This is a genomic window from Mycobacterium cookii (genome assembly GCF_010727945.1).
Lineage (GTDB): Bacteria > Actinomycetota > Actinomycetes > Mycobacteriales > Mycobacteriaceae > Mycobacterium > Mycobacterium cookii.
This window is the reverse complement of record NZ_AP022569.1, coordinates 4,060,047-4,117,717: the sequence shown is the minus strand read 5'-3', so window position 1 is coordinate 4,117,717 and position 57,671 is coordinate 4,060,047. Positions and strand designations below refer to the sequence as shown.

Below are 57,671 nucleotides of genomic sequence, written 5' to 3'. Positions count from 1 at the left end.
ACGACGTGCGCCGGCACATGCGGTTCAACACGGTCGTGGAAAGCGCCCGCTGGGACGACGAGACCCGGCACTGGCAGGTGGCGCTGGCCGGTGGCGACGTGGTGTCGGCGCGCTACCTGATCACCGCCACCGGCTTCCTGTCCCAGCCGAAGACACCCGACATCCCGGGAATCACCACCTTCGATGGCAAGGTCATCCACACCACCGATTGGGAGGACGACTTCGACCCGACGGGCAAGCGGATCGGGATCATCGGAACGGGCGCGACGGCGGTGCAGCTGATTCCGAAGCTCGCGGAGAAGGCCGCCGATCTCACCGTCTACCAGCGCACCCCGATCTGGGTGGCACCGAAGATCGATCTGCGGTTCTCCGACGGGGCCAAGCGGCTCTTCGCTCGCTTACCGTGGACCCAGCGGACGATCCGCGCGGTCACCGACACCATCTACGAGTTGATGATCACCATCGGCTTGGTGCGATACCGCGTTCCGCTGTTCCGGCGGCTCAATATCTCTGCGATGGATCTGTGCAAGATCAACCAGTTTGTGGCGATCCGTGACAAAGAACTCCGCCGCAAGCTCACCCCCGACTACGACATCGGCTGCAAGCGCCCGACGTTCTCCAACACATATTTCCGCACCTTCACCAAACCGCACGTGCACCTGCAGGCCGACGGCATCGAGCGCATCGAGGCCGACGGCATCGTCAACGCCGACGGAACCAAAACCGAGATCGACACGCTGGTGCTGGCCACCGGATTCGACCTCTGGGAAGCCAACTTCCCGGCCATCGAGGTCATCGGACGGGACGGGCGCAACCTCGGAAAGTGGTGGCGTGAAACGCGATTCCAGGCCTATCAAGGCGTATCGATGCCGTACTTCCCGAACTACCTCAGCCTGGCCAGCCCATTCGCTTTCTTGGGGTTGAACTTCTTCAACACCATGGAGTACCAGATGCGGCTGATGGACCGGCTTTTCACCGAGGTCAAGCGGCGCGGCGCCGATACCTTCGAAGTAACCGAAGAGGCCAACGCGCACTACCTCGACCGAATGACCGAACTGCTCGGTGATTCGCTGTGGATCCTCGGTAACTGCGCCTCGTCACGGTCCTACTATTTCAATCCCAGCGGCGAGCCCTCGCTGCTGCGTCCGATGGCCACCTCGACCGCAATCGAAGAAGCGTCGAATTTTCCGCTGAGCGACTACGCGATCAGCTAAGGAGCGAACATGTCTCGCAAGAGTAACCGCGTCGCGCGATACACCGGTTTGGCGTTGGCCGGCGCCGGGCTGTCGCACTTCACCAGCCCGCGACTCTTCGAGCCGATCACCAAGTCTGCGTTTCCGCGCAACACACGTCAGCACGTCTACACCAACGGCAGCATCGAAACCGTGCTGGGGCTTGGCTTCAGCAGCAAGCAGACCCGCAGCTTCGCGACGGTCGGTTTGATCGGATACCTCGCCTATCTGGGCGGAAACGCCGTCCGGCACTCCTCCCGCTGAACCGCATCACCCCCCAACCACCCTTGGCTGCGCCTAATTTAGACAGTTTCAACTGTACAGTTTGAACTGTCGGGTGTACCGTTGGCGACGTGGACGGGATCAGCGAGTCGGCAGCCGCAGCGGCCCGGGATCTACGGGTGATGTTCAGCCGATTACGCCGTCAGCTCAAGGAAGTCGAGGTCGGCGGCGGACTGACACCATCGCAGACCGCGGTGCTCACCCGGTTGTGGAAAGAGGGCGCATCGTCGGCGAGCGCATTGGCCGCGGCGGAGCGAGTGCGGCCGCAGTCGATGGCCGCCATCCTGACCGGCCTCGACCAGCACGGCCTCATCCGGCGCGCACCCGACCCTGATGACGGTCGGCGGCAGGTGATTTCGCTGACCGCCGCGGGCCGCCGGCGCGCTGAAAGCGACCGCCAGATCCGCGAGGAATGGCTGGCCCGTGCCATACACGAACGCTATACGGAGCGAGAACGCCGCGTCATCAACGATGCGTTGGCGCTGCTCCAGCGTTTGACCGACTGACGAAGGAGCGTGCAATGGAAGTTGGCATTCACTACATCGACTTTTTACCGGGTGACCCCGCGAATCTGGCGCCGACCCTGCTGTCGACCGCGACGGCCGCCGAGGAGATCGGCGCCACGATGTTCACCCTGGCGGATCATTTCTTCCAGATGGAAAACGTTGGGCGCGCCGAGGATCCGTTCTTGGAGGGCTACACGTCGCTCGGTTACCTGGCCGGCCGGACCACCAGCATCACGTTGACATTGATGGTCACCGGTGTCACCTATCGGTATCCAGGTGTACTGGCCAAGACGGTGACGACACTCGATGTGCTCTCGCAGGGCCGGTCGATGCTGGGCATCGGAGCCGCCTGGTATGAGCGGGAACACCTGGCCCTCGGCGTTCCCTATCCGCCGTTGAGCGAGCGCTTCGAAATGCTCGAAGAGACGCTGCAGATCTGTCAGCAGATGTGGAGCGACAACAACGGCGCTTACCAGGGAAAGCACCATCAACTGGCCGAGACGATCTGTCAGCCGCAGCCGATTCGCCGGCCGCCGATCCTGATCGGTGGCGGTGGTGAGAAGAAGACGCTTCGGATGGTCGCACAGTACGCCGACGTGTGGAATTCAACCGACTACGACGCCGACGTGGTCGCCCACAAAATTGGTGTGCTGCAAAGACATTGCGATACTGTGGGTCGCGACGTCACCGAGATCCAGAAGACGGTCGGACTGTTCGTCGATCCATTCGACGACGTCGATGGATACCTGAAGACGGTCGAAGGTTTGGCCGGGCTCGGTGTCCAGATGATCAACGTAGGCCCGTTCCCGGGCAACCCGGACCCCGCAGGCTTCGTGAAGCGCTACGGGGACGAGTTGATGCCTCGGATTGCTCAAATCGGTTGAGCCAGTTACAGCCCCGAGATGATCCGCGCACGTTTGGCGAAGTACTCGGTCTCGGAAATGGTGCCGCTGTCGCGCATGCTCTCGAGCTCTTGCAGTCGCTGCGACGTCGGCGCCGCGAACGGCGGCTGTGCAACGGTGTGATGCTGCCAGGGCGGTGCGGCGATGCTCGGCTTGTCACCGAAATTGAGTATGCCGAGCCGGAATAGCAACAGAATCACCGCGATGATTCCTCCGGCCGGGAGTCCCATGTAGAGGATCCATCCACCGGACAGGCCGGCCTGACTCAGGACGATGTAGCGGAACACGAGCGACGCGGTGAACAGTGCGGCGATTGCTCCAGCCGCGATGATGAAAGGCTTGTTGTTGTTCATGAAAGGCTTCCTTTGTTGTGGTGAGCACTGGGTGCCGCCGCAGCGGCACCCAGTGGCCGGTCTCGGCTACGGGCAGGTGACGTCGAGCTCGAACGACTTGTTCACCGGGCCGGCCATCGGGTTGGACATGTCCACACCGCTGGCGGTACCGCTGATCTTGTAGGTGCTGCCGTCCTTGGTGGCATCGGCCTTGCCGGACGTTCCGCCGACACCCAACGACACACCGTTGACATTGCCGAGGGCAACGGATTTGACGACCAGCGGATTGGCGTCCGTCAACACCGCGCCAATGCCGGTGGGTGCCCCACCGGAGCCGGATCCGCCTCCGATGGCGATGTTGACGGTGCCGGCCGCGGTGGTGCAGGCCACTTGGCCCTTCACGTTCTGGTCCTTACCGTCGACGAGCACCTTGGTGTTGGACGACCCGGCCGGGGCGACAGCGGCGTTGCCGGCGCGGACCGTTCCGTCGTGGTGTGAACAACCGGCCAACGCCGCAGCGAGGGTTGCTGCCGCACCGGCGGTGATCATGAGTTCGCGTTTCATTGCTGCTCCTTTGTGTTTGCTGACGCGATGCGTGATCACAGTGCGACACGGGGCTTTATGGATTCTTAATGACTTACCGGTCGGAGTCGGTCGACATGTCCAGGTACATCGACTGAATACCGACACGCCCCGGGCCGGTGAAGCGGTTGAAGATGAGATTGCCTGTCCCGCCGAACATTCCGGTGCGCAGCCCGTAGATCTTTGGTTCCATTCGTACACTCTCGTCGCGGTAGATCCAGCTTCCCGGCTCCACGTCGATCTGCTCGCCCGGGGCCAGCACCTTCTCGAAGACGTTGCCGTAGCCGTGCAGCCACAGCACACCTTCTGACTTTGGCGCAGCGAACCGGTCGACGAAGAACCCGGTCGACCCGAACAGCATATTTCGGATGCCCTTCTGCCGAGCGAAGCCGTACTCGAGATTTCCTGTCGCCGCGAGGTATTGGTGCTCGCGGACTTCGACGGCCGAACCGGCGCGCAAATGGAGCGGAAATACGTGCCCGACGCCATCGCGGGAGAACGCGATCTGTCCCGGCCCGTTGGCCTCGGTCAACAGCAGCTGCATGCCGGCGACCATTCTCTTGAGCGCACCTTTGCCCCGGACGCCGATCTTGAGGGCGGGATCCTTCCACAACACGATGTGATGCTCGAAAAAGACTGGCACGCTGCCGTCGAGCCAGATGTGCAGCACCGGAACGAGCTCTCCGTCGATGCGGTAGTACACGCCCGGGACGCGCCCGTCGGCAACGGTGGTCGGCATCAGCTGGGGTGGTTCGGGCCGGTAGTTCATCGTCAGTGCTCCTTTGAATTGTCGATCCGGTTTTGCACCACAATCCGCCGGCGGCCTGAACGGATCCTAAGTAGCGCGCCCAGTCTCTGTTTCGAGGGTGAATTCCTGGTCACCGATGCGAATACGATCGCCGTCGCGTAGTTGGGTACTGGGATCGATTCGGCGGCCGAGTACGCGGACCCCGTTGGCCGAACCCAGGTCGGTGATGAGGAACGTCGTGCCGTCGTCGGTGATGACGGCGTGGTGGCGACTCACTTTGGCGTCGGACAGCACGATGTCGTTGTCGGGACTGCGACCGATCCGGGTGGCCGTGCCGGCCAGGGCGTAGCGTTGCCCGTCCGCGCCGCGCAACGCCGCCGGTGTCGGTCGGTGGACCCGAATTGCGTTGTCGGACTGAGCAACAATGGTGTCTTCGGCGTGCACCTGCGCGGTTTTGTGCACGTCGAGCGTTTCCTGTCGCAGGATCCGTTCGTAGAGCTCACGTACCGTCCACCCGGGGTCGATACCGAGGTCTTCGGCCAGCAACGTCTTGAGCCGCAGATAAGTATCGAGAGCATCTGATTGGCGGTCGGCCAGATAGTAGGCGGTCATCAGCTGGGCCCACAGCGGCTCTCGATAACCGTGCGTCACGGTCAGCGCCTCGAGGTCGGTGATCACGGCGTGTGCTCGGCCACTGGCGATTTCGGCCTCGGCTCGAGCGATGTGCACGACTACCTTCTCCTCATCGAGCGCCGCGGCGAGGGTTTCGACAAAGTGAAAGTCGCGCAGATCTTCGAGGACCGGGCCGCGCCACTGCGCCAGCGCGGCCGACAGGTGCCGGGCGGCCGGCTCGAAGTGTCCGGCGGCTGCGGCCTGCAGCCCGGCATTCTTCTCGGCGACAAAGCGCCCGAAGTCATATTGATCATCGGCGATGGTCAGTTGGTATCCCGGCGGTGTGCTGGCCAGCGCGGTGCGGTCCAGACCCGCGCCGCTCAAAAGCCGGCGCAGATTCGAGATGTAGGCGTGCAGTGTCGCCCGGGCTCCTTGTGGTGGTCGTTGATCCCACGCGGCGCCGATCAGGGTGTCGATGGCCACCGGCCGGTTCGCATTGACGACCAACACCGCCAACACCGCTCGCTGCTTGGGCGTGCCCAGCGGTATCGACGCTCCGCCGACGCGCATTTGCAACGGACCCAGGACACCGAATTGAACTGCGTCGTCCTCTGATCCGGCAGTCGGCGATACCGCAAAGGCCGGCCCCGTGCCTACCCCGTCGCTCATCATGCCGTTTCCGCGCCCACCAGATTCGCCAGCTAAACACCAGCAGCATAGCTAGGATTTGCCCATGCCGGTCTCGGTGGGCGAACTGTTCGCGGAATACACGATCCTGCGCGTGCTCGGCGCCGGTGGCATGGGCACGGTGTACCTGGCCGCGCATCCGCGCTTGCCGCGCCAAGACGCGCTGAAGGTGTTACCCGCGGAGTGGACCGCGGATCCGGATTACCGCGCCCGCTTTTTGCGCGAGGCTGAACTCACGGCGAGCTTGTCGCATCCCAACATCTTGGGCGTCCACGATCGCGGCGAATACGACGGCCAGCTCTGGATCTCGATGGATTATGTGGCCGGCACCGATGCGGCGCAGCTGTTGCGCGAGCAGCATCCCGCGGGGCTGCCCGCCGGCGAGGCGATGCAGATCATCACCGCGGTGGCATCGGCGTTGGATTACGCGCACCAGCGGGGTCTGCTGCACCGAGATGTCAAACCGGCCAACATCCTGCTGGATCCCCAGGCGCAGCGGATTTTTCTGGCCGACTTCGGTATCGCACGGCTGATCGACGACCCATCGGGACTGACCGCAACCAACATGGCGGTCGGCACCATGGCCTACGCGGCGCCCGAGCAGCTGCGCGGTGAGCCGCTCGACGGACGCACCGACCAGTATGCGCTGGCGTGCACCGCTTTCGACTTACTGACCGGATCCCCGCCCTACGCCGACTCCAACCCCGCCGTGGTGATCACCAAACATGTTGCGGCGCCGGTGCCGTCATTGGCGCAACGGCGACCCGAGCTGGCGGCGCTGGATCCGGTGATGGCCAAAGCGATGGCGAAAGCGCCGGCTGATCGGTTTGCCAGCTGCCGGGACTTCGCCCGCGCACTGAGCGACGCGCTCCGCTCCCCGCCCGGGCAGGTCCGTGCGCCTGCTCCGCCGTGGCAGCCGAGCCAAGTGCCTCCCGCTCCCACCCTGATGACCGCCAGACGGCGAATCCGCGCGCCCCGCTTGGTGATTGCCGCGAGCATCGCGCTACTAGCCGTCGCCGCAGCGGTATTCGGGGGCGTAACGTTTGTGCAGCATCGGCATCGAGCCGGAACCGCGCCGCCGGTCGCCGCCGCCAGCCCACACAACTTCGACGGCACCTACCGGGCGAATTACGGGCCGGCCACCGATCTGCAGGGTAAACCGATTCCCGGGGGGCCGGCGATGGCCGCCGCGTGGGGTGTGCGCTCGGTCTGCAGGGCGGCCGGCTGCGTCGCGACCGCGTCATACCTGGGTGGCAGCGGCATCGTTCCCGTCTCGGATCTGGTGTTCGACCAAGTCGGCGGCCGCTGGATTGCCGTGGGAATCGGGTCAACTCAGTGCAACGACGCCCCCGTCGAGGTGTGGGTGGTGTTCACCCTGCAACCGCAACCGGACGGCACGCTGTCGGGCGACACGACCAGGGGCACCACCAACAGCTGCAGCGCCTTCAAGCGCACCGTGACCTTCACCCGGACCGGCGACGCCGACACCACCAAGATTCCCGACCCGGCGGGCCTACCACCGCGAGCGGTGTCCCCGGCCTCGACGCTGCACGGCCGCTACCACGAGGCGATCACCTATTCGAACGGCAGTTTCACACCCGGGCTTGATGATCTGACCGTGCAGACCGACTGCCTTCGCACCGGGGATCGGTGCATGAGCATGTTCCATGCCCCCGACGGGGTCGTGCCGTTGGTCTTCGCGGACGGAAAGTGGACGCGTAATGACGAGGGCACCGTGCCGTGCAGTCTCGGCGGTACGACGCAGACCAAGATCACCGCGGAATACCCACTGCCCGCAGACCTGCAGGATCCGATCCCGTTACTGATCGGGCACGGCACGAATGTCTCAACCGGAAGTGCTTGCATCGGTGGCGATTTCGAAGACAAATTCGAGCGAACCGGCGACTGAGCGTCCGACTACTTCGACACCGTGTGGCGGGTCCGGTCTTCGCGGACCGGAACTCCGTTGCGGCCGGTCAGATCTTGGGCGTAGAGCCCGATCGAGTAGGCCACGCCGCCGCCGTTGATGCCCAACGCGGTCTTGTCGATGTGATCAAGGGTGTCGGTGTCCTTGTGGTAGTTCGGGTCGAACGGCTGGTCGGCGGCGCCGCCCCACAACTTCGCCTCTTCCTGCGTCTCCTTGACCTCGGCGCCGGAGAACAAGCCGCCGGCCGGGATACCCGCCACGGTGAACCCGTCATAGTCCGACCTGCCGTCGAAAGACGTATCCTGCGGGGTCTTTCCGGCTGAGTTGAGGTAGGCGGCCAACGACCGCTCGATACCGGCGGAGCCCTCGGGCACGACCGGATTGCCCCGCTGATCGAGCGGCAGAGACTGATCACCGTCGTAGGTGAAGTAACCCGGGTTGGGCGACGCGAGCATGTCGAAATTCAGATACAGCGCAATGTCTTTGAGCGCGTTGAGATCCAGCGACTCGACATACTTTCGCGATCCGATCAGACCGAGCTCCTCTGCACCCCAGAAGCCGACCCGCACCGCGTTGTGGATCCCCGGCGAGTTGCCCAGCTGCAGAGCGGTTTCCAGCACCGCGGCCACGCCGGAGCCGTTGTCGTTGATGCCCGGTCCCTCGGGGACGCTGTCCAGATGCGCCCCGGCCATCACCACGTCGCTGGTCGATCCGGTCTTGGTTTGAGCGATCACGTTGCGGGCAGAGATGGTCTTGGTCTCCGCGGAGAGTTGCACGGTCGCGGGTCCCGTCATGGTGCGGAGCAGCGCGCCATCCGATTTGGTGACGCTGACCACCGGGACCTTGACGTCCGTGCTCTCGCCGAGCGTGCCGCCCATTTTCTCCTCGATGGTGTTGTCTGCCACCACCATCGCGACGGCGCCGCGTTGCACGGCGGCCTTCTCTTTCTGGGAGAACGGGCAGGTGCCGCGATCCACCAGCACCACCGCACCGTTGACCGGCAGGTTGTCGTAGTCGGCGACATTGCAGCCCGGGCTTGCATCGACGGGCACGGCAACCAGCGGGCCGGTCACCCCAACCGGCGGCGTGGCCAAGCTGAACTCCAGCGCCCGCGCCTCGAACTTCTTGTCGGCGATGGTCACCGACCCTGGGTCGGCGTGAAACACCCGCGCTTCGAATTGCGGAGTTTGCACGTCAAAACCCTTGTCCCGCAACTTGCCTGCGACGTAGTCGACGCTGGCGTCGTAGCCGGGTGTACCGACCGCGCGGGTGTTGTTGTTGGCCTTGGCGATATCTGACAACTTCGTCAGGTGCGCCATCATCGCGTCGGTGGTGACCCGCCCGCGCAGTGACGCCGCGAAGTCCGGGGCCGAGACGGGTTTCATCGAGTTCGCGTTGTTCGGCGACGCACACCCGCCGGTGAACAACATGAGCGTGACGGCGATGACCATGGGCGTTGATTTATTTACCATCGCGCACCAGGTTAGACGCCGAAGCCGCAATGAGCCGTCAACTGGCGGCTTCGGATGAATCGTCGAGCCGAAGATAGGCCTGCACGGTGGTCCCCGCAGACGTCGTGTACGTGCGCAACAAGTCCGCGATCGCGTTGACGACGAAAAGTCCGTATGGCCCGGCGCCACCCCTGACCGGTGGACGGCGTCCCGCGAGCGGATCCATCCAGTGGCCCATGTCGCGCGCCTCGCAGACGACGTAGCCGCCTTCGTACCAAAAAGCCATTCGGCAGGCGCCGCCGGCGTGGTCGAGGCTGTTGGTGGCCAGTTCGGTCGCGACCAGCAGGAGGTCGGCCACGCGATCCGCGGACATGCCCAGCAGTCGGCCATAGCGTTCGCCACATTTGCGTGCGCCGGCCAGACCGGCGGGGTGCTCGACGGTGTGCGTCACCGCGGCCGGGTTGGTGGCCAGCGGCTGGTTGCACTGGTCGAGTGCGGCGTCGACCGCAAACTCCGGGCAGTGGGTTCGCGATCCGCCAGTCCAGATCTGCGGATGGGTCAGGCGGACGTCGGCCAGCACGCTTTCGTCCAGACCGGATGCGTCGTAGGGGCACAGGCTTGTGACTTCGGCGTCCGCGAACGCGATGTTCGCGAGCGCCTCATGGTGCATGCAGGCGAGATACTCCGATGCCGATCGCCCTGTCCAGGCCAACTCGGCGACGATCCGGACATGCCGGTCGGGGTGCCGCTCGACGAATGCCAATTGAGTGGCCAGGATGCGGCCGGGATTGCGGCCGAGTTCGGTGATATCCGCCATCGCCACGTGGGCGACCGCATCTCCCAACGCGTCGCGCAGCGGTACCAACTTGTTTTCCGGCACGCCGACCATGACCGGTTGCTCACGGTCCAGACCATCGCAGACGAAAGGCACCACCGAGTCGACGTATTCGCGCTCCGACTGATACAGGAGCGCCGAATGATCGAAAGCCTGACTGTGCACGTGCGCTCTCAGAGTCGTGTAGACGGAAAGTTCCCCTTGGCTGTGCCGCTCTGCATGGTTGCCCCGTTAGATTTACCCGGGCGTCGAGAAACTAATCAGTTCTTGCCGACCTGCTCCAGAATCAGGTCGGCTACCGCGCGCATGCCGGCGGCGTTGGGATGAAACGGCGCCGGCCGCCACGGCAACGGCAGGCCCGCGGCCACTGCCCACGGGTCCGCCGACCACCCGTCGTGGCCGCGGCTGGCATGGCCGGCCCGCACCAGCTCGCAGCCGGTGGCCTGGGCGGCCGCCGCGGTGACGTCTTCCAGCCGTGCGCAAACGAATCGCCCCAGGTCGGCGTGTTCCACCGACAGCGGAGCGGCAGGCGCACCCTCGGCCGGCAACAGCGTCAGATAGTCGACGAAGACCACCCGGGCCTGCGGCGCGCGGCCACGCACCGCGGTGCCGACCCCGCGCAATGCGTCAGCCACGTCGTCGAGTGCGCGCTCGCGCGCGGCGCGGTCGAACAGTTCGCGCACACGGCCGGCGAGCAGGCGGCGAGCGATCGCCGGCAGCGACGCGGCCATCAGCAGCGGCACATAGCCGACGTCGTTGCCGCCGATCGTGATGGTGACCAGCTCTTCGGATCCGTCCAGCGCCTCGATCTGTGGCCGGGCGCTGCGCTGCCGCTCGTGCAGCACGTGCGCGGTGGTGGCACCGGAGAAGGTGACGTCGACCAGGTCGAGGTTCAGTCGCTCGGCGACCAGATGGGCATAGTTGCGCGCCGACCGGCCCGATCCGAACGGGGCGCCCGGCGCAGATGGCCGGATACCGGGGCCGGCCGCCATCGAGCTGCCGAGCGCGACGTAGCGGCTCACAGGTCGGGACTCGACGCCTGGGCCCAGAATCGCTTCGGGATCCGTCCGGCCCGACGAGCCAGGTAGCCCGCGGTGACGGCGGCGGCCATCGCCGCGGCCATCGCGGGCGGGTCGGCGGCGCGGGTCACGGCGGTGGCCAACAGCACCGCGTCGCAGCCCAATTCCATCGCCAGCGCGGCGTCGCTGGCAGTGCCGATGCCGGCGTCGAGCACGACGGGCACACCGGCCTGGGCGACGATCATCTCGATGTTGTGCGGGTTGGCGATTCCCAGCCCGGTGCCGATCGGCGAGCCGAGCGGCATCACCGCCACGCAGCCGGTGTCCTCCAGCCGTCTGGCCAGCACCGGGTCGTCGTTGGTGTAGGGCAGCACCACGAAGCCGTCGTCGACCAATTGCTCTGCGGCGCGGACCAATTCGACGGCGTCGGGCAACAGCGTGCGTTCGTCGGCGATCACTTCCAGCTTGACCCATTCGGTGCCCAGCGCTTCGCGGGCGAGTTGCGCGGTGAGCACCGCCTCGGCAGCGCTGCGACAGCCCGCGGTGTTGGGCAGCGGCGTGATGCCGAGCCGACTCAACAGGTCGAGCATGCCGGTGCCGCCCACGGCGTCGACCCTGCGCATCGCGACGGTCGTCAGCTCCGTGCCCGACGCGATCAGCGCCTCTTCGAGCACGGCGAGGTTAGCCGCCCCACCGGTACCCATGATCAACCGCGAGGCGAAACTGCGGCCTGCGATGGTGAGTTTCACATCAGCCACCCTGCACCGCCGTTACCACTTCGATCTGCGCACCGTCGGAAAGCGTTGTGGTCCAACCGGACCGCGGTACAACCGCTTGGTCGATCGCGACCGCAATGCCGCGGTCCGGGTAGCCCAGCGACTGCAGCAGCGTCGCGATAGTCGTCTGGTCGTCGACCTCGAGGTCGTCAGCGTTGACGCGGACAATCATGCGCCGCTCCTCCTCATCGCTTCGCTCTGCATCGTCGCCGGCGGACAATCATGCGCCGCTCCTCCTCATCGCTTCGCTCTGCATCGTCGCCGGCGGTCAATCATGCGTCGCTCCTCCTCATCGCTTCGCTCTGCATCGTCGCCGGCGGACTCATGCTTCAGCTCCAACCGTAATGAGTTCGGACACAATCTGTTCGGCGGTCCACGGTGCCAGCAGGAAACCGGACCGGCCGTGGCCGGCGGCGACTAACGTCCGCGCGTCCAGACGGCCTACCAGCGGCATGTTGTCCGGCGTCATCGGGCGCAGACCGGCGATACACTCCGCCAGCTCGTACTCGCCGAGCGCGGGCATCACCGTGCACGCGTCGTCAAGCAGGTCCCGCACACCGGACACCGTCGGCGCGGTGTCGCGGCCGTGCTCGTACTGGGTGGCGCCGACGACGACACCGTCGGCGCGTGGCACGACGTACACCTGGCGACCGTGCACCCGGGCACGAATCACCCTCTGCGGCAACGGCATACAACCGTAGTGCCAACGCAGCCTGAGCACCTCGCCCTTCACCGGCCGAATCGGCAGACCGGGCCACAGCGAAGGCGCATCGATGCCGTTGGCGATCACGACGGCGTCCGCCTGCACGGCATCCAGATCGGCAACCGGGCCGTCCCAGTCGACACCGAGCCGCTCGCAGGCCGCCTGCAACCCGTCGAGCAAGGCGCGGTTGTCCACCGCCAACTCGGTAGGCGCCCGAAAGCCGTGCCGGATGCCTTGCGCCAGCAACGGTTCCACGTCACGGACTGCCGACTCCCAGACCACCGAGTGGCCCTGCGCGGACAACCAGTCCGCGACCGTGCGCAGGTCGGCCACGTCGGCCCGATCGACGGCGACAGCCAGCGACTCCCGCGCGGTGATCACCGGAGCGGGCAAACCGTCGGTGAATTCTCCCTCTCGCCACAGCCGCAACGACTCCAGGCCGAGCTGCAGCAAGCGCTCTTCGCCGGGCCATCCTTCGCTGTGCGGCGCCAGCATTCCGGCGGCCACCCAGGACGCGCCGGGCTGCCCCGAACGATGCACTCGGACCGACCAGCCGGCCTGCGCCGCACGGCGCGCCACTGACAGCCCGATGACGCCACCGCCGATGACGGCCAGCGTTCCGGAGTCCGGTGGCATCTTTCGCTCCCTTCGCCGGCATGATCCGGATCAGGTTTGACGGTAAGGGCCGACGCGCCCACTCTCAGCCCCCGGCTTGCGCATCGTGTCCGGCTCCTCCGCAGGCCTTTGGCCTGCATCGTCACCGAACCCTGGGACTCCCGTGTCGGCTTCCCACGGTAGTCGCTAGCGTCTCGGTGTGCACCCAGGTCTGCAGCGGCTCGCCGACGCCAGGCTGTATCTGTGCACCGACGCGCGTCGCGACCGCGGCGATCTGGCCGAGTTCGCCGATGCAGCGCTGGCCGGCGGGGTGGACATCATTCAGCTGCGCGACAAGGGCTCGACGGGTGAGCAGCAATGGGGCCCGTTGGAGGCACGCGACGAAATCGCGGCACTGGAGGTTCTCGCCGATGCTGCGCGACGGCACGGCGCGTTGCTGGCCGTCAACGACCGCGCCGACATCGCCCGCGCCGCCGGGGCCGACGTGCTGCACCTCGGCCAAGACGACCTGCCGTTGCCGGTGGCCCGCGACATCGTCGGCCCGGACACGCTGATCGGCCGGTCCGCGCACGATCATCAGCAGGTCAGTGCGGCCATCGCGGAGGACGTCGACTACTTCTGCGTCGGGCCGTGCTGGCCGACGCCCACCAAACCAGGACGCCCGGCACCGGGGCTGCCGCTGGTGCGCTCCACCGCAGAATCGGCCACCGACAAGCCGTGGTTCGCCATCGGCGGAATCGACGCAGCTCGGCTGCCCGATGTCCTCGAGGCCGGCGCCCGGCGCGTTGTGGTGGTCCGCGCGATCACCGGCGCAGAAGATCCGCGGGCCGCGGCCGAGCAGCTCCGTTCGGCACTCGCCTAATCGGCCGACCCGACGATGCGCAGCACCAGGCCGCCGTCTTCGATCTCGACCGTGCGTGCCAGATTGCCCCGCGGCTGACCGCCGGGGGTCCACGGCACGATCTGCAGGGCGCTGCGCAGCCGGTGCCAACTGGCCGCGAAGCCGGGGTGCAGCGGCAGCTCGGCCACCTCCTCCTCGACGACCCAGCGCAGTTCGGCGCTCTCCATGTTGGGCACGGTCTGCAGCAGCTCGTCGGCGTCGGCGACGACGGTGGTGTAGGTCCAGCGACGGCCGTAAGCCCCATTCACGTCGGCGGTGACGACGGTTGCCCGCACCGACAACAGCTCACCGGGCAGACCGGCCTCTTCGTGGGCCTCGCGCTTGGCGGCTTCCTCGGGGGTTTCGTGGCTGTCCAGGGCACCGCCCGGCAGACCCCAGGTTCCGCCCTGATGGCTCCACGGCGCCCGGTGTTGCAGCAACACCGCGTGCGTGCCGGCGGGGTGCGGGGCCCGAAGCAACAGGCCGGCCGCCCCATGCACACCCCAGTAATGCTTGCCGGTGTCGGACACCACCCATCCGTCCCCGTCGCCGCGCACGCGTTCAGGATAAGCAGCCCGACCGCGACGCATCGGGTCCACTGGTTGAGACGGTGTCGGCAATCCAGCCCGACATCCCCTCAACTTGGCGGCGAGCTCTTAGAATTCGCTTATACCGTTCGTGTCACGCACGCCCGAAAGTTGAGGTTCGAACAGACGTGACCGTTGAGTTGGCTCATCCGTCGACCGAGCCGCTGGGTTCACGGTCGCCACTCGAACCGGCCCACCCCCGCTGGTGGTTCGTCGCGACGACGCCCGGCCGCATCCTTTCCATTGGTCTGGTGCTGGCAATCCTCGGCGGGCTCAGCGCGTTCGCCACGTCGACCACGATCAACCAGCGACAGCATGCGCTGACCACAGTCCTGAGCCACACCGAGCCGCTGGCGTTCGCGGCCGGGCGGCTGTACACCACGCTGTCGGTGGCCGACGCGGCCGCCGCGACCGCGTTCATCGCGGAGGCCGAGCCGCGGACCGTCCGGCAGCGCTACGAGCAGGCGATCACCGACGCGGCGGTGGCGGCCACCCGGGCGTCCAGCGGGTTGACCGACGAGCCGCTGGTACAGCTGCTGGGACGAATCAACGCCGAATTGGCGGTGTACACCGGGCTGATCGAGATCGCCCGCACCAACAACCGGGCCGGCAACCCGGTCGGGTCGTCGTACCTGTCCGAGGCCTCCACGCTCATGCAGTCGAAGATCCTGCCGGACGCGCAGCGGCTGTACCGCGAGACGTCAGAGCGCGTGGATACCGAGACGACGGCCTCGACCCAGATTCCGGCGCCGGTGATCCTCGTCGTCTTCGCGACGGCGGTCTTCGGCGCGTTCTCCCACCGCTGGCTGGCCCGTCGCACCAAACGACGGATCAACCCAGGTCTTGTCGCCGGTGCGCTGGCAATTCTCGTTATGGTGGTATGGGTGGGTACCGCGCTCGCGATTTCCACCGGCGGCAGCCGCAGCGCCAAAGACACTGCAGCAGAGTCACTGAAGACCGTCACCAACATGTCCATCAGTGCGCAGCAAGCGCGCGCCGACGAGACACTGTCGTTGATCCGGCGCGGGGACGAAGAGGTCCGCAAACAATCCTTCTACGAACGCATCGACGCCATGCACAAGCAGCTCGACGGATACCTCTCCCGCCGCGACGCGGTCGACAAGAGCGACCTGCAGAACGCGGGCGATTTGCTGAACCAGTGGCGCCGAGCCGATGACCGGATCAACTCCTTCATCTCGGTCGGTAATTACCGGGCCGCCACCCAAGTCGCGCTGGGCAGCGGCGAGGACGACTCCACCCCCGCGTTCGACAAGCTCGACTACGTGCTGGGCAAGGCCATGGAGCAGAGCCGCCACGAATTGCGCGACGACATTCTCAACGCCCGCCGCGGACTCACTGGCGCCACGGTCGGCGGCGTCGTGCTGAGTCTGGGCGCAGCCCTCGCGGTCGCGCTCGGGTTGTGGCCCCGGCTGAGTGAGTACCGATGACGACGCGTCGGCTGCGGACCCTGTGCGCCCTCGTCGCGATCGCCACGGTCGTAGCCGGGTGCGGGCAGTCCGGTGCCATGGTCGTGGCGCCCGCGCCGACCCTGCCGCCGCCGACCCCGGCCGGCATGCAGGACATGCCGGCATTGCCGGCGCTGCAGCCGGACAAGACCGCCGACGACTGCAACCCCACCGCGAGCCTTCGCCCGTTCGACAATCAGGCCGACGCCGACGCCGCGGTCGCCAACATCCGCGCCCGGGGAAGGCTGATCGTCGGCCTGGACATCGGCAGCAACCTGTTCAGCTTCCGCGATCCGATCACCGGTGACATCGTCGGCTTCGACGTCGACATCGCCGGCGAGGTCGCCCGCGACATCTTCGGCAATCCATCGCAAGTCGAGTACCGGATCCTGTCGTCCGCCGAGCGGATCACCGCACTGGAGAAGGCGGAGGTCGACATCGTCGTGAAGACGATGACCATCACCTGCGACCGGCGCAAGCAGGTCAACTTCTCCACGGTCTATCTCGATGCCGCCCAACGCATCCTGGCGCCCCGGGATTCGTCGATCACCAAGCCGGCCGACCTGTCCGGCAAGCGGGTGTGTGTGGCGAGGGGCACCACGTCGCTGGAGCGGATCCGCGAGATCTCGCCGCCGCCCATGGTGGTCGAGGTGGTCAACTGGGCCGACTGCCTGGTGACGTTGCAGCAGCGCGAAGTCGACGCGGTCAGCACCGACGACTCGATCCTGGCCGGGCTGGTTTCCCAGGACCCCTATTTGCACATCGTCGGACCCAATATGGGCACCCAGCCCTACGGCATCGGGATCAAGCTGGACAACACCGGCCTGGTGCGGTTCGTGAACGGCACGCTTGAACGCATTCGCCGCGACGGAACGTGGAACACGTTGTACCGCAAATGGTTAACCGTGCTCGGGCTCACCCCGGCCCCGCCCGGCCCAAGGTACGTGGACTGATGGCCGAGGACACCGCAGAACCACTGAACCAGGACGCCGACGACGTCGCTCCTGGCACCGAGTCCGTCGATGGGATGGTCGACTCGTCAGCACAGAGTCGCCCGTTGGCGACCCAGGCGATCTTCCGGCCCGATTTCGACGACGATGATGACGACGACCACTTGCCGATACACATCGGCGACATCAAGCCGCCGGAGCGGGTGAAGTCGGCAACACGCGCGCCGGTACGTCGGCTGGGCGGTGGGTTGGTCGAGATTCCACGGGTTCCCGACATCGATCCGCTCGAAGCGTTGATGCCGAATCCGGTTGTACCGGAATCGAAACGGTTCTGCTGGAACTGCGGTCGGCCGGTGGGCCGAGCCAACAACGAGGGCAAGGCGCTCTCAGAGGGCTGGTGTCCACACTGCGGAAGTCCGTTTTCGTTCCTGCCGCAGCTGAATCCGGGGGACATCGTCGCCGGCCAGTACGTGATCAAGGGCTGCATCGCACACGGCGGGCTGGGCTGGGTGTATCTGGCTCTGGACCGCAACGTCAACGATCGTCCGGTGGTGCTCAAAGGCCTGGTGCATTCCGGTGATGCTGAAGCCCAGGCGATTGCGATGGCGGAGCGACGGTTCCTCGCCGAGGTCGTGCACCCGTCGATCGTGCAGATCTTCAACTTCGTCGAGCACACCGACAGTCACGGCGAACCCGTCGGCTACATCGTCATGGAATACGTCGGTGGGCAATCGCTCAAACGCCGCAAGGGCGACAAACTACCCGTCGCCGAGGCGATCGCGTACGTGCTGGAAATTCTTCCGGCGCTGAGCTATCTGCATTCCATCGGCCTGGTCTACAACGACCTCAAGCCGGAGAACATCATGCTCACCGAAGAGCAGCTGAAGTTGATCGACCTGGGAGCGGTGTCGCGGATCAACTCCTTCGGCTACCTCTACGGCACACCGGGGTACCAGGCGCCGGAGATCGTGCGGACCGGCCCGACGGTCGCCACCGACATCTATACGGTCGGCCGCACATTGGCGGCGTTGACGTTGAAGTTGCGTGCCCGCGGTGGTCGCTATGTCGACGGACTTCCCGAAGACGATCCGGTGCTGGCCAAATATGACTCGTTCGGCCGATTGTTGCGCCGCGCCATCGATCCGGATCCACGGCGGCGATTTGCCAGCGCCGAGGAGATGTCCGGTCAGCTCTCGGGTGTGCTGCGCGAGGTTGTGTCCCAGGACACCGGCGTACGGCGTCCGGGATTGTCGACGATATTCTCCCGCAGCCGTTCGACTTTCGGCGAAGACCTGTTGGTCGCACATACCGACGTGTACCTGGACGGCCATGTGCATGCCGAGAAGCTGACCGCCAAGGAGATCGTCACCGCGCTGCAGGTTCCGCTGGTCGATCCGGCCGATGTCGCGGCTCCGCTGCTGCAGGCGACGGTGCTGTCGCAGCCGGTGCAGACGTTGGATTCGCTGCGTGCATTTCGCCATGGCGCAATGGATTCCGACGATATCGACTTGTCGGAATCCATCGAGCTGCCGCTGATGGAGGTGCGGGCCTTGCTCGACCTCGGCGACGTCGCCAAGGCCACCCGCAAACTCGACGACCTGGCCGACCGGGTCGGCTGGCTCTGGCGGCTGGTCTGGTACCGCGCGGTCGCCGAACTACTCACCGGCGACTACGCCTTGGCCAGCAAGCATTTCAGCGAGGTCTTGGACACCTTCCCCGGGGAGTTGGCGCCCAAGATGGCGTTGGCCGCGACGGCCGAATTGGCTGGCAGTTCCGACGAACACATGTATTACGAAGAGGTGTGGAAGACCGACGACGGGGTGATCTCGGCGGCCTTCGGTCTGGCCAGGGCGCAGTCGGTCGAAGGCGATCGCGCCGGCGCGGTGCGCACGCTCGACGAAGTCCCTGCTACCTCAAGGCATTTCACCACGGCACGTCTCACCAGCGCGGTGACGCTGCTGTCCGGCCGGTCGGCCAGCGAGATCACCGAAGAGCAGATCCGCGACGCCGCGCGCCGCGTGGAGGCGCTGCCGCCGACCGAACCGCGGGTGCTGCAGATTCGCGCGCTGGTGTTGGGCAGCGCATTGGACTGGCTCGGCGAACACGAAGCCAGCACCAACCACATCCTTGGCTTCCCGTTCACCGAGCACGGGCTGCGACTCGGTGTCGAGGCGTCGCTGCGCGGTTTGGCTCGCGCCGCGCCCACCCAGGCACACCGCTACACACTGGTCGACATGGCCAACCGCGTACGCCCGACCAGCACGTTCTGACTGGTCGCAAGAAGATCGCAAGCAAGCCTCGGCAAAATGTGGCCGTGGCTGGCCAGTCAGACCGGTGGATCACCACTGCCCGAATGCTGCGCCGCGCCGGCTTCGGCGTGACCGGTGCGCAGGTCGATGCGGTCGCCGGCAAGGATTGGCCGGCTTACGTCGACGCCGCCCTGGCTGCAGATCCTGAGGCGGACCCCGGTGCGGTGCGGACACCGATGCCGTCGCTGACCAGCTCCCGCCGCCCCGGCAAGCACGCGTCGGCCGAGGTACGCAAAGAGTTCAACCATGAGCTGTTCGGATTGATGACGGGGCTTTCGCAGTGGTGGTTGCGGCGCATGGCAGCCGTACACGAACCGATTCACGAAAAGCTGACATTGTTGTGGCACAACCACTTTGCCACGTCCGCCAAGAAAGTGCTGTTCCCGTGGGAGATGGCGGCGCAGAACCAGAAACTGCGCAGTCTGTCGCTGGGCGATTTTCGCGGACTTGCTTACGCCATGCTGACCGACGCAGCGATGCTGCGTTGGCTCGATGGGCACAAGAACACCGCCGATGCCATCAACGAGAACCTCGCTCGTGAATTCATGGAGTTGTTCGCCCTCGGCCACGGTGACGGCTACACCGAAGACGACGTGCGGGCCGGGGCTCGCGCGTTGACCGGGTGGGAGATTCGGCTGACCGGCAACACCGCTTTCGCGCCGGCGCGTCACGATCGCACACCCAAGACCATCTTCGGAGTCACCCAGAACTTTGACGCCGCGGGTTTTTGCGACATTGTGCTGGCTCAACCGAAATCACCGCAATACGTCGCGGGCCGGCTGTGGCGCCAGTTGGCTTCCGACAACCCACCGTCGCCGCAGGCAATGGACCGCCTGATCACCGCCTACGGCCCCGGCCGCGATCTGCGCGCGCTGACCAGAGCCATCCTGACCGACGACGAATTCGTCAATAGCCGCGCCGCGATCGTCAACACGCCGATCGAATGGCTCGTTGGAGTCGTCCGGACGCTGAAAGTTTCGCTCGACCCTCAAGCCCGAATCACGATGGTGGACAACACCCTCAAGGCGCTCGGCCAGCGGCCGTTTTATCCGCCCGATGTCGGTGGTTGGCCGCATGGCCGAGCGTGGATGTCGACCGCCAGCGCCGACGTGCGGATGCGTGCCGCAATCCAGCTGGTCCGCGCCGGCGATGCCTCCCCCGTCGAAGACGCATCCGCCGGTGACCGGATCGATGCGGTGGGCTATTTGATCGGGATCGGGTCTTGGTCCGACCGAACCGTCACTGCATTAAAGCCGTTGGTGCGCCGACCCGTTCAGCTCGTCGCCGCCGCGGTCAACACTCCCGAATACCTGACGTCATAGGGACTGCCGATGCCCGATTTGAGTCGCCGTAAGTTTCTGGCCGCCAGCGCCGGCGCCGCCGGCTTGCTCTCGGGCGCGGTGAGTTGCAGCTGGCCAGACCTGATGCACGCGGCTCAGGAGCGACCCCTCGCGGAGGGAAGCGGCGTGCTGGTGATTGTCACGCTCTACGGCGGCAACGACGGCCTCAATACCGTAATCCCCTACGCCGACAACGCTTACCACGATCTACGCCCCCAACTGGCCTATGCCCCGAGCGATGTCCTGCATTTGGACGACCAGCTGGGTCTCAATCCCGCGCTGAAGGGCCTCGAGCAGGTATGGAAGGACCGGAAGCTGGCGATCGTGCGCGGCGTGAGCTATCCGAAGCCGGATCACAGTCATTTCCGGTCGATGGACATCTGGCAGACGGCGTCCCCGTCCGAACCTGTACCGTCCGGTTGGATCGGCCGATGGCTGGATGTCACCGGCACCGACCCGCTGCGTGCCGTCAACATCGGACCGGTGCTGCCGCCCTTGGCGGTCGGCGAAAAGTCAACGGCCGCGGCGCTATCCACGTCGAAGGAGATGGAGTCGGCGGTGAGATTCGCCGAGACCATGGACGCCCTCGGTGCAGACGACCCCGGCGACACACCCGCGATGGCGTCAGTCTGCGAGGCCTACCGTGCGACCCGCATTACCGATACGACGTTCCGCTCGATCAAACCCCCCGCGATGAAACCCCGATCGCTGGCCGGACAGCTGGGCATGGTCGCGGCAGCCGTCAAGGCGGCGGTACCCACCCGGGTGTATTCGGTGCAACTCGGTGGATTCGACACCCACATCGTGGAGCGCGGCGTCCAGCAACCGCTCTTGCAAAAGCTCGACCAGGCCGTCACCCCGTTCCTCAAGCAGATGGCCGGCGACAAATACGGCAAAAGCGTCGTCCTGATGGCGTATTCAGAATTCGGACGGCGGGTGAAAGCCAACGGCGCAGGAGGCACCGACCACGGTACCGCCGGACCGGTGTTCGTCGCCGGCGGTCCGGTCAAAGGTGGCTTCTACGGTGAGGAACCTAGCCTCACCGATCTCGACAACGGAGATCTCAAGGGCACTACCGATTTCCGTGATATCTACTTCGAGCTGCTATCCACGACATTGGAGACCGACCCCACACCTTCAGTTGGAGCCGGTCGGCGCAGCCTGGGATTCCTCTAGCTGCTAATACAAGATTCGACCGGCCCGTTCGAGCCGGTCGAATCTTGTGGACAAGTGCCAATAGGTTAGCCGGAGGGGCCGCCCGGGGGGCCGTTCGGGCCGTTCGGGCCGTTCGGGCCGTTCGGGCCGTTCGGGCCGTGCGTACCGTCGGCGCCGAAGATCCCGCCATGGCCGCCGAGGCCGCCTGGACCACCGTGCCCACCGTGCCCACCGAGGCCACCGAGGCCAGGGTCGGGGCTACCGGCGCCGCCGGGGCCGCCGGGGCCACCGGCGCCGCCGGGGCCGCCGGGGCCGCCGTTGCCGATCAGGAACGCGCCGTTGCCGCCTGCACCACCGGCCCCGCCGTCACCGCCGGGGCCGCCGGGGCCGCCCACCTCTCCTGGGAGGGTACCGTCGGTTCCCGGGGTGCCGACGGCACCTTCCCCACCTTGTCCTCCGGCGCCACCGTTGCCGAAGAAGAACCCGTCCGCGTTACCGCCCGCACCGCCGTTGCCGCCTTCAGCGCCGATTGCCACGGCGTTGCCGCCGTCACCGCCATTGCCGGCGAAGCCGTAGAAGGTGTCCCCACCGGCACCGCCAGCGCCGCCGAGAGCGCCGGCACCGCCATCACCGCCGTTGCCGTCGTACGCGAGACCGCCGGCGCCACCAACGCCGGCAGCGTCGGTGCCGCCAGTGCCACCGTCGCCGAACCACAGACCACCAGCCTGACCAGTGGCCTCTGCCAGACTGCCGCCGTCAACGCCATCGGCACCGTTGCCGATCAACATGCCCTGGCCGCCGATATCACCCCAGAACGTGTTCAGCGCGTTATCCCACTGAACGGTGAGGTGACCAAGGAAGGTTGTGCCCGCTATCCACTCCTGGTCCCAGGTGTGATTAGCCTCGTAGAGCTGGCCATACCAGTCGGCAAACGATGACGAGGACGCCGGATCGGGTGCCGCACTCGCCGGATCGGCCGCCAAACTCGACGGATCGGCCACCACACTCGACGGATCGGCGCCGGAGGCCGCAGCCAACCCGGAGTCGATATTCGACGGATCGAAGGCTGTAGCCGCAGTCATCCCGGAGTCGATACTCGACGGATCGAGGCTTGTAGCGGCATTCAACGCGGTGTCGAGACTCGACGGATCGACGCTTGTAGCGGCATTCAATGCGGAGTCGAGACTCGACGGATCGAAGTTTGCCGCACCCTGCAATGCGGCGTCGAGGCTGGAGAGCCAGCTACTCAAGTCCAAAGCCGCCGTGGGGTCCACCGCGGAGAGGGAATTGAGGATTTGATCGATGATGATGTCTTCGCCGTCAGCCTTTGCCACGGGGATGGGCATCAGCGGCGACAGGCTGAGGGTTATGAACGTGCCGGCCGCACTGCTAAGGGCGATAAGACTGCCCTTGGCGCCTCTACGCGATTGAGGGTCTTGCTTCTTCGAACGCCGATGTTGTGCCATCACTTATCCTTCGAACAAGTCCTGTGTGCTTTGTGAGTTTTCTTAGGCTGCACTTAGGCGGCGCTGAAGCGCCTTACGCGTCGGGTTGCGCAAAAAACTCCGGGAATCCAGATGCGCCTGCAGGCCCACTTCGGAACGAAAATTGATCCGCTCGTCTGCGTACGTGGTGCTCAATAGCGTGATTTCATTCAACATGAACGGGTAAGCAACCGCGGCGAGACCGTTGGTTCGACTGCGTCGGAACGCACTTACATACCGCGAATGACTGCTACAACAAGCCATACCCCACCTCGTACGACTTAGATCTTCTCAGGTGTCGCTAAGGTAACCCTTGCGCGCCGATCAGGGAAGAGAAATCTCCAAAAAATCGGAAAGATTTTCTGACAACCCGAACCTTTGCGGTCCCGAACCTGGTCAAGGCCGGTTTTGCCCAGGCTCCGATATCAGGCGGTAGTGAGGGGTTGCCGAATGGCTCGGTGTGTGTTAGGTGCGAGCTCCGAACATTATTTTTAGATTCGAAAATGCGTTTGAAAGTCGGAGTCGTTCTGCGGGCGACTCACGCGGGAGTGCAGTGGGCGCGAGGTTGCTCTACACCGATTCAGGCCCTCCTGATGTGAAATGCTGCCTCGGCGACACATAGAAATTCGAAGCAAGCGGCCGAGCTCGCGAGCTAACGATTCAGGCATGGCCGCATAAGGGATGGAGATTCGCTGGGGCCAAGCCGCGACCCAGGCCAGTCGACTTCATCTGAGTAAATCGTGGCGCGCCTGATAAGCGGGCCCGCCCGCCCGGCGATCTGCCAGACCCGTGGACTTAGAACGTGGCACCCGTTGTCCAGGAGACGCTCGACGAGATTCGGTGCGTCACCGGAGTCTGAAAGTCCCAGAGCCGCATCGATTGCGCCCGCACTCGACGCTGTCGATCGGAGAGGATACGTTTTCGTCCGCGGCGACATGCCCTGCTTCACGAATTCGCTTGCGGTGCCTTACTACATCTACTGCAAGGTTCACATGGACCGCGCCGCCGACCAGCGTGGCGTCGACATCCTGAATTGTTTTCTCGACGCGGTGCTGCCGAAATACGTAGGCAGCAAGCGGTTCACAAAGTAAGCGTCGGAACCCCGACCTAGAACACCGGCAAGGTCTAGTGACCGGTCCTTCTACCCGCTGGTGGTCGACCGCACTGGCCATTCGGCGATCTGCGCAGAAATCCGCATCGAGGCGGGCCAGGTAGCGCGGCGCTTGACCTTCGCGACTAACGCCAGCTTACGTCTTGACACCAGGATTCCTGAGATGGTGACATGCCAGGAGAGATGTTGTCGCATAGGGCGTTACAGCGGCAGGGGACGCGGCGACGGTGTTGCCGGTGCAGCGTATCGCCGTGGATGTAGCGGCAGCCCTCGGCGAGGAGGATGGGATCGCCCCATGGCGGTGGAGATATCCGGGGTCACGGTGTGCCCCAGCGATGACCTGATCACCGCTGCTTACCTCGACTACCCGCGACCCGGTCCGGTCGATGCAGACGCGTTCGAGGTCAACGGCTGGGTCGTAAGCAAGGCACCTGTAGCCGAGGTGGAGTTCGTCCACGAGCAAAGTGTGCTCGCAAGCTGCGAGCTAAATGTTTCGCGGCCCGACGTAGCCGAAGTGTATGGCAGCAGTTCGTCACCAGTGGGGTTCGCGAAGGCGGTCGGAACGGTCGGACTCGCACCCGATTTCACCGTTGGGGTAAGGGTTGTCTTCCAGGATGGTCGCCGACACGAGATCGCGAACATACGCGGAAGGCAATCAAGACAACGGGGAGCGGGCCCAGTGCACGGCTTTGACGATGCGGCCAACTCGTTCCGCATGCTCGGTGTGCCGTACCTCGACTTCCTTCGCGCATTGCACACCCATCTGACGCCGCGCACATACTTGGAGGTCGGCACAGAGACGGGGTCTTCGCTGGCGCTCGCGGGTTGCGATGCGATCGCGGTGGACCCTCAGTTCCAGCTTGACGGTAACGCCACTGGCGACCGCAAGCGCACGTTCTTCTTCCAGATGTCGTCGGACACCTTCTTTGCGACCGAAAACGTGCGGGAGTTGCTGGGACGGCCAGTGGACATGGTCTTCTTGGATGGCATGCACCGGTTCGAATTCCTGCTACGCGATCTGATCGGGACCGAGGCTGCCTGTCATCCCCGCTCACTGATCCTCCTGCATGATTGCGTGCCTTTGAATCCGCGGATGGCATTGCGGCAGTGGTTGCCGGGCGGTCCCTCGGAGACGGAAACTGCTCCCTTTTGGACGGGTGATGTTTGGAAGTTGCTGCCGATCCTGAAAAAGTACCGCCCGGATCTGCGGCTACATGTGCTGGACTGCCCGCCGACCGGCCTGGTCGCCATCACCCGCGTCGACCCTGCATCGCACGTTTTAGACGATCGCTACTACGACATCATCGATGAGCACGCCGCAACCGTTATGGACGAATACCGACTGCGGTCGTTATGGGAGGAACTCGAAATGACCGACTCGGCTGCGCTCTGCGAGGAACCCGACCGCCTGACCGAGGTGTTCAGCCTCTACTGAACCTGCATGATGCCTTAAAGCGTTGGCCAGGAACGTTTTCCCGTTCCGAATGGCTCCGCGATCAGTAGGTTGTGACCGTCGGCGAGGAAGCGTAGTGACGTCAGCCCGGCCGATTGTCGTCGAAGTTGACCGTCGCCGCGCCGTGCCGGGCTTGCAGTTGCGTCGTCGGGTCAAGGTGTGCGGACCCGGCACGTCGCGTCACCAATCGCAGTCCTAGCGGGTGATTTCGTCGGTTGACAGCGGCCCAAGCTGTACTCTGCTCCCATGCGCTTCGCCGTCGCGATTGCGTCGCCTCCGAATTTTCAGCACAGCAAGGCATTTGACGAAGTTGCGGAGGGATTGCACCGTACCCTTTTGGCACTTGGCCATGACTCGGTGCTGACCAACCGTCTCGATCTCGACGACCGCCGCACCATCGTGCTCGGCGGAAACCTCCTCATTCGGCACGGCTTGGAGCCGCCGAAAAACCCGATCTTCTATAACCTCGAGCAATTGGGTGACGACTTGCCCTCGATGACGTTGCCGGCGTTCTCCGATCTTTTCCGGCGCTACCCGACGTGGGATTACAGTCAAGCCAACATCGAGCGGCTCGCTGCCCTAGGACTGCCCCGGCCCACCTACGTTCCAATCGGATACGTCCCCGAGCTGACCCGAATCTCCCCAGCCCCCGAGGACATCGACGTCCTGTTCTACGGCGCGTCCTACGAGCGCCGATACGCCATTCTCAAGGACCTGCACGACCGAGGTCTTCGCGTCAAATGGCTATCGGGCGTCTACGGCGCAAGTCGCGACGCCTGGATCGCACGCTCGAAGATCGTTCTCAACATCCACTACTGGCAAGCGAAAATCTTTGAAATCACCCGTGTTTCCTATCTGCTCGCCAATAGACGCGCAGTGGTCTCAGAGCGCGGCGACGATCCGACATTGGAGCGCGACGTGGAGGCCGGCGTCGCGTTCGCGGATTACGGCGAACTGGTCGACCGCTGTGTGGAGCTCCTCGGCGACGAGCGTGCGCGACGCGAGCTCGCCGAACGGGGCTACCAAGCTTTCTCCGCTCGCAGCCAGGCCGACATTTTGCACCGCGCGCTGGCAGGCCTCAAGGGTGTCACCCATGAGACCGCTGCGCCAGACGACCCGCGCAGCGACGTGCGCCGCAAAGGCGATGTGCGACCCGACGGCAAAGACCAGCTCGCAGATCATCAGCTCCGCGAGCGCCAACTGTTCAAGCATAAATTTGCGCCCGACCGCGATCTGTGGCTGGCCAAGGTCAAACGCAATCCCGAGGATGCACGGTCGGTCTTCTTCCTCGCCGAAACGTCTTTCCAAATGGGCGATTTCGTCGACGCGCGAAAATGGTATGCGCATCGGGTCGCGATGGGGGGCAGCGACGAGGAGGTCTACTGGGCGATGTACCGGCTCGCCGAGTCAATGGTGGAACTCGGTGAGCCGTGGCCGGATGTCCAGGAGGCCTACCTCAAGGCGTGGGAGTTTCGCCCGACCCGCGCTGAGGCGTTGTATGCCATCGCCTTTCGGTGTCGCGCCATGCAGCGCTACCGGCGCGGTTACCTGTTCGCCCAGTGGGCCGCCGAGATCCCGTTTCCCGACGACGACCTGTTTGTCCTCGGATACTTCGCAGAGATCTACGCCTGGCGCGCAACCGATGAGCAGGCGACTTGCGCATTCTGGATCGGTAAGCACGGCGAGGCTTTTGAGCTGTGCCGGCGCCTGCTGGCCCGCCCCGACATCCCCGACCCTGATCGGCAACGGATCGCGACCAACCGCGACTTTTCGGTGCCAGCCATGATCGAGGCCGCCGCACCGTACCCCGACACCCTGGTGCAATCCCTGATTGCCGGCCCCGGTGCGGCCGACGTCACCGTAAGCCTGGTCGCCGGACAGGACCTCCAGACCACCGAGCACACCATCAACTCGTTCCTGAACTGCTGCCTCGATGCGTCACGGGTGAAGCGCTTCCTTGTGCTCGACACCGGCCTGTCGGACTCCGACCGCGCGAAGCTGTTGCGGCGCTACGGGTTTATCAAGTTCGCCCGTTCCGTTCTCAAGGACAAGCCCGCCGCCCAGCTCGCACAGCTGCGCGCCAGGGTCGACGGACGGTTGTGGCTGCACCTGGGCGAAGGTTGGCGGTTCTTCGCCCCTGAGAACCTCATCACCCGCCTCACCGCGGTACTCGACGCCGAACCAGAGGTGTTTCAGGTCGGCATCAACTTCGCCGACGCGGTCAAGCTCACCGGCGCCAGCGCCGCCGAGCAGGCGATACGCCGGACATCCGACACCGGCCGCTACCTGCTGACCGCGATGATGGCCACCGGCCCGGCGATGTTCGACACCGCACGGCTGGATCGGGCCGTCGGCGTGGAGAAGATTGACCCCGACCCGGGGCGACCGCCTGCCGCCCGGCTGCGCACCGCCAGCCTGGACGAAGTGCTCTGCATACTAGGTATGCCGGGCCAGGCGTAAAGCGTTGCGAGATGGGTGACCGAGGGCACGCTCAATCGGTTCGGGACTTACGTCAAGCCTAAGGATCAATTGATGCGCAAGGATGTCAAGCGACTGTCAGACATTTACCTACCGCTCGATGCCGCAATTGGCGGTGACCTCGATGCCCTTCGGTGGCCCGCAAAGCCATCCGACCTCGCTGCGAGGTATGCAGTACTACTTTCCCCTATCGACTTCAGCGACTACTCGAAGGACGAGCCGCTACGATTGCTCGACGTTGGTTGCGGTCTTGGACTTCTACTTGAATATCTGACCGCGAACTCGCTTTTGGATCGCGTCCATTATACAGGGGTTGACCTGGTTGATCCGATACTTAAAGAGGCGCGGCGGCGATGGCCAAAGCATCGCTTCGATCAGCGTGATATCCGCGATAAGCCGTATGAGAAAGACGAGTTCGATTATTGCATTGTCTGCGGAGTTTTTACAGGCAAACACGGTAACACATATGACGAAACCCGCGCACTTGCACAGGACACGCTGAAGGCGGCATGGCCATCGGTGAAAATGGGACTCGCCTTTAACTCGATGTCGAAACATGTTGACTGGCAACGCGATGATCTATTTCATTGGCCTCTCGACGAGATCATGGCTTTCTGCAAACGCGATCTCAGCAGGCACGTTACTTTTCGGCTTGACTACGGACTATGGGAAGCTGCGACGCTTGTCCGTAAGGAGCCACTGCCACGGCTTAATGAAGTGCCTTCGAACTGGTGAACAATGTCTGGGCCGCTCACGCACGGACGTCCTCTGGCCGCACGATATGCGATTGGTGCCTGATGTAAGCGGTCACGTCTTTCGGGTCGTTCCACATCAGCACGTCGAGAACGGACAGCGATGGAACGAACGTAAAAGGCGCAGCCACACGGTAGGTCATGGGCGCCAAGTCCAGTAATCGAAGACGGATACCGGCGGCCTCCATCTCAGCTGGTCGGAATAACGCGGCTCCCCCGACCGGGTTCAGGTACTCGGTGGCGCCAAGTTGCTGCGAAATCCGCAGAGACCACTGCCAGGTGTGCTCGATGCCGGACAAGTCCAGCCCGAGCTCCGAGCAGATCGCAAAGTTGAAGTCGATTGACAAGTACTCGCATGTGACCCGAAGAGCTGCAGAGTCCAGCGCCACAAGCGAGTCATCCGAGCGCTCCGAGAACGCCCGCTCGACCAGTTCAACAACCTGCCGAGAGTATGGCGCCACTCGGCGATAGTGCTGGAGTTTGCCCGTGATGGACCGCAGGGCTGCGTCGGGGTCGTGCAGGGCAATTTCGCGTGTGAGCTTGTGGAACGAGCTACCGTGCACCGGAACCGTCAGGTACATGGGCCCTTCGGACGGGTGTAAGACTCGGTTGCGGTTCATCCATGTCTTGGGTGTGTACTGCGTCATGTCCATTACCACCCAACGATCGACGTGGTCGATTAATGCGAAATGAGCGAGGTGAGGGAAGAAGTACGGCTGCATGATTCCGAGCCGCATTTCGTCAGACACGGGAGCGCAGCGCTTCGGCGTGCGGTTGGGCGTCGCGGATGAGGCCGGCAATCGTCTTGCGCTTGATCATCGATTTCTATCCCCGAAGGCGGAGTGTAAGTGTTGAGCAGTTGATAGCCGGCCAACCACGCGCTCGGAATCAGATGGCGCGGCGATCCCAGTGGCTGGAAATGGCATTCCCATATCATGCAGCAATTCGATTAAGTTCGGCATTTTATGAGCTGCTCTGATCAGCGCGGAATGCCGTCACCCTTGATTTCGCATAGCGGCGGCAGCTAAAGCTGCGATGACGCGTTCGATGTGCGATTCGGACAGGTCGGGCGCAATAGGCAGCCCCACAAGGCAAGGCGAGATGTTTTCCGTCACCGGCAGCGGGTCGCGAGGCCGGTCGGCAAAATAGGTCTGCCGGTGCAGACCTGCGCCGTACCACAATCGCGTGTCGATCGCCTGTTGGTCCAGCTCTGTCTGCACCTGTTCCGCCTCCTCCGGACTGCGGCAACGAAATAGCACGTAGCTGAGGCCGATCTCCGGGGCGGCGATGAAGAAGTCCGACAGGCCTACCCGCGCCATGCCGCGACGGTACGCGTCGATGACAGCCACTAACGCTGCTTCCTTAACATGCCACTCATCCAGCTCAGCCAAACCGACTGCCGCGTGATATTCGCTCATCTTGCCGTTCAAGCCAGCCGATTCCGCAACGCGCGCACCGTAGAAACCGAAATTCAAGACGCGAGTGACGCGACGTGTGAGGTCAGCGTCGGTAGTAAGGACGCATCCACCCTCGCCTGTGGCGAACGCCTTGGTCGCGTGAAAGCTCAACGCCACTGGAATTTCGTCAAGCAGGCGTTCCGGGGCGCTCGCAACGCGGTCGAAGCTTGCTGCGCCATCGATAGCCACCGCGATACCCGTACGCCTGCGAAATTCTAGCCAAGGGGCCTGCGGCACAGGGCGACCAAACGGCGCGACTGGCACGACGACCCCGACCCTGTCCAGATCGGGATGCTGCAGTAGCCGTTCCGGGTCGAGCATCCAGGTCTCTGGATCGACGTCAGCGATCCAGCTGCGGTAGCCAGCCAGTTCTGCCGCAGCGGCCGTCGCAACGAAGGTAAAGGCCGGGACCAGCGCCAATGGCCGTTCCTTCAGTGCAGGACCGGCCACAGCAAGGATCGCGCCGACCAACGCCGTGGTGCCCGAACTTGCGCACGCAACTCCGCCCTGCGGCAATGACAAGCATTCGGCGAGGCCTCTGGCTAACGTGGTCGCGAGCGGGCCGTGATTCGTGTACACACGCGCAGCATCGATTCGGCGCAGGTAGGGAATAAGGCGATCTGTGCTGGGCAGGCGCGGGCGAAGCACCGGCACCACTTCCGCGGGGCCGGATCGCCCTTCCCCGGCAGCAGGGTCGCTGGCTCGTCTCATGAATTGCGGATCAGACCGCCGCCAGGTTGGGCGCGGCGGAACGCAATCAAGCGGTGGGCCAATTGCACGCTCCAAGCACCTCCGAGCCACGCTGCGATCATGCGGATCGCTCCCGGAACAGCTCCGCGACGGAGCGGATCGTGCCCTCAGCCCTGCAATCAGCTATCACGGATTCGCTGAATCTGGAAGCTTCGAATTCTTCGTTGATTCGCCCCTGCTGAGCCATTGCCACCCAACGTCGCCAGTGCCACGCAGGCGCGTCGTTGTCGTCGTCGATGGCCTTGTCCCGTAAGACGCGACGGATATTGTCGACCTTGCGTGCAAACCGCTTCTGCGTTGTGAATGGCAGATGGATGACTACTAAATCGCTTGGTCGCGTGCGTCGCAATGGCATCTTGTCGCAGGCAAACGCATCATGCGCTGCGACATCCAGGCTAATAATCCGCTCCGGCCGAAACATGACCTTCGGATCCTGCCACATCCGGATCCAAGCATCACCTGAGTTCCGCCTCAGATGGGCTTGAGGGTCCTCGACGGGCTTCGCAATGACGAGCAGCTCCTCGTAGCTCTCAGGCGCCAGCCGGCTTGGCATCATCGGCCCGTCTACACCGAGCGGAACATTGAACCGGTCGACCGAGAGAACGTCAAACGCATCTAGCAGCGGCGAGGCTTTGAGTGATCCTTCCCGTGGAATCCAAAACTCATCAGCGTCGAGAAACAGCACCCAGTCCATCCCGGCGCTCTTCGCCAGGGCGATGTTGGCGCGGATCCAGTCGGCGTCGTACTGGTCGCTCTCCTCCTTTAAACGAAACAACCAAAAATCGTCGTCAGAGCGATAGCGCTCCATGATTTCGTAGGTGCCGTCGCTCGAGCCGAGGTCGCAGGCGATGATGAGATCGACTCCGATGGCGCGCAGGTGGTGAATGGCCTGTTCGATTAACTCGACCTCGTCCACGACGCTCAGATTGGCGCCGATTTTCACTTTATGCCGTCCCGCAGCCATTCATGGACAAATTTAGCGAAGGCGATTTCGTCTATCTCGTACCCGCGAAGCTGCGGATACCGGGCGTCGACAAAGCAGCTAGTACCCGTCAACACCGAGGTATCGATGCCTAGTGCACTAAGCGAACTCAAAAGCAATCCAATTCGCGCATTCTCGGGATGGCTCAGCACGCAGACCTTCGCCCCCGGCTTGGCAAAGAAGGTGAGCCAGAGCGCAGGTGATTCCTGGCCGACGATGTGCCGGGCGTGCCGTATTAAGGATGCCAACTCCACGAAGTCCAACCGCTCAGGGCGGACGATCGCGAAGCCCCGGGCTTGGGCCACGGCTTCGATGATATGGCTATCAACCATCCTCCCTGGACCTCCCGCAGGGGCGGCGAGGTAGACCCGTTCGTAGTTGCTCTTCGAGATCCGCGGCTCGATCCTGCGCACCATCTCTTGCAGCGTCGCCAGCAGCGGCGTTGATGGTGACTTTGGATGCTCCCATTCGACGTCTGCATTCCGGTGCTCGAATGGCGGCATGTGAATCGGCGTCGACGCGCACCAGAGACGGGCGACGTGTGCGCTGGCAAAGTCGTGCAGCGGCACAATCTCCTGATCGTCGGTTAGGAGCAACTGGAGCATCTGGCGTTGAGTCACGCCCAGGCCCCCATCGACCAGCACGGGGACGCGTGCTATTGAATCCGAAGTCGACCCGGCCACAAATTGGGGCAGATACTCCCACGTCCAACGCCGAAGGTCGCCGCTGCCGGGGCCAACCAAATGAAACGCCTCGTCCAGCTCGAGCACGTTGGCCTCGGATTTGGGCAGGGTTGCATAGACACTTTCCGACGTCGCATGGAACACCCCTGGGTCCGTGGCGACCCAGTCATCGGGCGGGGACACGTCCGGATCGAAGTCGTACAGCATCGTGCCGCCGAACTCGACGAGAGCGGAGCGACCACGCACCCTGACGTCTTTCAGGCAGGCAAGGCGGATCGCAGGTGTGCAGGACATCGAAACGTCTTGGAAGACACTTGCCTCCTTTGCTGCGATCGTCCACAGGTTGAGTAGCGGCATCTGCACGATCTCGCTGGCTTCCGGCAGCACCATAAGACTGCTGTAGAGCTCAAAACCCTTGCGCAGCCCGAACTTCTGGAAAAGTCGATTTTTGAGCATCAGCTGCGCTTCGAGGTCGCCAGCTCGGCCGGCATCAATTGTTTTCGCCGGAATATCAGACCGTGCGTCTTCCTCGGTTTGAGTACCTGCCGGCGCGGCGGGCGCCTGCACGTGTTGACCGATTTGACCGAGAATTATCTGCAGTTCGTCCGAGTAGTGGCGGATAGTGCTGGCGAGACCTTCAGCCAGCTGAGTCTCGGAGGCTGAGATCCGGGCCGGCACTGACGTTGTCGTCGCACCAGATGCGGATCTGATGCCGCCTCTCCCGAAAGTCGACAGCATTGGCTGCACGAAAGCGGCGAATTCAAGGATGTCGCCAGCGACGGACCGCACGCTCTGATCAAGACAGCCAGCCTGCGCGCAGCCAACTATTCGGTCATGTAGATCTTGTGCGATCCTGCCCGCCGTCGCGGCCGGCTGATCGCTGATTTCCCACAGACCGAGATCGAAGGTTTGCTTAGTCAACTGTGCGACAAGCGAATTCGCCGCCATCCGCTCCAGGCCCAACGCAGCCGCGATCCTGAGCATATTGGCGTTGTCCTCGTTCTGCTGCCAGCCCTGGTGCGGGACAATGCAAACTTCTCTGTCCCCCAGAAGAGACACAAGCTGCGCGGTGTGTACCATCCAGCGATACTCGGCTCCGCGGAGATCAACCAGGCCTAGCGCTTCCAAAGACTGCGCCACCTGGGCCGGTTCGCGCACGCAGAGCATATATCGAACCTTGACGCCGAGTTCTGCACAAATCTCGTCCCAGTTGGGCAGCAGCCAGACCGCCCTTGGATCATAAAAGCCGAAGTGCCGATTTCTGATGAGTTCCTCGCGCAGCCATTCCACCATCTCTTCGCGTATGGCGCGCACCGGGTCTTCGGCCCAAGATTCTGTTGGGAGATCAGGTATTTCGCCGAGGTCGCAGTGCGCAATCTCCAGTTCGCTCAAAAGGCGATCATGGAACGTCAGGAGGTCGGCGCTGGTCCACCGGGAGCGTTCGTCATCGGACGTCGACGGGTCGCCCGTGCCGAAATGAAAGCCTAAGAGGCCCAACAGGTTCGCGCAGAATGCGGTGCCGCTTTGTTCCATTCCGAGGACAAGAACGACGCAACCTTCATCCGTTTGCTTTGTCTCAGATGTCTCGACCCGAAGCGGGCTGTTCGGCGAATTTGTAAGCTCCGGCCCGCCGGGAAATCGGACCGAAACCTTGTCGAACGGGGCGATGGGCGCATCGAAGACGAATTCGAAACCTGCGTTGATGGGCAGTCCGTGCGGCACTAGGTCAGGTCGGCGCCAACGGCAACCGATCCTGGCAATCGTCCGATCGTTGACCATGACCTCTAGCTCGGCGGGCATGCCGTTCTTCACCGCCCATCCCGCCACGCGCGTACCCGTGCACAGGTCAAGGGTTCCTTGATACTCGTCTAGTCGCGGAGTCGCGCTGACAGACGATGGTTTTATCTCCAAACGGTCGATCAGATCATTCGTATTGCGCTCGGATTCGCCCCGAGCCGGTTCGCTGGCAGCTTCGGCCAAACGACCCTCCGCCAAACCGATTTGGATGAAGTGGGCATAGCCATTCCGAAAACGGCCGCGATACACGGCTGCCGCAATGTCAGGATAGCTCCGCAAATAGCGTTCTTCGGAGAATTCCGGCGATGGATCAAATTTCGTCGGCATATCGTTGGTGAGATAATGATGCAATGAGCACCGCCAGTCACCCCGTTCGATAGCGGACGCAACTTCAGGATACCTTTGCATATACCAGGCGGGGTCAAAGTACTGCGAAGTACGCAGCTCGCATTGGCCACTTTCGATCTGGTCGAGGAAGTGGTGGAAAGGCCCTGCATTCACGCACTCCCGGGCCGCATCTGGATCAAGCTCGGCCTGGTAAGAGGCTGAATCGAAGAATGGATGTGCCCGGCGGTTAGCCAGCGCGCCCAAGCGGAGGAAGTGATCATAACTATTGGCGACATCGGCCGCGTCGAGTATCTCGTCACTTAGGTCGGGATTCTGGTCGCGATAATATTGTTCGCCTTTGAAGAGCCAATGCGGTGCAAGGGTCCGGTGGCCCTGGCGACAGTATTGATCGAAGCCGGAGTGATATCTGGCATCCTGGATGCCCTGAACGACTTCCGGGTACTCCATCCGATACCAAGCTTCGTCGAAATACCGGTTGGGGGAATGCCCTTGCCCCTGTCCAACCTGCAGGTAGAAGTCAAGAAGCGCCGTTGGGCTGGTGTCACTAAGTGTGCCGCATGCGGCGGAATAGGCGCGCAGATACCAAGACGGATCGAAGATAGCCCAGGCGGGCGAGACCTCCCCCGGCAGCTTTAGGAGTTTTGCCGCGGACAAACCGGTCGGTAGCATTCCGGACCTTTTCTCAGGGCAACACGAGCCAGATCAGAGGTTAGCAGGACGGTTGAAACGCCCGTGTTGTTTTCCTTCTCCTTACATCTACAGGCGCCGCCTGCAACGCCACCTCCTCCAATGTCCGCCGGAAGGTCTCGATACCAGCAGTAACACGAGAAGTGGTTGAGCGTAGCGAGCGCGTTGACTACTAGCTTCCGTCTCATTGCCATCGTGCGAAGGCAACTGGGTCACCGAAGCCATCTAATTTATGGATCTGTCGAAATGGCCGACGGGCACCCGACTGACCCTGCGCAAGGAACGCCCGCATCCCGGCGCAGCTGAGGTTCACCAACTCCAACGGCCACCAACTCGTCTGACCCGAAATCGCAGCGACGGCAACAGATCTGATCGCTTGGGCCAAAGTTATCGGCCTTACCGACCACCGCGAATTGCCATGTGTGAAATTGCGTCGTTCCGCTACGATGTCCAGCATGTGGCCGCCCGCACCACCGGCGGCGCCGGTGCCGGGGCGCGCGACAGCCCGGCCGCAACCGGTTCGAATCGACCCAGTCTGGCCGCGGGAAACTCGTGGCTAGCACGGCTGCAAACGGAAGGACTGGTTCAATGCAATCTCCGGTGTTTATTGTGGGCTCGCCGCGCTCCGGCACGAGCGCGCTTGCCGACGTCCTTTGGCATATCGGCTACCACGGTTTCGGGGAGGGGCACTTTCTCTCCTTGATTCACTATTGGGAAGCCATAGTGGATCAACACTATGTTCGGTTTGCAGAGCCGCCCAAGCCGGGCGTGATGCTTGGAAACATCGACAAGATCGATCTGAAGCACAGACTCTTCGAGACGTTCCGGACGGTGGTGAACGATCTGAATCAGGAAGAGCCGTGGTTCGACAAGACACCGGATCCGGGAATGATTTTGGCGAGCCCGACCATAAAGGAACTGTGGCCGGGCTCGGTTTTTGTGTTCGCCAAGCGACGCGGCATTGAAAACGTGATCTCGCGCGTGAAAAAGTTTCCCGGTGAGTCGTTCGAAAACCACTGTGCCGGTTGGGCCGGGACTATGCGCGTGTGGCGAAAAGTTCGGCAGCTGCTGCCGCCGGAATGCTTTATCGAGGTCGAGCAGCGCGACATGATTCAGCAACCGGAGCGTACCGCTCGAAGTTTGTGCGAATTTCTGCAGGTGTACGAGAGCACGGTTCCAGCCGCCTGCGAGGCCATGAGCACTCAACGCCCGGAGGAGAGCGCAGCGGGAAGCGCCTCCAGAACGTCTTCGCTCGCCGAGTCCGGTTGGACAGACGAGCAGAAGGAGACGTTTCTCAAACATTGCGAGACCGAAATGAAGGAATTCGGCTACACCATGGATGAGGATTACACCGCAACTCCGTGAAACTCGCGACTACCTGAGCAAGCGCGGAAATAGTTGGCGGATGCAGGCTCGCTCTTCTGGAAAGAATTTGATAGCGGGTACGTGAACGGTCCATAGCGCCGACCTTCACGGCTGGCGCGAAGGTCGGCGGGCTGAGCGGCCGGCCACGAGGCCGGCACGGTTCCTGGCCGACCGAGCACTACGTCAAGCAGGCGCGTCCAGCTGCCTCGATCGAGGTCGGGGTCAAGTCGACGATCCGCGCGACGAATCCGGCCGCTCCGCGCTGCGGCACCGAGGCCCAGCGGTGCTCGTCAACACCGATCCCCCAACGTGATAATCCGCTCGCATTCGGTCGGGCCATTACGGTTTTACGGCCAGCCGCAACACAGCAAGCAGGATTTTCCCAAGGGCGATGGTCGACGCGCCAATCCGCGACCTGGGCGATGTGCTCGACACCGCCGACGGCTGTTATGCGGCAATCGATTCCAGCGGCGCCATCCGCGACGGCGACCGGTTCGCCCAACCACCAAACTGGTGGATCTGTCGAAATGGCCGACCGGCAACCGACTCACCTTATAACCTGTTGGCCGAACCGGTGCTTCACAAGAAAGGGGCGGATGTCCCGTGCTTATGCCGAGGGCAATACGACGGCCGAATTTCCTTGAGCACTCCACTCCGTCTAGGTCGCTCACCGCGCCGGCGGAAACTGCGTTATGACCACCGTGGGGGCTGCCGGCAAGAAGGCTCCGTCCGATCAGAGTCCGCCGAAAGTGGGCTCAGCAGCGGCGCCTTCGAATCGAGCCGGGGCAGTTGGCGCGACACTTTCCTCCGATAATGCCCCGGAAGATTTTGATGAGTCAGCCTATCTCGCAGCATTTCCGGACGTCGCAGGATCGATTAAGGCCGGAAAACTTCGTTCAGCCTTACACCACTATCAATTTCATGGTAGGCGCGAGGGCCGACTTACGGACCCTCGTTATGAGGCGCTCCTTCGCGCCGATACAGCCGGATTTCCCGCAGCCTGCGTAGATGGGATCTACGCGTGTAAAGACGGGCAATGCGTGGTCTGGGGTTGGGTAAACGACGACGAACAGGATCCATTCAGCAAGCTGACGCTGTGGAACGCCCTTGGTTTACGGGGGTCAACGACGGCAATCTATCGGTACCGGCGCAAAGATGTCACAAACCATCTGAACCTGCCAGAGGAAAGAAATCTCGCATTCTGGGCCATCGTAGAGATCGAAAGGCCTGAAACCATGAGTGCGCCGGCCGAAGTGACCCTCTCGTTAGGAGCCGAGCGTAAGACATTCAAGTGTCCCATCCGTCCGGTGGACGACGAAAAGTTTAGAGAGCTTGCTCTTGACCATCTGGCGAAGACCCAAGCCGTCCGGAATCTTGTGGAGAGCTTTCTCTACTTGGACGCCGGATTGGGACGTTCGCTGATCGACTTGAATCTCAAGGTCTCCAAGCGGATGGCGCTGGGCGCACAGACGGTTCAAATTGGCAAGGCGCCGGCTCGCCCGAAAGCATCAGTCATCGTGTGCTTGTTCGGCAAACCGGAACTGCTCATGATCCAGTGCGCACTCTTCTCGAAATGCCGTGGCATCGAAGACTACGAATTCATCTATATCTCGAATAGTCCCGAATTGACAGAGTTGCTGATCAAAGATGCTACTATCGCGAACCGGATCTATGGAATGCCGATTACGCTAATTCTTCTGCCGGGCAACGCAGGATTTGGCGTCGCCAATAACATTGCAGCCAATGCCGCGCGCAGCGGCCGCCTTTTGTTAGTGAATCCAGACATTTTTCCTATGGACCCAGAATGGCCGTCGCAGCATAGTCGGATAGTGAACGATCTACCGCCAGAGCAAGTTTCACTGTTTGGCGCGCCTTTGTATTACGATGACGGGTCGTTGATGCATGGGGGTATGTATTTCGAAGTCGACGTCGAATTCTCTTTTCGGGATCAGCAAGCTACGCGCCGCGAGATGCTCAGAGTGGAACACTACGGCAAGGGAGCGCCGCCGCATACGAACCCTTATCTTGTCTCACGCCCGGTTCCAGCCGTCAGCGGTGCTTTTATGTCTTTCGAACGCGAGTGGTTCGAGTCGCTGGGGGGATTCTCGCCGGAATACATCTACGGACATTACGAGGATGCTGACCTCTGCCTCAAGAGCTTTAACGCCGGCAAGCCGGCGTGGATCCATTACCTGCCGTTCGTGCATTTCGAGGGCAAGGGGTCGGCGCACCGTCCGGCTTTCGAAGGCGGACGTCTAGTGAATCGATGGTATTTCACCAAAGTCTGGGGCGAGATCGTGACGAAAAGCATCCACGGTCCTTCCCCACAAGCTTTCTCGACTCCGGCTCACCGCTGAGCGTTGACTGGTAAAAACTTCTGAAGCGGAGGAAATGACCAAAATGGGTCGAAACGCCAAAGTTCTCGTTATCAGTCTCCACCATCCCGAACTGATGCGGGGTGGCGCTCAGCAGATCGCCTATGAATTATTCCAAGGATTGCAGAACGAGCCCGGTATCGAACCGGTGCTTTTAGCTTCGACCGACATGGAATACCCGGCGCTCTATAAATCCGGAGCGTGTATCACTGGCTTCGACCAACGGCCCAACGAGTTCCTGTTCCTACCGCAAGAATACAACGGTGCATGGCATCGGACCTCCTCGGTCCGTCTCATTGACGCCTACTGCGAATTTCTCGAAACCATTCGGCCCGATGTCGTTCACTTTCATCATTTCCTGACTTTCGGCATCGATTTGCTGAGCCTGACTAGGCGAATTTTGCCCAGTGCGCGGCTTGTTTTCACATTTCACGAATTCCTTGCCATCTGCAACGCAAACGGTCATATGGTGCGGTTGACAGATCAATCGCTGTGCTCGCAAGCTACCTCTGTACGATGTCATCAGTGCTTTCCCGACCAGCCGCCTGAACATTTTTCGCTGCGGAAGATGTGGTTCCTGCGCCACCTACAGGAGGTGGATGTCTTTACCTGCCCCAGCAGCTTCATGATTGATCGCTTCGTGGCTTGGGGGATTGACGCGGAGAAAATTCGCCACGTATCTAACGGTCAAGCAGACTGCACCCATGGAAAACAACTTGTCGTATCTGATGGCCCGAAGAACCGCTTCGGCTTTTTTGGGCAGATGGTCGACATCAAGGGGATTCAGATCATACTCCGCGCGGTGGCAATCCTTCGGGAACAGGGCTTCACCGACTTTAAGGTTGAGTTAAACGGCAGTAACCTCCGCTATGCCACCCCGGCGCTCGCGAAGGAAATCGAAGATTTTCTTGCCGAAGAGAATGAACTTCCCTTTGCTGAGCGCATCGTGCAAAGCAATGGTCCCTACCAGGTCGATCAACTGGCTAGCCGGATGGCGCGGGTCGATTGGTCCATTGTGCCTTCCCTCTGGGAAGAGGCTTTTGGTCTCGTGGTGTCGGAGGCTTGGGCGTTCCGCCGCCCAGTTATCTGTTCCGATGTCGGTGCTCTGGCAGAGCGCGTCACCGACAACGTGGATGGCTTCCACTTTACCCGGGGTGACCCTTACGCTCTGGCCGCAGTTATCCGGAGAGCCTCTACGGAAAGCGGCCTTTGGGAGCGCCTTTCCGGCGCGATCCCTGAACCGCCGTCTCTTGCGGCAATGGTCGCGGGATTCCTTGACGTTTATGGCCTTGAACAAAATTCAGAAGGCTCAGCAGTGCGGCGACAGGTGAGCCAGGGAATGGCCGCAAACGGAAGCGATGCTCCAATGAAATCGCGGAAACGGCCCAACCGGTCGGCGCAAATATCGAATTCGAGATAATGATCTGTCGGTTTATAAAGATCTAAATCGGTGACCCAAATAAATACCCGCAGAACGACCACCGACGGGCACCCAATCTCGCTCGGCCATTAGTCGTCGAGTTTTCGAAAATCGCCCGTATCCATGCGATTCAGAAAATATTTGCAATCGACTCTGTCCGTTCATCGAGAGATTCGATTTATTAACTTCGGATTTGGAGTCGGATAGATGACGGGGTATCCGGCCGCCTGACTTCCTTATCCACAGGCAATCGGCCGGCCGCGCGACAGCGGCGATTAAGGCGCCGGTGCCCGACGACGGCGCGCCCCTGCTGTGGTCGGTGGACCGAGCCGAGTTTCCGGTGTTCGGCTGAGACGCCGGATCCGTCCATCGACATCTGCGTTTTGCCCATCACTGCCATCCCGGTGGCCAGGTACGGGGTGACTCGCTGTCGAGATCAGCAGCCCGCGCGGTGTCCTCGCGTCGGTGCCCCGCTTCCTCGGCATCCCGGCGACGTCGACGTTGTCCTTCAGGACGGCGGGCGCTCCGCTGAAAACTCCGCGCCGGCGGGCACTGGGCCCATGCCGCCCCGGCCTGGGCCCAGTCGATGCCTGATACGCCAAGCCGTCAGCGTGGCGTTGACCGCTTCGGTGTACGCGATTGCCGCCTAGACGACGTCGCCTTCCGTAGCCAAATGCTGCCCGGTTTAGCTCTGGCGCCTTCAGGCAAGTACCGACTGACAAACTCGTTGTGCTCCCGCCAAAACCAATTATTGAAAAACATGATCTGGAACACGTTGTTGTAACTCAGGAATGCCTGCAACAAGTAGATCTCGTTAAAAGGCCAATCGGCCCAGGCATCAGGATATTCAAATGGGAAGAAAATATCGTGGAAGTGTACTATTACGCCCGGCCTCAACCGCGGCAGAACATGAAAAAATAGCCAATTAACATCACTCCCCTTCCCGATCACATGGGTGCTGTCGATAAATAAGATGTCGTTCTTTTCGAGGACGTCAAACAATTCAACAGGAACGTTTTGAACGAGATCCGTGTGTACCGTGATCCGGGTATGGTCATCTTCGTTGATTAGCTTATAAAGGCGGGCGGGATTAGGATCGATAAAAGTAAGTTCCAGGTCGTGCAGTTCCTGGTCGCGCACATCGAGAGCGATCGCGGAGGAAAATCCAGACCCCACCTCCACGATGCGCTTCGGCCGAAGCATCGTGAGCATCGAGTAGTAAACCGCTCCGTCGGCCAGCTCGAAAACGCCGTTCGTTGGGTTGGTGAAGCGGGACCATGACTTTGAGAACTCAGGCCATTTCGGCGCTATAACGTCGGCAAGAGCGAGCTGGTCGTCTACCCGAAGATCGAGCGGTCCTTGCGTGCGGACCTCGTACGCTGCATCAAGCTCCATCCTGAGCCCCTCCAAGTCTTGGCCATATAGTACGAAACAGGTTACTGGCCGTTCTATAGTCCGCGGCTTGATTCAAGAAAGTGCCGGCGAAATACGCCCGGTGCCTCACATAAGAACGCCCGCGAAACGGTGAGCGTGATGGTAGCCTGGCCAATCCGTGTTTAACGCCTTTCAGATGAGAACAAATCCATGAGCGTTACCTGGTCGACTAGCGATCCGCTCATTCCGCTGTCGGACGAGAACCTCGCCTTCGCCGAGGCCATGGGCGTCAATCCCGCCATCCACGAGAATGACTTCATCTTTCACTTCGTAGATCGCCGATGGGCGGCCAATGGCGGCCGCGAGCGGGCCGTGAAGGACTATTTCCAGCTCGGCCGCTACACCGCCGACCTGACCAAGACCATGATCACGGACGTCCAGAAGGTTTATGAAGTTGCCCAATGGGATTGGGCGCCCCGCCGATTGCTGGACTTCGCATCAGGCTACGGCTGCACCGCCAGGCACATGCGGCACGTATTCCCCGACAGCGTCAGCGCGACCTGCGACATCCACCGCGACGCCGTGAACTTCAACCAGGACGTCCTGGGCGTGGAAAGCTACATCTCCTCGCCGCTACCCGAGCAACTGAAGCTGCCGCAGCAGGATGTCATGGCCTCCATCCCCGAGCTGCGGCTATCAAAGTTCCATGAGGGACTCTGTTGGGGGGTACAGGACGCCTACGTGTGTGTGAAAGAACCCGACCCGGCTGCCACGGCATCCGCCCCGACCCTTTCCGCACCCGTATCCCGGAGCGTCTAAGGAATGTCGCGCATGAGCCCCGCCGCCGCCGAGGAATACATCGCCAGCCTGTATGCCACTGTTCTGAAGCGAGATCCTCGACCGGATGAGTTCGCTGACTGGGTGAGGGCCGCCCAGGCCTTGCCGCCCGAGCAAGTCTATTTCGCCTTCGTCAATTCGAAAGAGCACAAGCTTCAGCAGCAGCAGCACGCTCAGATTGATATCACGGGTGGCACGCAAGTCCAGGGAGCTCCTCCACGGGCGACGCCCGCGGAGCGGCGACAGCCCACCCTCTCCAGCAAATCAATGACCGATCGCATGCCTCGCTTCGTATTTCTCGTGCCCGATGGTCGCGAGACCTACCTCCATCCACACTCCCCCGTCGTCTCCGCCCGCATCCGGGCGATCGCCGCGCATCTGCGGGAGAAAGTGCCGCCGGGCGGCGCGGTGGGACTGCTCTACCGCTCCGAGCCCAACCTCATCATCGCCTGGTTCGCCGCCGTGTTGGCCGGGCTGCGGCCGCTAGTGATGCAATACCCCACGCGGAAACAGAGCCGCGCGTACTGGATCGATTCCGTCCGCAACACGGTCGCGACCGCGGGCCTCGCCGGCATCGTGGCGGATGATTACTGCGCAAGCCTCGACCTGACCGAGTTCCCGAACACGGTCGCCCAGGCTGAGCTCGACGAGCTGCCGGATGCCGTGCCCGGCCCGGTGCTACCGGATGATTTCACCATCATCCAGCTCTCCTCGGGCACGACGGGCTACCGCAAGGTCATGGAGTTCACCAGCGCCGCGCTCGGCCGCCATGTCTTGGATTACAACCAAGTGCTCGGCTTAGCGCCGGGGAAGGACCTCATCGCCTCCTGGCTGCCGCTTTATCACGACATGGGCTACATCGCCTGCTTCGTCATGCCGATCCTGCTCGGGATCGACGTGGTGATGATGGATCCGATGGACTGGGTAAAGCAGCCCGAGATGCTGGTAACCGCGATCGAGCGGCACCAGGCGACGACGTGCTACATGCCGAATTTCGGCTTCGAGGTGATGGCACGCACGGGGATGCCGGCTCTCCCTAGCATGCGGCGCTGGATCTCCTGCTCGGAACCCATCTCGGCGGCGACGGCCGAGAAGTTCCTCAAGGCGAGCGGTGCGCCGGCCGAAACCTTTCACCCCTGCTACGCCATGGCCGAGAACATCTTCGCCGTGTCGATCGGCGCGGGCTGCCGCACCGCCCAAATCGACGGCGTGGATGTCGTATCCTGCGGCACTCCGATCCCTGGAGTTGAGCTCAAGATCGTGGAGGGCGAGATCTGGGTTCGCAGCCCGACCTCGCTCTTGCGCTACGTAGGCGGCGACGACATCCGCGACGCGGAGGGCTTCTACCCGACCGGCGATCTCGGGCTGGTCATCGACGGCGAACTTTATGTCTCGGGCCGCAAGCACGACCTGCTCATCCAGGCAGGCAAGAAATTCATCCTCTCGGACGTGGACCTGCGGCTCAACGAGCTCCGGCCCGAGGTACGGGGCCGCGCCGCCACGCTCGCCGTGCACGACGAGCGGCTCGGCACCGAGATGCCGACCGTGCTGATCGAGGCACCAGATTTCTTCGAGCGCACCGATGCGGCCGAGATCGCGGCCGAGCTCAAGGATGCGACGGGGCTCGACCAGGTCGAGGTCGCCTTCGTGCCGCCGCGCTTCTTGACGAAGACATCGTCCGGCAAGTTCAATCGCCGCAAATCGCGCGCCGACTGGATCGCGGCGCACGAATGGAGGAACGGCGCGGCGGATCGCGATGCGGTGGCGGAGATCCGGGCCTCGTTCCCCGGTGTCGCTTGGGACCAGCCGGTAACGGAGGTGCTGGACTCTCTCTCGCTGACGCTGCTGCGCATCATCCTCGATGCGTCGCCGGTGCGGTTCCAGCGGCAGCAGAGCCTCGCCGAGATCGTCGCCGCGCTGGAGGCGGCGGGCCGCACGCCCGCGGAGGCGCACAGTGAGGAAGGCATTCGCATCGTCTCGCTCTCCGACCACACGACGATCGCCACCATTACGGGGGAGCATCTCGATCGGCTCGGCCAGTCACTAGGGTGCAAGGTCACCCTCGAGCATGTCTGCTTGCCGCCCTCGCCGGTGGTTTTCTCGGACCTGATCTTCCACGACTACTTCCAGCCACGCCTCGATCAGGCCGATTTCGGGGCGGTGAGCCGGGCCATGGCCAAGCTGAAGCAGGCCAGCGTGATCGTGACGGACGACCTCGCCGAGATGTTGTTCCTCTGCGAAGGCACCTATCCGGCCCTGTCGCACAATCTGGAACGCGACCCGCGCGCCGACCTGATCTCGTATCGCTGGCAAGACTACGTCCAGCACCACCACAGGCTGCCGCTCACCGTCGTCAGCGGGCTCGACGTTCCGCTCGGCGCATCGGGCACCGTGCTCGACCAGATGAGCCACTATCTCGGGATACCCATCTTCCGGGTGGCGCGCGTACCCGGCTTCGCGGACTTCACGCGCGGCTGGGAGTACCAGGCGCACGGGCAGCGCCTGGGGCATCGCGTCGATCCCGACCTTCTGGTAGAGAATCTGCTGCGCTGGACGCAGGATCTACCGGCTCCGCTGGCGCGCCGGCATCTCCCCGCGGGCGAGCGTATCCAGCGGTCCGACCTCCCCCACTTCTGCGCGCACAATGTCAGCCGGGCCGCGGTGGACCGGATCGTCGAGCGATATGACAGGTTCTGCATCGCGGGATCGGCCTCCAGCGTCCCCTATCTCCGCCGTGAGCTCGATCGCGCCGGCAAGTCCTACGTCCAGGTGCCGAGCTATGCCCAGCAGATCCTGTCCCGGCTGGATTTCGATTATGACTGCCTGGTGATCTGCGGCGCCATGGGCGAACCGCCGGCGGAGCTCCACAAGCCAATCATCGCCTTGCAGCACATCGCCCTAGATTGGCGGACCCGAAACCTAGGCGAATTCGCGGAAGAGGTAGGCAAGCTGCAGGAAGACGTCAATTCCGGGACGGATTGGTTGCATCTGTTCGCGCTCGAACGCGGCAAGGACCTCAAGCAGTGGCAGGCGACGCGGGTGGAGACGGAGCAGGAGTGGCGAGAGCTGATGCCGCAGGCCGCCGGGAACCCGGCCGATCCCGCGCTGAGCTGATCGGCGCTGGCGGCCCGCGCGATATGAGGACCGCGCCGCAAGAATGCCGCTTCCCCAAACGACCTGCGGATCGCTAGCACACCGTGCCGTGCACTATGGCTGCGCTATGGATCCTGGCGCAGCCGCGACAGGGCGGCGTCGTATTCGCGCCGGCCGGGCCTAACGGAGTGCGAACAGGCGCTTTTCGTATTCGTCCAACATCAAAGCGCCATACGCGGCGTTCGCATGTGTCGCATCCTCGTCGCAGTACTCGGGCCGCAGGTACCCCTCTGCGGTCATCGCCGATGCACTCACCGGCCAGAAATCGACCGCGAGGCGCTCGGCGGTCTCGCGCATCATTTGCTGGAGCAGTAACCACAGCTTCAGGCGGAGGTGTGCGGGCGCGAGCTGCGCCTTTTCAGGATCCAGGCCGAAGTCCGAGGCCAGCTGGATGAAGAAATCAGCATGAACCTGCATCCCGCGCCGGATGGCTTCGTTGTCCCCTTTCGGCGGTGGCGTTCCTAGGACGATCGGCCGCGGCCCGCCGGCATCCAGCATTGGTTTAAGGACAATTTCAAGGTGGCTCATTGAAGGCTGGAACACTTCGCGCACCTGCAGCTCGGGAACGAGCTCGACGTCCTGGTCCACCGCGAGCTCGGGGTGCGCCGCTAGAGCGAAATCAAACTGCTTCTCGAGAAACATGAAATGTGCGACATGCTGGTTACCCAGAAAGCAGACCCCTACGCGGAAAGTCTTGGCCAGCTCGACGACCGCGTCCCAATAACCCGGATTCGGTGCGCCGCCGATCCTCATGAATCCCCGGCGTTCGTCGATGGGGTTCATCTCGTAGTCGTCCTCTGACCGGCCGAGGTGCCCACCGTAGCAGTTGACATGCGAATTGCCGACGATCAGCAACCGCACCTTTCCATCGCAGACGCTCATGCCGGAATATCCTTCATACGCCCCTTGAACTCGTCCGACGCAACGAACACCTTGACGAGGTCGATCACCGACATGTTGCGTGCGGCATCGGTCCAGCCCTCCAGCTCGCGTTCTCCGGGCGAGCGCGCCAGCAGCGCGGAATAGAGGCTCCGGATGGTCTCTTCCGCGACATCGCCGACCGGCTTGGTCGGCACGTCGGCCATCCCCTCCTCGCATTCCACCTGGCTCAGCATCCGTGAGAGCCGGCGCGCCGAGTCTCCCTCCTCGCGCGGCGCGTTGACCCTTGCGGCTACGTGCCCGGCCTCGCATGCCGCAAGGAATGCGGTCATCACGGCTTCGATGGCCTCCTGCGTGACGCTGCGCCGATCGGCCTCTAGGTAAGCATCCGGAGCTTGTGGGCCCGTGACGATTTCGAACGACGGAAAGTAGGAGACGAAGGCGTGGCGTCTGACGATTTCCTCCGCAGACGCCCGCAGTACAGCCTTGCTGTAGGTGGACGACGGCAACACGTGCTTCCCAGTTGCGGTGGCCACCAACGGCACCGGTGAGACCGTAAGAACGATGCGAACCCCGCGATTCAACGCGTGAAGCTCGGTCACGAACGTGTCGAGATCCGAGGTGACATCGTCCACTGAAAAGTTGACGAACGCGTGGAGCGCCTCGTCGAACGTGCCGGCAACCGTCCCCGGACATGCGGGAAAAACCGCCCCGTCGAGCCGCGAGACCCAAGCTTCGGTCAGGCCGAGCGTGAAGATGAAAACCTTGACCTCTTCGAACACTCGCCGGACCGCGCGCAGATGCTGCGCGCTGAGCAGATCGAACTCGCGGTCTGTGAGCGCGTGATAGCGAAGTCCGGGACGGAAGGGATCAACTAGGCCGGCATCCGTGTGCCAGCGGTCTTCGGCCGGTCTGAAGGTTCCCATGCAGCGGCGCAGGAGTTGGAGTAGTTGCCGCGGCGTATAGATATTGCCGTACGCCGCGCTGAAGTTCTCGTAGCCGAGATTCTCTGGCGGAACGCTCGAGAACGCCGGGTTGCGCCTCTCGGTCCGAAGGTATTCAAACCCAGCACGCTCCAGGTACGGCACCAGGTTAGAGGCGAAACAACTCCCGGCCGATGCGACAGGTTCGCCCGGTCGGATCAGCGGCCCATCATGATCCATGAGTTGGCGGATGTCGAAACCGGAGGATACCGACCGACTCCAGAAGGAGCGGTCCGGCGCGTTCTGGTACGGATGCATGACATTCCTCGACGACATCGATCTACGACGAACGGTTTATTCCGGGTAAATCGGTTCGCAGTCCGAGACGGCAAGGTTCGACTGCGAGCCGTCAATTACTTCATTGACCATGCTTGTCCTTACTTGCGCCGGAGCCAGATTGAGCCCCCGGGGTTCTTCAGGAACAGCGGGTTGGTGTCACGAACCAGCTCACGCTGTCGGTGCGCGAACAAGCCGTTCCAGAACACCACCTCGAATGCCGAGTTATACGCCAGGAAGGCGCGCAGAGCATAGATTTCGTTCCATGATCTGTTGTTGTCGAACAGCCACTGCCGTGGATACTCGAACGGGTATTGGATGTCGTGGAAATGTATCAGCACGCCCTCGTTGAGGCTGGGCAGGATGGAAAACAGCTCGTAGTGCACATCGCTGGCAGTCTTGAGGACGTGGGTGGAGTCAATAAACAATATGTCGTTTTCACGGAGTTTGGAGAACGTCGAGACCGGCACGTCCTGAACCAGCCCCTCGATGATCTCAACCCGGGAATGGTCTTCCGCGCGAAGCCGGCTGCGAAGTCGACCGGCATCTGGATCAATACACGTCATGGCGAAGTCGCTGTGACCGACATGATCAGCGGCGTCGAGCATGCAGGCAGAGGAGAATCCTGATCCGACCTCGATGATGTTCTTCGGCTTGTAATGGGCAATCATCGCGCGCAGCGTCATGGCGTCGCCGTAGGGATAGCTGCCATTGTCGTAGTAATAGCGGTTCTTGCCGTCATCATGCTCGCTAAACGGCGTGTTCTTTATCAATTCCGCGTTGTCTTTCCAAAACCGCACCATGGCGTCCTCATCGAAATGGATGCCTTTGATGTCGCCAGGTTCCTGGAGGTACTGCTTCTCTACGTATTCAGCGATAGTTGATGGATCCACGATCGGTGAATAATAGTGCCCAGGCAAAAACATGGTCGGCACCGACTGTTCCTGCTGAAGCTTGTACTCCTTCGAATTCACGAAAGCGAAATAGATTTGCTCGGGCGGCAAGGCCTCGGCGGTCCTCACCCAGTTAGCGAACTCATCCGGTCGAGGATCTCGCTTCAGGACAGTCGCGTACAAACTCGCGATATATTGCTCGGCGGCGGCGGAACTCATACGCTGCATTCCTTCGACACTCCCTGATACCGGCACGGTTGGACGGGGGACACTCCGCGATACGGGAGCAGTAGGACGGGCGACATCCCGTGATTGGGGTGCAGGAGGGGTCGGGGTCGGTGTCGTGACAGCCGGGCCGGGCTCTTTTACGCACACGTAGGCGTCCTGTACACCCCACCAGAGCCCCTCATGGAACTTGGATAGCCGCAGCTCGGGGATGGAGGCCATGACCTGCAGCACCCAGCGAGGATAGGTGACCGTCAGGCCGTACTCTTCCCCTTTGAGGTCTTCCTGCTCCGACTGCGGGAGGAAGCCGAACCCGTTCGCATCGACGTTCAGGCCTGGGATGACGCCCCCCTTGTCGAGGGCGAAGCCGCGGGTGGTGAAGATCAGCACGCCACGGGGCGCCAGGGCGTTGGTCAACGCCTTTAGCCAGCGCGCCCAGGTGGTCTCGGGCATGTGCGAGAAAAACGAGTGAGCAAAGATGACATCCTGCTGCGGCAGCTTCAGTTGCTCGGGTAGCGGCGAGGAGATGTAGCTTTCCACGCCCAGGACGTCCTGGTTGAAGTTCACGGCGTCGCGGTGGATGTCGCAGGTCGCGCTGACGCTGTCGGGGAATACGTGCCGCATGTGCCTGGCGGTGCAGCCGTAGCCTGATGCGAAGTCCAGCACTCGGCGGGGCGCCCAATCCCATTGGGCAACTTCATAAACCTTCTGGACGTCCGTGATCATGGTCTTGGTCAGGTCGGCGGTGTAGCGGCCGAGCTGGAAATAGTCCTTCACGGCCCGCTCGCGGCCGCCATTGGCCGCCCATCGGCGATCTACGAAGTGAAAGATGAAGTCATTCTCGTGGATGGCGGGATTGACGCCCATGGCCTCGGCGAAGGCGAGGTTCTCGTCCGACAGCGGAATGAGCGGGTGGCTAGTCGAACCCTTGGGTCGTTCGAAATCAATCATATGCGCCACTCCTCGAACTAAACGATTGCTGCTCGCACCCTTGACCGCGATTACGACGTCCTGCCCGCTCATGCCGTCAATACGGCCGGACCAGTTGCCGTAAAGCAACGGTTCCCGAAGCTCGAGGCCGCATTCCCGGTACAGATCTTTGACGAAGGCTTCCGGGTAGGCAATCGCCGCTTCAGGATTTTCGACGTTGGCCGTCAGTGCACCTTGCAGCTCATGCTCGAACTTGAGCTGGCCCATTCCTTGCTTGCTGAGGATTGACGACATCTCATTGAGCAGAAAGAACGTGATCAGACTTCGGCCGCCCGGCTTCAACACGCGGACGATCTCATGCATATAGTGCGTCACGTCCGATGGCAGCATGTGCGTGAAAACTGAGGCAAGCAGCACTACATCGAACGACCCGTCCGGATACGGAAAACGAAACTCTGAAGGCTTGTCTGTCCCTCTCGGGTTGTACCTTTTGCTCTGAACATCTGCGACCCTGAATTCGAAGTTGGGGTGCGATGCCGAGATGTTCTCCGTGCACCACGCGATTGCATCCCTTGCGACATCGAAGCCGGCGTAGCGACCCTCGCGGTTCAGGTAGCCGGTGAGCGGCAGGGCCATCCGCCCTGAGCCGCAACCAACGTCGAGCACTGCATCACCGGGCTGCAATCCACATAGGTCAACCAAATAACCCAAGAATTCATCGCCGGTTGCCTTATACACAGCAGGGCCCCCGAGACCCACCCAATCCTGAAGGTCCCGGGGGGGCAGCAACTCACCGGGCGAGCCGTAGTTCGCCGACGAAGTGCGATTCGAGCCGAGCGGGATACTCCCGGTCATGACCCCCCTCACCGCAATCAGCCAAACTTGTGTGCCCTCTCAAGCAAGCCTCACTATAAAGGCCCTTCAGCCTCTCCGAGGAGTATCCAATTAACCGCGGGTGTCGCTCGATGTCGGCGCGAAGTCGACTCAGGGCGCAAGCGACTTTGCGACGAAGCCGCCGGTTCTCGTCGGAGAGTTCGCGGTTGCGGCGGCCGGCGATTTCGAGGCGCTGGCGAGAAAGTCTTCGCCACCTCCAGCTCAACCGGCCGATCCCGCTGAACGTTGGTTATGACAGATACGTTCGTCCAGCGGCAGCTACTCAAGGACGCTGTGAAAAGCGAAATCACATTGCTCAGCCACCGAGCCGGAGCGCCGAAAAAGCTACGCTGACAATATACGCACAGCAACTTGCATGTCTCCCGGGACCAACCCCAAATACTCATACTTAATCTGACGATGGGCTACGTACTCTTGGAAGGCGGCATATTCGTGTCGCTGCCACGTGGGATAATTGAAGTATTCATCGAACACAATTACTGTTCCCGGGACAATTTTTTTATGCAAGTAGCTGAAGACCACCTGTGTCGAGGAGAAAATATCACAATCGATGTGCAGTAATGCTATTTTTTCGAACTCATGTGTATCCAGAAAAGGTCCAAGAACTCGGTCGAACCAGCCCACAACTAGCTCGACGTTTTCCCGCACCTGCGGCAGTTCCCCATTGCGTGAAAACTGACCAATTCCATCCGCTTTGCCGAACCACGCCTCCGGCAACCCCTCGAATGAGTCGAAGCCATAAATCTTTGAGGAAGGTAATAGCGAGGCAATGAAATTGACCGAGTTGCCTGACCAGACACCGAATTCGAGACTGGGTCCATCAACGGTGATGTTTTTGCAAGCAAACTCTAGTAAGTGGTTTCGGTTATGAAAGCGAGGAACGCCAACCATTTTCTGGGATGCGTAGCCGTGACTTTCAATAGCCGCGGCAAGCCGACCTATTGCGTCGATGTTATATGCTCGATCTGTACTCGCGTGCTTCTCAAGGAAGGCAGAGTAGACGGCTTCGATGAACATTTCCCTGCCCCCCTCATCTTCCAGCAAAGCGGCTAATGTCTGATGCGCGGCGGGCCCGAGGGCTGATTGATTCACGGCAGTCTCATTCATATGTTGGGTTCCATGGGTCGCATCGTCCAACGATGCCGGCAGGATCGTGCAGTCGTTGCTTAATGCCGCGACTCGGGGCGAAGGCAGCATGCGGACGGCGGAGGCTGCCTCCCCCGTCCGCCGAAGCTCTGCAGTTTTCGGCGGTGTGTTCTTCAGTTCTTCGATTATCGCTTCGGCCATCCGAAGATAGACCGTCCTATGATAATGGTTGCCGCCGACATTTATTTCCTCTTCATTTCGTATATGATCTTTAAAGGACACTACGCGGACGAACGGATGAGAGGCCGCGATTGCCGTGATTGCTGCGTGGTATTTTGTGGACCATGGTGCATCCACAACTTCCCCGTTGGTATCGCGCACGCGTGCATGATCTGTTATCAGCACAAGCTTCGATCCGAGCGGAACACGGCTAAATATCTCTTCCATCGCGGGGCGCAGGTCTCGCTCTTGGCTGAACGCGACACTCTCATAGTTCTCATGAATGTGCAGGGCTATCTTGGCGATGTCGCTCTTGGCCGCGTCTGGACAATTCAGCCTCGCAAGAAGAGCAAGGATGTCTTCCCTGTCGGTGGATACGAGATCGACACCTTCCAGACCATGAGGTTCCACACAAATTTCCCAGCCACATTGAATGTGGCGATACCGGGGCGACCCATTCCTGTCGAACTGCCCGCCAAAGACAAAAGCTGCCCCGGCGGGAGTGCTCTGAAAATAGTCGGTCACAAGCATGTTTTTTGGAATGCCGAGTGCATCAGCCTCAGATTCCAATGATGACTCCGAACGGTCGCAGGCTGAGAGCAGCAGAGTGGAGCCATTAACGCGGCAGAAAACATGACCAGCGTGAAAATTGCCGGTGACGGTAGTACGATCGGCGTAAGGCATAAGGTAGTGCGCAACAGAATTAGCTTCACACCCCCCATGCACACGAATCTCTGGGAAGATTTTTTGAGCCGCGTCTGTCCGCGTGTCAGCGTCACCAGCAGAACCAAGCCGGATCCAGTCGATCGGGCGAGCGACCGTGATGTCCGTCAGAACGTCACCCACAATGTTGATATGCGGCCGCTGCAGATAGTCATAGACCCATGCCTCGACCAACATACCGAGCGTGCGGCAGGAGAAGCAGAAATGATCGAGCCGCTCAACTAGGCGCCCATTTTGTGAATCAACGATGCCGCTCGCCGCTGCGCTCGTGACCATGTATATCCCGACGAAGCCGTAATCACCGTATTTATCCACAACCCTGATCAGACCGCTCTGTCGGAATGGGTCATGCAGCAGCGCTAATAGTTCGGCCCGCGCCTTCTCCGGGTCTTCAGGTAGCCGCACCTTGGTGAAATTAAGCTGGTTGGTGCGATTGATTAACTCAGCGGCGCGGTCGATGTGTTTCTCGACGTCGTACTCGATATACACACGCACGTCACAACCGCGGAGGAATTCCTCATTGTTGCCATCCGCTTTGGATTCATCCCGTTTACGCTGTTCCAACACTTTGTATTGTGCGAGACGAGTAAGACCGCTGTCGTCCTTGCCCTCGAAGCGGGGATCCGATAGCACGCGAGTAAGGAATGTCTCGTCCTCAATCTGCAGATCTGGTATGAGGTCAGCGGCTTCTGCCCGGTTAAGGTGGTTGTCGTCAATGAACATCACGGTCGCCGGGCGGAGCTGGGCGGCCTCGATGATCGACGCCAGTCTGGTGGCTTTCGGCCCCCAGGAGATGCTGGGAAAAATGAAGTAATCGGCGATTCCTTGGCCCTCAAGGATCTCCATGACTTTTACTTCGTCGTTTTTTGAGCAGATAGAGCTCATAATTCCGCGCTGCGCGAGTTTGATCACGATGTCATGATGCGCGCGCACGTATTCTGTTATGCCGCCCTCAGTTAGAGTACCGCGCCAGTAGGTGTCATCGAGATCCCAGATAAGGAGACGGACTGCTTCGATCATGTAGTCGTTCCGGGTAAGCGTCGGACGGAGGCCGGCGATATATTCTTCGGCGGCGGGGGTGCATCGGCGTGCTGCTTCTGCGGAATGTCTACAGTCTGGGCCCGGAGCCAGATTGAGCTGCCGGGGTTCTTCAGGAACAGCGGGTTGGTGTCACGAACCAGCTCACGCTGTCGGTGCGCGAACAAGCCGTTCCAGAACACCACCTCGAATGCCGAGTTATACGCCAGGAAGGCGCGCAGAGCATAGATTTCGTTCCATGATCTGTTGTTGTCGAACAGCCACTGCCGTGGATACTCGAACGGGTATTGGATGTCGTGGAAATGTATCAGCACGCCCTCGTTGAGGCTGGGCAGGATGGAAAACAGCTCGTAGTGCACATCGCTGGCAGTCTTGAGGACGTGGGTGGAGTCAATAAACAATATGTCGTTTTCACGGAGTTTGGAGAACGTCGAGACCGGCACGTCCTGAACCAGCCCCTCGATGATCTCAACCCGGGAATGGTCTTCCGCGCGAAGCCGGCTGCGAAGTCGACCGGCATCTGGATCAATACACGTCATGGCGAAGTCGCTGTGACCGACATGATCAGCGGCGTCGAGCATGCAGGCCGAGGAGAATCCTGATCCGACCTCGATGATGTTCTTCGGCTTGTAATGGGCAATCATCGCGCGCAGCGTCATGGCGTCGCCGTAGGGATAGCTGCCATTGTCGTAGTAATAGCGGTTCTTGCCGTCATCATGCTCGCTAAACGGCGTGTTCTTTATCAATTCCGCGTTGTCTTTCCAAAACCGCACCATGGCGTCCTCATCGAAATGGATGCCTTTGATGTCGCCAGGTTCCTGGAGGTACTGCTTCTCTACGTATTCAGCGATAGTTGATGGATCCACGATCGGTGAATAATAGTGCCCAGGCAAAAACATGGTCGGCACCGACTGTTCCTGCTGAAGCTTGTACTCCTTCGAATTCACGAAAGCGAAATAGATTTGCTCGGGCGGCAAGGCCTCGGCGGTCCTCACCCAGTTAGCGAACTCATCCGGTCGAGGATCTCGCTTCAGGACAGTCGCGTACAAACTCGCGATATATTGCTCGGCGGCGGCGGAACTCAAGCCCTGCATTGCCTCGACGCTCCGAGATACCCGCGCAGTTGGAAGGATCGCCTCATAAACGGCGGGGACACCCGGCGAGGCGCAGTTCGCTGTCGAAGTGCGGCTCGCGCCGGGCGGAATACTCCCGGTCATGATGCCACCTCACTGTAGTCAGCCGAACTATTTTCCCCCTCAATCACGCCTCACTATAAGGGGCCTTCGGCCCCTTCGAGGGGTATCCGATTAACCGCGGGTGTCGCCCAGTATCGGCGCGGAGTTGGCTAAATGGCGTACGCGAGTTTGGCGGCATAGCCGCCGGTTCTGGTCGGAGAGTTCGCGGTTTCGGCGGTTGGATGTCGCGTTGTCGAGCAGGTAACGGTGCGCTTGGCTCGGGCCGGTTCTGGGTGGCCGGTGGATCTCGTCTTTGGGATCGGTCGAGGTAATTACGGGCGTGTTCGTATAGCGGCTGGGCGGCATGGCTGGGCTGGGTGCTGTTGTCAACCAACATGTTGGCCTCCCATGTTCCGGATCGTTGAGGGCGGTGATGATGTTGACCAGTTTGCGCAGGGCCTATTGCCGCAGATGTCGGCGAAGTGCGCCCGAAATCTCGCCGAAAGCCAACCCTTAGCGGTCAAGGACAATACGACTTGAAGCTGCTGCGAGTGTCGCGCGGCACCGCGATCTCAACCGGCCCGGTCTAGGTGAACACTGTCTTGGATCGGGTGCCGTTGGGGGAGTTGCTTTCGCTTCCGCGCCCGACCGGGTCGTTCTGGTCGTAGCCCGGGGATAGCCTCGGCCAGCGATATTCCAGCGAGGTGCCTTTATCCACGGCACGAAGGTTTCCGACATCGTCGGCCTTTTTTGCCGAGCTCACGCTCGGGGTGTCAGACCAAGATCAGGTCCACCGATTCTCAGATAGCCCTGTTAACACGGGCTGCCGCCAAGTTCGTCGAATAACCCGTCAAACGCCGCGTCGCACATGTCTTGGATCCGTGGTTCAAGGTCCCACTTCCAGCGACCGATCGATGACCGGACGTCAGGCGATGTTCGATGCGCATTCATATCCGCGGTGGACTCATTCCCAGCTTGTACCATTGCGTCGACGATATTCGCCGACGAGTCCAGCTCCAGCGCGTCGAGCATTGCGCGTACTTGTTCGGTTGGCGAATGTATTAGATCCTCATAATGAACAAGCGTGCCGTATTTAGATCTGCTTTTCCACAGACGTGTGAGATCCAGTATGCTGTCGCGGACCATGCCGACGAGTTGTTCATCCGTTCCAACCAGTTGGCCAGCGAATTCGCCCCTCCCCCTCTTATTGTCGAATGCCCGCACCGAGACCAGGGTGTCCCTTGGATCTCGGACGAGAAATATCTCTCGCGTCCGTGGGTAGAGCTGCCAAATTATCGAGCGGATGTGGCCTGACGGGGCGAACTTCTCCGCGAAGAATGAAGGGGTCGCGCGTTTTCGTCCGCGAGCGTGCTCGCGGTAGAAGGATTCGACGGTGGCCTGCGCTACGCGAGCAAATTCTTCGATCTGATCTGATCCGTACCAGCGGTCGACGGTTGCACCCACTGAGCCCGCAAATACCGGGTCAAGAAAGAATGAAGGGAACGGAATGAGTCGTTTTCGATCCGTCCAGAACTCAAACGATTCTGCCCGCGAGGTGTCCACGGGCGTGGCTAGCACTTGTACGAAATGCATCCAGTAGCTGCAGACCCGCTGCTCGTAGGGAAATCGCTCATGGACGATGATGTCCGGGTGATCCGCGAGCATCCTCATCAGCAAGGTGCTGCCTGATCGGCCGGGGCTGGTAACCGTGATTGGCTGCATCGTCGGCGTGAAGGCCGATGTGAGCTGCTGCGAACCGCGTATTTCAGCGATCTCGCGTCGGCGTCCACCTTTAAAGACGATCCTCACCCCAATGGTGAATGCCGGTGCGAGGCCGACCGTTCCGATTGCCTTCCAGAACCCCACTCGCGAGGAACTGCGAAACTTTTTGGCGACATCGGGCCGCTGGACTTCTAGCTCGCAGCAAGCAATCACGATTCCCTCGTGG

The 57,671-nt window shown here is 62.1% G+C and carries 44 protein-coding genes (2 of these 44 cut by a window edge); 20 read left to right on the top strand and 24 right to left on the bottom strand.

Going from position 1 to position 57,671, the window contains the following annotated elements; translation table 11 throughout:
- The 4 genes from G6N27_RS19260 to G6N27_RS19245 form a co-directional block, all read left to right on the top strand.
- Positions 1-1,214, top strand: the 3' portion of a protein-coding gene (locus G6N27_RS19260; RefSeq protein WP_163779154.1) for a flavin-containing monooxygenase. It extends 277 nt beyond the left edge of the window; only the last 1,214 of its 1,491 coding nucleotides appear in the window; the start codon falls outside the window, past its left edge; its stop codon occupies positions 1,212-1,214.
- Between the two features lie 9 nt (positions 1,215-1,223).
- Entirely contained in the window at positions 1,224-1,496 is a 273-nt protein-coding gene (locus G6N27_RS19255; protein WP_163779151.1) for a hypothetical protein, read from the top strand.
- Between the two features lie 89 nt (positions 1,497-1,585).
- The gene (locus tag G6N27_RS19250; protein ID WP_163779148.1) at positions 1,586-2,020 is read left to right on the top strand and encodes a MarR family winged helix-turn-helix transcriptional regulator; all 435 of its coding nucleotides are present in this window, start codon (positions 1,586-1,588) and stop codon (positions 2,018-2,020) included.
- Positions 2,021-2,034: 14 nt separating this feature from the next.
- Entirely contained in the window at positions 2,035-2,904 is an 870-nt protein-coding gene (locus G6N27_RS19245) for an LLM class F420-dependent oxidoreductase (RefSeq protein ID WP_163779145.1), read from the top strand.
- Positions 2,905-2,909: 5 nt separating this feature from the next.
- Here G6N27_RS19245 and G6N27_RS25610 read toward each other — a convergent pair whose 3' ends face one another.
- The 4 genes from G6N27_RS25610 to G6N27_RS19225 form a co-directional block, all read right to left on the bottom strand.
- Complete coding sequence (locus G6N27_RS25610; protein ID WP_163779141.1) at positions 2,910-3,275, bottom strand: SHOCT domain-containing protein; 366 nt, start codon at positions 3,273-3,275, stop codon at positions 2,910-2,912.
- Between the two features lie 66 nt (positions 3,276-3,341).
- On the bottom strand, positions 3,342-3,818 hold the full coding sequence (locus G6N27_RS19235) for a lipoprotein LpqH (protein WP_163779135.1): 477 nt from the start codon (positions 3,816-3,818) through the stop codon (positions 3,342-3,344).
- Positions 3,819-3,891: 73 nt separating this feature from the next.
- A complete protein-coding gene (locus G6N27_RS19230; RefSeq protein WP_163779131.1) occupies positions 3,892-4,605 on the bottom strand; it encodes an AIM24 family protein in 714 nt (237 codons plus the stop codon).
- Positions 4,606-4,671: 66 nt separating this feature from the next.
- Positions 4,672-5,766 (bottom strand): BTAD domain-containing putative transcriptional regulator, encoded by a 1,095-nt coding sequence (locus tag G6N27_RS19225; RefSeq protein ID WP_232065135.1) that lies wholly within the window; start codon positions 5,764-5,766, stop codon positions 4,672-4,674.
- Between the two features lie 163 nt (positions 5,767-5,929).
- On the opposite strand from G6N27_RS19225, the gene G6N27_RS25570 reads away from it, so the two are divergent.
- Complete coding sequence (locus G6N27_RS25570; RefSeq protein ID WP_163779126.1) at positions 5,930-7,792, top strand: serine/threonine-protein kinase; 1,863 nt, start codon at positions 5,930-5,932, stop codon at positions 7,790-7,792.
- Between the two features lie 8 nt (positions 7,793-7,800).
- Here G6N27_RS25570 and G6N27_RS19215 read toward each other — a convergent pair whose 3' ends face one another.
- The 6 genes from G6N27_RS19215 to thiO form a co-directional block, all read right to left on the bottom strand.
- Positions 7,801-9,240 (bottom strand): M28 family metallopeptidase, encoded by a 1,440-nt coding sequence (locus tag G6N27_RS19215; protein WP_232065134.1) that lies wholly within the window; start codon positions 9,238-9,240, stop codon positions 7,801-7,803.
- 79 nt (positions 9,241-9,319) lie between these two features.
- The gene (locus G6N27_RS19210) at positions 9,320-10,261 is read right to left on the bottom strand and encodes an anti-sigma factor RsbA family regulatory protein (protein WP_232064690.1); all 942 of its coding nucleotides are present in this window, start codon (positions 10,259-10,261) and stop codon (positions 9,320-9,322) included.
- A 95-nt stretch (positions 10,262-10,356) separates the two neighbouring features.
- Positions 10,357-11,118: an SGNH/GDSL hydrolase family protein gene (locus G6N27_RS19205; protein WP_163779120.1), complete on the bottom strand. Its 762-nt coding sequence runs from the start codon at positions 11,116-11,118 to the stop codon at positions 10,357-10,359.
- Entirely contained in the window at positions 11,115-11,873 is a 759-nt protein-coding gene (gene thiG, locus G6N27_RS19200; RefSeq protein WP_163779117.1) for a thiazole synthase, read from the bottom strand. The genes G6N27_RS19205 and thiG overlap by 4 nt, the downstream gene beginning before the upstream one ends.
- Positions 11,866-12,063: a sulfur carrier protein ThiS gene (gene thiS / locus G6N27_RS19195; RefSeq protein WP_163779113.1), complete on the bottom strand. Its 198-nt coding sequence runs from the start codon at positions 12,061-12,063 to the stop codon at positions 11,866-11,868. The genes thiG and thiS overlap by 8 nt, the downstream gene beginning before the upstream one ends.
- 150 nt (positions 12,064-12,213) lie before the next feature.
- On the bottom strand, positions 12,214-13,230 hold the full coding sequence (gene thiO, locus G6N27_RS19190) for a glycine oxidase ThiO (protein ID WP_163779110.1): 1,017 nt from the start codon (positions 13,228-13,230) through the stop codon (positions 12,214-12,216).
- 190 nt (positions 13,231-13,420) lie between these two features.
- Here thiO and thiE point away from each other — a divergent pair, with 190 nt between their 5' ends.
- Positions 13,421-14,071, top strand: a complete 651-nt coding sequence (thiE, locus tag G6N27_RS19185; protein WP_163782015.1) for a thiamine phosphate synthase — start codon at positions 13,421-13,423, stop codon at positions 14,069-14,071.
- On the opposite strand, the gene G6N27_RS19180 is transcribed toward thiE, so the two are convergent.
- Complete coding sequence (locus G6N27_RS19180) at positions 14,068-14,646, bottom strand: NUDIX hydrolase (RefSeq protein WP_179963304.1); 579 nt, start codon at positions 14,644-14,646, stop codon at positions 14,068-14,070. The two genes, thiE and G6N27_RS19180, sit on opposite strands and share 4 nt — an antisense overlap.
- 158 nt (positions 14,647-14,804) lie before the next feature.
- Here G6N27_RS19180 and glnX point away from each other — a divergent pair, with 158 nt between their 5' ends.
- The 5 genes from glnX to G6N27_RS19155 all read left to right on the top strand — a co-directional run bounded on the left by glnX (position 14,805) and on the right by G6N27_RS19155 (position 21,917).
- On the top strand, positions 14,805-16,124 hold the full coding sequence (gene glnX / locus G6N27_RS19175; RefSeq protein ID WP_163779108.1) for a protein kinase G-activating protein GlnX: 1,320 nt from the start codon (positions 14,805-14,807) through the stop codon (positions 16,122-16,124).
- Positions 16,121-17,095, top strand: coding sequence for a glutamate ABC transporter substrate-binding protein (locus G6N27_RS19170; protein ID WP_163779104.1), 975 nt, complete (start codon positions 16,121-16,123; stop codon positions 17,093-17,095). The genes glnX and G6N27_RS19170 overlap by 4 nt, the downstream gene beginning before the upstream one ends.
- Positions 17,096-17,169: 74 nt before the next feature.
- Positions 17,170-19,362 (top strand): serine/threonine-protein kinase PknG, encoded by a 2,193-nt coding sequence (locus G6N27_RS19165; protein WP_232065133.1) that lies wholly within the window; start codon positions 17,170-17,172, stop codon positions 19,360-19,362.
- A 44-nt stretch (positions 19,363-19,406) separates the two neighbouring features.
- On the top strand, positions 19,407-20,723 hold the full coding sequence (locus G6N27_RS19160) for a DUF1800 domain-containing protein (RefSeq protein WP_232064687.1): 1,317 nt from the start codon (positions 19,407-19,409) through the stop codon (positions 20,721-20,723).
- 9 nt (positions 20,724-20,732) lie between these two features.
- Entirely contained in the window at positions 20,733-21,917 is a 1,185-nt protein-coding gene (locus G6N27_RS19155; RefSeq protein ID WP_163779098.1) for a DUF1501 domain-containing protein, read from the top strand.
- A 65-nt stretch (positions 21,918-21,982) separates the two neighbouring features.
- Here G6N27_RS19155 and G6N27_RS19150 read toward each other — a convergent pair whose 3' ends face one another.
- Complete coding sequence (locus G6N27_RS19150) at positions 21,983-23,242, bottom strand: hypothetical protein (protein WP_163779095.1); 1,260 nt, start codon at positions 23,240-23,242, stop codon at positions 21,983-21,985.
- Positions 23,243-24,342: 1,100 nt separating this feature from the next.
- Between G6N27_RS19150 and G6N27_RS25565 the strand changes: the two genes are divergently transcribed.
- From G6N27_RS25565 to G6N27_RS19135, 4 genes are all read left to right on the top strand, one after another.
- A complete protein-coding gene (locus G6N27_RS25565; RefSeq protein WP_269474228.1) occupies positions 24,343-24,471 on the top strand; it encodes a hypothetical protein in 129 nt (42 codons plus the stop codon).
- A 60-nt stretch (positions 24,472-24,531) separates the two neighbouring features.
- Positions 24,532-25,926 (top strand): class I SAM-dependent methyltransferase, encoded by a 1,395-nt coding sequence (locus G6N27_RS19145; RefSeq protein ID WP_163779092.1) that lies wholly within the window; start codon positions 24,532-24,534, stop codon positions 25,924-25,926.
- Positions 25,927-26,280: 354 nt separating this feature from the next.
- Positions 26,281-28,404: a tol-pal system YbgF family protein gene (locus tag G6N27_RS19140; RefSeq protein WP_163779089.1), complete on the top strand. Its 2,124-nt coding sequence runs from the start codon at positions 26,281-26,283 to the stop codon at positions 28,402-28,404.
- Between the two features lie 72 nt (positions 28,405-28,476).
- Entirely contained in the window at positions 28,477-29,157 is a 681-nt protein-coding gene (locus tag G6N27_RS19135) for a class I SAM-dependent methyltransferase (RefSeq protein ID WP_163779086.1), read from the top strand.
- Positions 29,158-29,173: 16 nt separating this feature from the next.
- Here the strand turns inward: G6N27_RS19135 and G6N27_RS19130 are convergent, their stop codons facing one another.
- The 4 genes from G6N27_RS19130 to G6N27_RS19115 form a co-directional block, all read right to left on the bottom strand.
- Positions 29,174-29,923: a WbqC family protein gene (locus G6N27_RS19130; protein WP_163779083.1), complete on the bottom strand. Its 750-nt coding sequence runs from the start codon at positions 29,921-29,923 to the stop codon at positions 29,174-29,176.
- 246 nt (positions 29,924-30,169) lie between these two features.
- Positions 30,170-31,342 carry a DegT/DnrJ/EryC1/StrS family aminotransferase gene (locus tag G6N27_RS19125; RefSeq protein ID WP_264072623.1) on the bottom strand — a complete coding sequence of 391 codons (1,173 nt, stop codon included), beginning with the start codon at positions 31,340-31,342 and terminating at the stop codon, positions 30,170-30,172.
- Positions 31,343-31,439: 97 nt separating this feature from the next.
- Complete coding sequence (locus G6N27_RS19120) at positions 31,440-32,324, bottom strand: glycosyltransferase family 2 protein (protein ID WP_163779075.1); 885 nt, start codon at positions 32,322-32,324, stop codon at positions 31,440-31,442.
- A complete protein-coding gene (locus G6N27_RS19115; protein ID WP_163779072.1) occupies positions 32,321-35,860 on the bottom strand; it encodes a glycosyltransferase 61 family protein in 3,540 nt (1,179 codons plus the stop codon). Before G6N27_RS19115 ends, G6N27_RS19120 begins: the two co-directional genes overlap by 4 nt.
- A 606-nt stretch (positions 35,861-36,466) precedes the next feature.
- Between G6N27_RS19115 and G6N27_RS19110 the strand changes: the two genes are divergently transcribed.
- The 3 genes from G6N27_RS19110 (at position 36,467) to G6N27_RS19100 (ending at position 41,038) form a co-directional block, all read left to right on the top strand.
- Positions 36,467-37,243, top strand: a complete 777-nt coding sequence (locus tag G6N27_RS19110) for a sulfotransferase family protein (protein ID WP_163779069.1) — start codon at positions 36,467-36,469, stop codon at positions 37,241-37,243.
- A 692-nt stretch (positions 37,244-37,935) separates the two neighbouring features.
- Positions 37,936-39,600 carry a glycosyltransferase family 2 protein gene (locus tag G6N27_RS19105; RefSeq protein WP_163779066.1) on the top strand — a complete coding sequence of 555 codons (1,665 nt, stop codon included), beginning with the start codon at positions 37,936-37,938 and terminating at the stop codon, positions 39,598-39,600.
- A gap of 34 nt (positions 39,601-39,634) precedes the next feature.
- Positions 39,635-41,038 carry a glycosyltransferase gene (locus tag G6N27_RS19100; RefSeq protein ID WP_163779063.1) on the top strand — a complete coding sequence of 468 codons (1,404 nt, stop codon included), beginning with the start codon at positions 39,635-39,637 and terminating at the stop codon, positions 41,036-41,038.
- 606 nt (positions 41,039-41,644) lie between these two features.
- On the opposite strand, the gene G6N27_RS19095 is transcribed toward G6N27_RS19100, so the two are convergent.
- Positions 41,645-42,433: a class I SAM-dependent methyltransferase gene (locus tag G6N27_RS19095; protein WP_163779060.1), complete on the bottom strand. Its 789-nt coding sequence runs from the start codon at positions 42,431-42,433 to the stop codon at positions 41,645-41,647.
- A gap of 189 nt (positions 42,434-42,622) precedes the next feature.
- On the opposite strand from G6N27_RS19095, the gene G6N27_RS19090 reads away from it, so the two are divergent.
- Positions 42,623-43,231, top strand: coding sequence for a hypothetical protein (locus tag G6N27_RS19090; protein WP_163779056.1), 609 nt, complete (start codon positions 42,623-42,625; stop codon positions 43,229-43,231).
- Positions 43,232-43,243: 12 nt separating this feature from the next.
- A complete protein-coding gene (locus G6N27_RS19085) occupies positions 43,244-46,363 on the top strand; it encodes an AMP-binding protein (protein WP_163779053.1) in 3,120 nt (1,039 codons plus the stop codon).
- A gap of 159 nt (positions 46,364-46,522) precedes the next feature.
- Here G6N27_RS19085 and G6N27_RS19080 read toward each other — a convergent pair whose 3' ends face one another.
- From G6N27_RS19080 to G6N27_RS19055, 7 genes are all read right to left on the bottom strand, one after another.
- Positions 46,523-47,284, bottom strand: coding sequence for a hypothetical protein (locus tag G6N27_RS19080; protein WP_163779051.1), 762 nt, complete (start codon positions 47,282-47,284; stop codon positions 46,523-46,525).
- Positions 47,281-48,522: a GSCFA domain-containing protein gene (locus tag G6N27_RS19075; RefSeq protein WP_163779047.1), complete on the bottom strand. Its 1,242-nt coding sequence runs from the start codon at positions 48,520-48,522 to the stop codon at positions 47,281-47,283. The genes G6N27_RS19080 and G6N27_RS19075 overlap by 4 nt, the downstream gene beginning before the upstream one ends.
- A 119-nt stretch (positions 48,523-48,641) precedes the next feature.
- Complete coding sequence (locus tag G6N27_RS19070; RefSeq protein WP_163779044.1) at positions 48,642-51,443, bottom strand: methyltransferase domain-containing protein; 2,802 nt, start codon at positions 51,441-51,443, stop codon at positions 48,642-48,644.
- 363 nt (positions 51,444-51,806) lie between these two features.
- Complete coding sequence (locus G6N27_RS19065) at positions 51,807-54,530, bottom strand: TylF/MycF/NovP-related O-methyltransferase (RefSeq protein WP_163779041.1); 2,724 nt, start codon at positions 54,528-54,530, stop codon at positions 51,807-51,809.
- On the bottom strand, positions 54,527-55,765 hold the full coding sequence (locus G6N27_RS19060) for a class I SAM-dependent methyltransferase (protein ID WP_163779038.1): 1,239 nt from the start codon (positions 55,763-55,765) through the stop codon (positions 54,527-54,529). The genes G6N27_RS19065 and G6N27_RS19060 overlap by 4 nt, the downstream gene beginning before the upstream one ends.
- Positions 55,766-56,309: 544 nt before the next feature.
- Positions 56,310-56,441 carry a hypothetical protein gene (locus G6N27_RS25560; RefSeq protein ID WP_264073011.1) on the bottom strand — a complete coding sequence of 44 codons (132 nt, stop codon included), beginning with the start codon at positions 56,439-56,441 and terminating at the stop codon, positions 56,310-56,312.
- Positions 56,442-56,536: 95 nt separating this feature from the next.
- A protein-coding gene (locus G6N27_RS19055) for a sulfotransferase family protein (RefSeq protein ID WP_163779035.1) crosses the window boundary here: on the bottom strand, positions 56,537-57,671 show its 3' portion. Its footprint extends 158 nt past the window's final position; the window shows 1,135 of its 1,293 coding nt (coding positions 159-1,293); its start codon lies beyond the right edge, outside the window — the gene reads right to left on this strand; it ends in the stop codon at positions 56,537-56,539.

Bases quoted from the DNA above. Each gene is read 5' to 3' on its own strand.
- G6N27_RS19225 (WP_232065135.1), bottom strand. From the start codon at position 5,766: ATGCGCGTCGGCGGAGCGTCGATACCGCTGGGCACGCCCAAGCAGCGA.
- G6N27_RS19090 (WP_163779056.1), top strand. From the start codon at position 42,623: ATGAGCGTTACCTGGTCGACTAGCGATCCGCTCATTCCGCTGTCGGAC.
- G6N27_RS19060 (WP_163779038.1), bottom strand. From the start codon at position 55,765: ATGACCGGGAGTATTCCGCCCGGCGCGAGCCGCACTTCGACAGCGAAC.
- G6N27_RS19070 (WP_163779044.1), bottom strand. From the start codon at position 51,443: ATGACCGGGAGTATCCCGCTCGGCTCGAATCGCACTTCGTCGGCGAAC.
- G6N27_RS19065 (WP_163779041.1), bottom strand. From the start codon at position 54,530: ATGATCGAAGCAGTCCGTCTCCTTATCTGGGATCTCGATGACACCTAC.
- thiO (WP_163779110.1), bottom strand. From the start codon at position 13,230: ATGCCACCGGACTCCGGAACGCTGGCCGTCATCGGCGGTGGCGTCATC.
- G6N27_RS19105 (WP_163779066.1), top strand. From the start codon at position 37,936: ATGACCACCGTGGGGGCTGCCGGCAAGAAGGCTCCGTCCGATCAGAGT.
- G6N27_RS19135 (WP_163779086.1), top strand. From the start codon at position 28,477: ATGCGCAAGGATGTCAAGCGACTGTCAGACATTTACCTACCGCTCGAT.
- thiS (WP_163779113.1), bottom strand. From the start codon at position 12,063: ATGATTGTCCGCGTCAACGCTGACGACCTCGAGGTCGACGACCAGACG.
- G6N27_RS19075 (WP_163779047.1), bottom strand. From the start codon at position 48,522: ATGCATCCGTACCAGAACGCGCCGGACCGCTCCTTCTGGAGTCGGTCG.
- G6N27_RS19245 (WP_163779145.1), top strand. From the start codon at position 2,035: ATGGAAGTTGGCATTCACTACATCGACTTTTTACCGGGTGACCCCGCG.
- G6N27_RS19095 (WP_163779060.1), bottom strand. From the start codon at position 42,433: ATGGAGCTTGATGCAGCGTACGAGGTCCGCACGCAAGGACCGCTCGAT.
- G6N27_RS19165 (WP_232065133.1), top strand. From the start codon at position 17,170: ATGGTCGACTCGTCAGCACAGAGTCGCCCGTTGGCGACCCAGGCGATC.
- G6N27_RS19100 (WP_163779063.1), top strand. From the start codon at position 39,635: ATGACCAAAATGGGTCGAAACGCCAAAGTTCTCGTTATCAGTCTCCAC.
- G6N27_RS19085 (WP_163779053.1), top strand. From the start codon at position 43,244: ATGAGCCCCGCCGCCGCCGAGGAATACATCGCCAGCCTGTATGCCACT.
- G6N27_RS25610 (WP_163779141.1), bottom strand. From the start codon at position 3,275: ATGAACAACAACAAGCCTTTCATCATCGCGGCTGGAGCAATCGCCGCA.
- G6N27_RS19080 (WP_163779051.1), bottom strand. From the start codon at position 47,284: ATGAGCGTCTGCGATGGAAAGGTGCGGTTGCTGATCGTCGGCAATTCG.
- G6N27_RS25570 (WP_163779126.1), top strand. From the start codon at position 5,930: ATGCCGGTCTCGGTGGGCGAACTGTTCGCGGAATACACGATCCTGCGC.
- G6N27_RS19150 (WP_163779095.1), bottom strand. From the start codon at position 23,242: ATGCCCATCCCCGTGGCAAAGGCTGACGGCGAAGACATCATCATCGAT.
- G6N27_RS19235 (WP_163779135.1), bottom strand. From the start codon at position 3,818: ATGAAACGCGAACTCATGATCACCGCCGGTGCGGCAGCAACCCTCGCT.
- G6N27_RS19230 (WP_163779131.1), bottom strand. From the start codon at position 4,605: ATGAACTACCGGCCCGAACCACCCCAGCTGATGCCGACCACCGTTGCC.
- G6N27_RS19115 (WP_163779072.1), bottom strand. From the start codon at position 35,860: ATGCTACCGACCGGTTTGTCCGCGGCAAAACTCCTAAAGCTGCCGGGG.
- G6N27_RS19170 (WP_163779104.1), top strand. From the start codon at position 16,121: ATGACGACGCGTCGGCTGCGGACCCTGTGCGCCCTCGTCGCGATCGCC.
- G6N27_RS19110 (WP_163779069.1), top strand. From the start codon at position 36,467: ATGCAATCTCCGGTGTTTATTGTGGGCTCGCCGCGCTCCGGCACGAGC.
- G6N27_RS19155 (WP_163779098.1), top strand. From the start codon at position 20,733: ATGCCCGATTTGAGTCGCCGTAAGTTTCTGGCCGCCAGCGCCGGCGCC.
- G6N27_RS19255 (WP_163779151.1), top strand. From the start codon at position 1,224: ATGTCTCGCAAGAGTAACCGCGTCGCGCGATACACCGGTTTGGCGTTG.
- G6N27_RS19215 (WP_232065134.1), bottom strand. From the start codon at position 9,240: ATGTTGTTCACCGGCGGGTGTGCGTCGCCGAACAACGCGAACTCGATG.
- G6N27_RS19125 (WP_264072623.1), bottom strand. From the start codon at position 31,342: ATGAGACGAGCCAGCGACCCTGCTGCCGGGGAAGGGCGATCCGGCCCC.